The organism is Vogesella fluminis (assembly GCF_014652335.1).
Taxonomy (GTDB): Bacteria; Pseudomonadota; Gammaproteobacteria; order Burkholderiales; family Chromobacteriaceae; genus Vogesella; species Vogesella fluminis.
This window is the reverse complement of the sequence record NZ_BMYP01000012.1, coordinates 1-55,689: the sequence shown is the minus strand read 5'-3', so window position 1 is coordinate 55,689 and position 55,689 is coordinate 1. Positions and strand designations below refer to the sequence as shown.

The 55,689-nt window shown below is 65.9% G+C and carries 53 protein-coding genes and 5 tRNA genes (1 of these 58 only partly in view); 31 read left to right on the top strand and 27 right to left on the bottom strand.

Translation table 11 applies throughout. The annotated features are described in order from the left end of the window. Positions 1–557, bottom strand: partial view of a carbohydrate kinase family protein gene (locus IE083_RS06460; protein ID WP_189352797.1) — the 5' portion only. It extends 388 nt beyond the left edge of the window; 557 of the gene's 945 nt are visible here — the first part of the coding sequence; the start codon lies at positions 555–557; its stop codon lies beyond the left edge, outside the window. 134 nt (positions 558–691) lie between these two features. On the opposite strand from IE083_RS06460, the gene IE083_RS06455 reads away from it, so the two are divergent. Beyond that, positions 692–1,162 carry a TlpA disulfide reductase family protein gene (locus tag IE083_RS06455; protein ID WP_229799634.1) on the top strand — a complete coding sequence of 157 codons (471 nt, stop codon included), beginning with the start codon at positions 692–694 and terminating at the stop codon, positions 1,160–1,162. A 23-nt stretch (positions 1,163–1,185) separates the two neighbouring features. Here IE083_RS06455 and IE083_RS06450 read toward each other — a convergent pair whose 3' ends face one another. The 4 genes from IE083_RS06450 to IE083_RS06435 all read right to left on the bottom strand — a co-directional run bounded on the left by IE083_RS06450 (position 1,186) and on the right by IE083_RS06435 (position 7,739). After that, positions 1,186–4,338 carry a bifunctional diguanylate cyclase/phosphodiesterase gene (locus IE083_RS06450; RefSeq protein WP_189352795.1) on the bottom strand — a complete coding sequence of 1,051 codons (3,153 nt, stop codon included), beginning with the start codon at positions 4,336–4,338 and terminating at the stop codon, positions 1,186–1,188. Then, a complete protein-coding gene (locus IE083_RS06445; protein WP_189352794.1) occupies positions 4,338–5,162 on the bottom strand; it encodes a phosphate/phosphite/phosphonate ABC transporter substrate-binding protein in 825 nt (274 codons plus the stop codon). Before IE083_RS06445 ends, IE083_RS06450 begins: the two co-directional genes overlap by 1 nt. A 268-nt stretch (positions 5,163–5,430) precedes the next feature. Continuing rightward, positions 5,431–7,452, bottom strand: coding sequence for an NADPH-dependent 2,4-dienoyl-CoA reductase (locus IE083_RS06440; RefSeq protein WP_189352793.1), 2,022 nt, complete (start codon positions 7,450–7,452; stop codon positions 5,431–5,433). Between the two features lie 77 nt (positions 7,453–7,529). Further along, positions 7,530–7,739 (bottom strand): hypothetical protein, encoded by a 210-nt coding sequence (locus IE083_RS06435; protein ID WP_189352792.1) that lies wholly within the window; start codon positions 7,737–7,739, stop codon positions 7,530–7,532. 8 nt (positions 7,740–7,747) lie between these two features. Between IE083_RS06435 and IE083_RS06430 the strand changes: the two genes are divergently transcribed. Together IE083_RS06430 and IE083_RS06425 are read left to right on the top strand one after the other, a co-directional pair. Beyond that, positions 7,748–8,092: a zinc ribbon domain-containing protein YjdM gene (locus IE083_RS06430; RefSeq protein ID WP_189352791.1), complete on the top strand. Its 345-nt coding sequence runs from the start codon at positions 7,748–7,750 to the stop codon at positions 8,090–8,092. Positions 8,093–8,146: 54 nt separating this feature from the next. Beyond that, positions 8,147–8,716 carry a carbonic anhydrase gene (locus tag IE083_RS06425; protein ID WP_189352790.1) on the top strand — a complete coding sequence of 190 codons (570 nt, stop codon included), beginning with the start codon at positions 8,147–8,149 and terminating at the stop codon, positions 8,714–8,716. Between the two features lie 138 nt (positions 8,717–8,854). Here IE083_RS06425 and topA read toward each other — a convergent pair whose 3' ends face one another. The 4 genes from topA to IE083_RS06405 form a co-directional block, all read right to left on the bottom strand. Further along, positions 8,855–11,149, bottom strand: a complete 2,295-nt coding sequence (gene topA, locus IE083_RS06420) for a type I DNA topoisomerase (RefSeq protein WP_189352789.1) — start codon at positions 11,147–11,149, stop codon at positions 8,855–8,857. 279 nt (positions 11,150–11,428) lie between these two features. Beyond that, the gene (locus tag IE083_RS06415) at positions 11,429–11,887 is read right to left on the bottom strand and encodes a Smg family protein (RefSeq protein ID WP_189352788.1); all 459 of its coding nucleotides are present in this window, start codon (positions 11,885–11,887) and stop codon (positions 11,429–11,431) included. An 18-nt stretch (positions 11,888–11,905) separates the two neighbouring features. Continuing rightward, the gene (gene dprA / locus IE083_RS06410; RefSeq protein WP_189352787.1) at positions 11,906–13,015 is read right to left on the bottom strand and encodes a DNA-processing protein DprA; all 1,110 of its coding nucleotides are present in this window, start codon (positions 13,013–13,015) and stop codon (positions 11,906–11,908) included. Next, positions 13,012–14,028, bottom strand: coding sequence for a LysM peptidoglycan-binding domain-containing protein (locus tag IE083_RS06405; RefSeq protein ID WP_189352786.1), 1,017 nt, complete (start codon positions 14,026–14,028; stop codon positions 13,012–13,014). The genes dprA and IE083_RS06405 overlap by 4 nt, the downstream gene beginning before the upstream one ends. 115 nt (positions 14,029–14,143) lie before the next feature. Between IE083_RS06405 and def the strand changes: the two genes are divergently transcribed. The 8 genes from def (at position 14,144) to IE083_RS06365 (ending at position 22,660) form a co-directional block, all read left to right on the top strand. Further along, positions 14,144–14,647: a peptide deformylase gene (gene def / locus IE083_RS06400; protein WP_189352835.1), complete on the top strand. Its 504-nt coding sequence runs from the start codon at positions 14,144–14,146 to the stop codon at positions 14,645–14,647. 70 nt (positions 14,648–14,717) lie between these two features. Beyond that, the gene (fmt, locus tag IE083_RS06395) at positions 14,718–15,638 is read left to right on the top strand and encodes a methionyl-tRNA formyltransferase (protein WP_189352785.1); all 921 of its coding nucleotides are present in this window, start codon (positions 14,718–14,720) and stop codon (positions 15,636–15,638) included. 65 nt (positions 15,639–15,703) lie between these two features. Beyond that, positions 15,704–16,558, top strand: coding sequence for a zinc metalloprotease HtpX (gene htpX, locus IE083_RS06390; protein WP_189352784.1), 855 nt, complete (start codon positions 15,704–15,706; stop codon positions 16,556–16,558). Between the two features lie 84 nt (positions 16,559–16,642). Beyond that, the gene (rsmB, locus tag IE083_RS06385; protein ID WP_189352783.1) at positions 16,643–17,890 is read left to right on the top strand and encodes a 16S rRNA (cytosine(967)-C(5))-methyltransferase RsmB; all 1,248 of its coding nucleotides are present in this window, start codon (positions 16,643–16,645) and stop codon (positions 17,888–17,890) included. Continuing rightward, complete coding sequence (locus IE083_RS06380; protein WP_189352782.1) at positions 17,853–18,464, top strand: DUF4390 domain-containing protein; 612 nt, start codon at positions 17,853–17,855, stop codon at positions 18,462–18,464. Before rsmB ends, IE083_RS06380 begins: the two co-directional genes overlap by 38 nt. Further along, the gene (locus IE083_RS06375; RefSeq protein ID WP_189352781.1) at positions 18,464–20,575 is read left to right on the top strand and encodes a sensor histidine kinase; all 2,112 of its coding nucleotides are present in this window, start codon (positions 18,464–18,466) and stop codon (positions 20,573–20,575) included. The genes IE083_RS06380 and IE083_RS06375 overlap by 1 nt, the downstream gene beginning before the upstream one ends. Next, complete coding sequence (locus IE083_RS06370; RefSeq protein WP_047966614.1) at positions 20,575–21,843, top strand: sigma-54-dependent transcriptional regulator; 1,269 nt, start codon at positions 20,575–20,577, stop codon at positions 21,841–21,843. The genes IE083_RS06375 and IE083_RS06370 overlap by 1 nt, the downstream gene beginning before the upstream one ends. A 52-nt stretch (positions 21,844–21,895) precedes the next feature. Beyond that, positions 21,896–22,660, top strand: coding sequence for a HesA/MoeB/ThiF family protein (locus tag IE083_RS06365; protein ID WP_189352780.1), 765 nt, complete (start codon positions 21,896–21,898; stop codon positions 22,658–22,660). 64 nt (positions 22,661–22,724) lie between these two features. Here IE083_RS06365 and IE083_RS06360 read toward each other — a convergent pair whose 3' ends face one another. The 5 genes from IE083_RS06360 to IE083_RS06340 form a co-directional block, all read right to left on the bottom strand. Continuing rightward, the gene (locus tag IE083_RS06360) at positions 22,725–23,216 is read right to left on the bottom strand and encodes a peroxiredoxin family protein (protein WP_189352779.1); all 492 of its coding nucleotides are present in this window, start codon (positions 23,214–23,216) and stop codon (positions 22,725–22,727) included. 34 nt (positions 23,217–23,250) lie between these two features. Beyond that, positions 23,251–23,661 (bottom strand): acyl-CoA thioesterase, encoded by a 411-nt coding sequence (locus tag IE083_RS06355; RefSeq protein ID WP_189352778.1) that lies wholly within the window; start codon positions 23,659–23,661, stop codon positions 23,251–23,253. 89 nt (positions 23,662–23,750) lie between these two features. Continuing rightward, on the bottom strand, positions 23,751–24,113 hold the full coding sequence (locus IE083_RS06350; RefSeq protein WP_189352777.1) for a VacJ: 363 nt from the start codon (positions 24,111–24,113) through the stop codon (positions 23,751–23,753). Between the two features lie 13 nt (positions 24,114–24,126). Further along, the gene (locus IE083_RS06345) at positions 24,127–24,966 is read right to left on the bottom strand and encodes an energy transducer TonB (protein WP_189352776.1); all 840 of its coding nucleotides are present in this window, start codon (positions 24,964–24,966) and stop codon (positions 24,127–24,129) included. Between the two features lie 50 nt (positions 24,967–25,016). Then, positions 25,017–25,481: a Dps family protein gene (locus IE083_RS06340; protein WP_189352775.1), complete on the bottom strand. Its 465-nt coding sequence runs from the start codon at positions 25,479–25,481 to the stop codon at positions 25,017–25,019. Positions 25,482–25,557: 76 nt separating this feature from the next. Here IE083_RS06340 and IE083_RS06335 point away from each other — a divergent pair, with 76 nt between their 5' ends. Then, the gene (locus tag IE083_RS06335; RefSeq protein ID WP_047966607.1) at positions 25,558–25,860 is read left to right on the top strand and encodes a DUF167 domain-containing protein; all 303 of its coding nucleotides are present in this window, start codon (positions 25,558–25,560) and stop codon (positions 25,858–25,860) included. Here the strand turns inward: IE083_RS06335 and IE083_RS06330 are convergent. Next, positions 25,846–26,286, bottom strand: a complete 441-nt coding sequence (locus IE083_RS06330) for an FxsA family protein (protein ID WP_189352774.1) — start codon at positions 26,284–26,286, stop codon at positions 25,846–25,848. The two genes, IE083_RS06335 and IE083_RS06330, sit on opposite strands and share 15 nt — an antisense overlap. 15 nt (positions 26,287–26,301) lie before the next feature. Between IE083_RS06330 and cutA the strand changes: the two genes are divergently transcribed. The 5 genes from cutA (at position 26,302) to IE083_RS06305 (ending at position 27,092) form a co-directional block, all read left to right on the top strand. Next, entirely contained in the window at positions 26,302–26,625 is a 324-nt protein-coding gene (gene cutA, locus IE083_RS06325) for a divalent-cation tolerance protein CutA (RefSeq protein ID WP_189352773.1), read from the top strand. A gap of 122 nt (positions 26,626–26,747) precedes the next feature. Beyond that, positions 26,748–26,823: transfer RNA gene (locus IE083_RS06320), tRNA-Lys, on the top strand. A 13-nt stretch (positions 26,824–26,836) separates the two neighbouring features. Next, positions 26,837–26,912: transfer RNA gene (locus tag IE083_RS06315), tRNA-Lys, on the top strand. Positions 26,913–26,925: 13 nt separating this feature from the next. After that, positions 26,926–27,001, top strand: a tRNA-Lys gene (locus tag IE083_RS06310). A gap of 15 nt (positions 27,002–27,016) precedes the next feature. Further along, positions 27,017–27,092: transfer RNA gene (locus IE083_RS06305), tRNA-Lys, on the top strand. A gap of 126 nt (positions 27,093–27,218) precedes the next feature. Here IE083_RS06305 and IE083_RS06300 read toward each other — a convergent pair. The 4 genes from IE083_RS06300 to wrbA all read right to left on the bottom strand — a co-directional run bounded on the left by IE083_RS06300 (position 27,219) and on the right by wrbA (position 32,330). Then, positions 27,219–28,280: an HD-GYP domain-containing protein gene (locus tag IE083_RS06300; RefSeq protein WP_189352772.1), complete on the bottom strand. Its 1,062-nt coding sequence runs from the start codon at positions 28,278–28,280 to the stop codon at positions 27,219–27,221. Between the two features lie 142 nt (positions 28,281–28,422). Then, positions 28,423–30,312 carry a sensor domain-containing diguanylate cyclase gene (locus IE083_RS06295; RefSeq protein ID WP_189352771.1) on the bottom strand — a complete coding sequence of 630 codons (1,890 nt, stop codon included), beginning with the start codon at positions 30,310–30,312 and terminating at the stop codon, positions 28,423–28,425. Positions 30,313–30,499: 187 nt separating this feature from the next. After that, a complete protein-coding gene (locus tag IE083_RS06290; protein ID WP_189352770.1) occupies positions 30,500–31,471 on the bottom strand; it encodes a TerC family protein in 972 nt (323 codons plus the stop codon). Positions 31,472–31,736: 265 nt separating this feature from the next. Next, the gene (wrbA, locus tag IE083_RS06285; protein ID WP_047966602.1) at positions 31,737–32,330 is read right to left on the bottom strand and encodes an NAD(P)H:quinone oxidoreductase; all 594 of its coding nucleotides are present in this window, start codon (positions 32,328–32,330) and stop codon (positions 31,737–31,739) included. A gap of 44 nt (positions 32,331–32,374) precedes the next feature. Here wrbA and IE083_RS06280 point away from each other — a divergent pair, with 44 nt between their 5' ends. Continuing rightward, complete coding sequence (locus IE083_RS06280) at positions 32,375–33,601, top strand: YihY family inner membrane protein (protein ID WP_229799633.1); 1,227 nt, start codon at positions 32,375–32,377, stop codon at positions 33,599–33,601. Here the strand turns inward: IE083_RS06280 and IE083_RS06275 are convergent. The 4 genes from IE083_RS06275 to ispB form a co-directional block, all read right to left on the bottom strand. Beyond that, positions 33,532–34,392 carry a DUF3025 domain-containing protein gene (locus IE083_RS06275; protein ID WP_189352769.1) on the bottom strand — a complete coding sequence of 287 codons (861 nt, stop codon included), beginning with the start codon at positions 34,390–34,392 and terminating at the stop codon, positions 33,532–33,534. The genes IE083_RS06280 and IE083_RS06275 overlap by 70 nt on opposite strands. Before the next feature lie 7 nt (positions 34,393–34,399). Beyond that, complete coding sequence (locus IE083_RS15945; RefSeq protein ID WP_268245115.1) at positions 34,400–34,525, bottom strand: hypothetical protein; 126 nt, start codon at positions 34,523–34,525, stop codon at positions 34,400–34,402. A 50-nt stretch (positions 34,526–34,575) separates the two neighbouring features. Further along, positions 34,576–34,650, bottom strand: a tRNA-Arg gene (locus IE083_RS06270). Between the two features lie 11 nt (positions 34,651–34,661). Next, on the bottom strand, positions 34,662–35,633 hold the full coding sequence (gene ispB / locus IE083_RS06265; protein ID WP_189352768.1) for an octaprenyl diphosphate synthase: 972 nt from the start codon (positions 35,631–35,633) through the stop codon (positions 34,662–34,664). Between the two features lie 183 nt (positions 35,634–35,816). Between ispB and rplU the strand changes: the two genes are divergently transcribed. The 6 genes from rplU to IE083_RS06235 all read left to right on the top strand — a co-directional run bounded on the left by rplU (position 35,817) and on the right by IE083_RS06235 (position 43,244). Continuing rightward, entirely contained in the window at positions 35,817–36,128 is a 312-nt protein-coding gene (rplU, locus tag IE083_RS06260; protein WP_082133678.1) for a 50S ribosomal protein L21, read from the top strand. A 13-nt stretch (positions 36,129–36,141) separates the two neighbouring features. Next, positions 36,142–36,417, top strand: a complete 276-nt coding sequence (gene rpmA, locus IE083_RS06255) for a 50S ribosomal protein L27 (RefSeq protein ID WP_047966597.1) — start codon at positions 36,142–36,144, stop codon at positions 36,415–36,417. A gap of 162 nt (positions 36,418–36,579) precedes the next feature. Then, the gene (obgE, locus tag IE083_RS06250) at positions 36,580–37,785 is read left to right on the top strand and encodes a GTPase ObgE (RefSeq protein ID WP_189352767.1); all 1,206 of its coding nucleotides are present in this window, start codon (positions 36,580–36,582) and stop codon (positions 37,783–37,785) included. Positions 37,786–38,452: 667 nt separating this feature from the next. Further along, a complete protein-coding gene (locus tag IE083_RS06245) occupies positions 38,453–39,742 on the top strand; it encodes a hypothetical protein (protein ID WP_189352766.1) in 1,290 nt (429 codons plus the stop codon). After that, positions 39,739–40,440: a hypothetical protein gene (locus IE083_RS06240; protein ID WP_229799632.1), complete on the top strand. Its 702-nt coding sequence runs from the start codon at positions 39,739–39,741 to the stop codon at positions 40,438–40,440. The genes IE083_RS06245 and IE083_RS06240 overlap by 4 nt, the downstream gene beginning before the upstream one ends. Continuing rightward, a complete protein-coding gene (locus IE083_RS06235; protein ID WP_189352765.1) occupies positions 40,440–43,244 on the top strand; it encodes an AAA family ATPase in 2,805 nt (934 codons plus the stop codon). Before IE083_RS06240 ends, IE083_RS06235 begins: the two co-directional genes overlap by 1 nt. A 102-nt stretch (positions 43,245–43,346) precedes the next feature. Here the strand turns inward: IE083_RS06235 and IE083_RS06230 are convergent, their stop codons facing one another. After that, positions 43,347–43,736 (bottom strand): SEN1984 family lipoprotein, encoded by a 390-nt coding sequence (locus IE083_RS06230; protein ID WP_189352764.1) that lies wholly within the window; start codon positions 43,734–43,736, stop codon positions 43,347–43,349. Positions 43,737–44,020: 284 nt separating this feature from the next. On the opposite strand from IE083_RS06230, the gene IE083_RS06225 reads away from it, so the two are divergent. Then, positions 44,021–44,758, top strand: a complete 738-nt coding sequence (locus IE083_RS06225) for a M48 family metallopeptidase (protein ID WP_189352763.1) — start codon at positions 44,021–44,023, stop codon at positions 44,756–44,758. A 131-nt stretch (positions 44,759–44,889) separates the two neighbouring features. Here IE083_RS06225 and IE083_RS06220 read toward each other — a convergent pair whose 3' ends face one another. Beyond that, a complete protein-coding gene (locus IE083_RS06220) occupies positions 44,890–46,038 on the bottom strand; it encodes a glycerate kinase (protein WP_189352762.1) in 1,149 nt (382 codons plus the stop codon). A gap of 145 nt (positions 46,039–46,183) precedes the next feature. On the opposite strand from IE083_RS06220, the gene IE083_RS06215 reads away from it, so the two are divergent. From IE083_RS06215 to tpx, 5 genes are all read left to right on the top strand, one after another. After that, on the top strand, positions 46,184–47,050 hold the full coding sequence (locus IE083_RS06215; protein WP_189352761.1) for an MBL fold metallo-hydrolase: 867 nt from the start codon (positions 46,184–46,186) through the stop codon (positions 47,048–47,050). A 369-nt stretch (positions 47,051–47,419) separates the two neighbouring features. Beyond that, on the top strand, positions 47,420–48,853 hold the full coding sequence (locus tag IE083_RS06210) for a high affinity choline transporter 1 (RefSeq protein WP_189352760.1): 1,434 nt from the start codon (positions 47,420–47,422) through the stop codon (positions 48,851–48,853). Between the two features lie 126 nt (positions 48,854–48,979). Beyond that, positions 48,980–49,879: a DMT family transporter gene (locus IE083_RS06205; RefSeq protein ID WP_189352759.1), complete on the top strand. Its 900-nt coding sequence runs from the start codon at positions 48,980–48,982 to the stop codon at positions 49,877–49,879. 22 nt (positions 49,880–49,901) lie between these two features. After that, positions 49,902–50,306 (top strand): carboxymuconolactone decarboxylase family protein, encoded by a 405-nt coding sequence (locus IE083_RS06200; protein ID WP_189352758.1) that lies wholly within the window; start codon positions 49,902–49,904, stop codon positions 50,304–50,306. A 114-nt stretch (positions 50,307–50,420) separates the two neighbouring features. Further along, positions 50,421–50,918, top strand: a complete 498-nt coding sequence (gene tpx, locus IE083_RS06195) for a thiol peroxidase (RefSeq protein WP_189352757.1) — start codon at positions 50,421–50,423, stop codon at positions 50,916–50,918. A 92-nt stretch (positions 50,919–51,010) separates the two neighbouring features. Here tpx and IE083_RS06190 read toward each other — a convergent pair whose 3' ends face one another. Then, positions 51,011–52,663 (bottom strand): methyl-accepting chemotaxis protein, encoded by a 1,653-nt coding sequence (locus IE083_RS06190; protein ID WP_189352756.1) that lies wholly within the window; start codon positions 52,661–52,663, stop codon positions 51,011–51,013. 181 nt (positions 52,664–52,844) lie between these two features. Next, positions 52,845–53,384, bottom strand: a complete 540-nt coding sequence (locus IE083_RS06185; protein WP_189352755.1) for a gamma carbonic anhydrase family protein — start codon at positions 53,382–53,384, stop codon at positions 52,845–52,847. A gap of 70 nt (positions 53,385–53,454) precedes the next feature. Between IE083_RS06185 and IE083_RS06180 the strand changes: the two genes are divergently transcribed. Beyond that, positions 53,455–55,497: a M3 family metallopeptidase gene (locus IE083_RS06180; RefSeq protein ID WP_189352754.1), complete on the top strand. Its 2,043-nt coding sequence runs from the start codon at positions 53,455–53,457 to the stop codon at positions 55,495–55,497. Positions 55,498–55,689: the final 192 nt, after the last annotated feature.

Genomic DNA, 55,689 nt, shown 5'->3' with positions numbered 1-55,689 from the left:
GCCAGCTCCACGATCTCGTTCAGCTCGTCGCGCGACAACAGCGGCAGCTCCTGGCCGGGGTCGAAGATGAAGGGGATGCCGGCCGCGTGCAGCTCACGGGTGTGCTGCAGGAAGGCGGCGTGGCCGCCAGGCGATACAATCGCCACCTCGATGCGCTGTGGCACGTCGGCGATGTGGTTGACGGTGGCGTGGTCCATCGCACCGGGATGGAAGGCCATCAGCTGGTTGCCGTCCCTGTCGGCGATACCGAAGCACTGCGAGGTGTACTGGCCGCGGATGGTGCGGATGAAGCGGTCATCGACGCCGGCGCGTTTCAGGTGCTGGCGGTAGGGCTCGAAGTCCTCGCCCACCGCGCCCATCACCAGCGGCGTCTCGCCGAGCAGGCACAGGCTGTAGGCGATGTTGCCGGCCGGGCCGCCGAACTCGCGACGCATGGTCGGCACCTTGAAGGTGGTCGAGATCTTGTGCAGCTGATCGGGCAGAATATGGTTGTCGAAGCGGTCTTCGAAATGGAACAGCGTATCGTAGGCAAGCGCCCCGCAGACGAGAATGGACATGGCTCGCGCGTAAACTGATGAGGAATCGACCATTCTAGCACGAAGCGGTGGCCGTATCGCAGTGAACTGTGGCGTCTGGCGGCGATCTAACGCCATCTGACGCATTGCTCCGGAATAAACTGATGTTAAAAAACATGCTTTCATGTCGCCTGCTGGCCGGCCTGTTGCTGACGCCGCTGTCTGCCCTGGCCGGGAGCCTGCTGGACGGCGCGGTGCTGACCGGGCTGAACGGCAAGCCGGCCGTGTTTGCCCGCTACCAGGGCAAGACCACGGTGGTGAATTTCTGGGCCACCTGGTGTGCGCCGTGCCGCAAGGAAATGCCGCTCTTGTCGGCGCTGGCGCCAAGGTTGGCCGCACGCCAGGTGCGCTTCGTCGGCATCGCGCTGGACCAGCCGGGCGCGGTGACGGCGTACCTGAAGCAGCTGCCGGTCAGCTATCCGGTGCTGATGAGCGACGGCGAGGGCATCGCACTGATGCGCGCGCTGGGCAACCGCAGCGGCGGGCTGCCGTTTACCGTGGTACTGGACGAGCAGGGCCGGCCGCTGACGCGTGTTGCCGGGCTGCTGAGCGAGGCGGAGCTGATGAAGGCACTGCCGCTGCGCTGATGGCGTTGCGGCCAACCTTCCACTCAGGATAACGCCTCGGCGGCGCTCCTTGCCGCCGCGGCGGTGGCTGGCACATCCAGCAGCCGGCGTACCTGCTGCTGCAATTCGTCGCGCAGTTGCTGCAGCTGCGTTACGGTGTGTTCATCGGCGTCCGGCAATTCGAACTGGTGCCAGGTCAGTACCCGCTCGTTGAGGGTGTACAGCTGCTGGTGCAGCTGGCCGATGCGGTGATACAGCGGGTGCTGGCCGAAGTAGGCGCTGCCGGCACCGTGGTACCAGTTGTCGAAATCGCGGTAGCCGTTGCCGTGCTCCTGCTGCGGCAGCAGCTCGCGCGATTCGTGCCGTAGCCAGCCGATCAGGCGGTTGCTGGCCTGGCGGTGCGCCAGCTCCAGGTTGAACAGCCGGGTGTCGTCACCGGTCCAGCGCCGCTTGCTGGCCAGCTGCCAGGCGGCGGCGCCACGCCATTGCTGTGCCCAGCCCGGCAGCGCGTCTGCCGGCATCGGGCGCGCGATGCCGAAGCCCTGTGCATGATCGCAGCCGATGTGCAAGAGCAGGCTGCCATGCTCGATGCTTTCCACGCCTTCGGCCACTACCGAGCGGCAGAACGCCTCCGACAGGCCGATGATGCCCTGCACGATGGCGAGGTCGTCGCCATCCTCGTGCATGTCGCGGATGAAGGACTGGTCGATCTTCAGCTTGCCGGCTGGCAGTCGCTTCAGGTACAGCAGCGAGGAGTAGCCGGTGCCGAAGTCGTCGAGCGAGAACTCTACTCCCAGCTCGCGGCAGGTGGTCATCAGTGCGCCGACGCGGGTAATGTCCTTCAGCGCGGTGCTTTCCAGCACCTCGATTTCCAGCATCCCGGCCGGCAGTGCCGGGTATTCTGCCAGCAGCGCCGCCAGCCGTTCGGCAAAATCATCCTGCTGCAGGTGATGGGCCGAGATGTTGACGCTGACCGGCAGCGTCATGCCTTGTGCCTGCCAGGCCTGCATCTGCGCCAGCGCACTGCGGATCACCCATTCGCCGAGCGCGATGTCCAGCGCGCTGCCCTCGGCATCGGCGAGGAAGTGGGCCGGGGTCAGCAGCCCCCGTTCCGGGTGCTGCCAGCGCATCAGCGCCTCGGCGCCGACCACGCTGCCGTCGCGCATATTGACCTTGGGTTGGTAGAACAGGCACAGCTCGCCGTGCCGCAGTGCCTGCGCCAGCCGTTCCAGCCCTTCCTGGCGGGAGCGGCTCTGGCGGTCGTGCTCGGCATCGAAGATCTGGTAGCCGTTGCGGCCCTTTTCCTTGGCCTGGTACATCGCCTGGTCGGCATGGCGCAGCAGGGTGTCCGGGTCCTGCTCGTCCTGCGGATAGAGCGTGACACCGATGCTGGCCGAGATCTTGATGTGGATGTCGCCCAGCAGCACCGGCAGGGCGACGGTGTCCAGTATCCGTTGCAGATTGTGGTGGCAGGTCTGCAGGTCGGGCAGGCCGGACAGCAACAGCACGAATTCGTCGCCGCCCAGCCGCGCCAGGGTATCGCCACCCTGCAGCGTGTGCTGCAGCCGCTCGGAAACCTGCACCAGCAGGCGGTCGCCGATTTCGTGGCCATGGTGGTCGTTGACTGCCTTGAAACCGTCCAGATCCATGAAGCAGATCGCCAGCCAGTGGCCACTGTGCCGGGCCTGGGCGATGGCCATTTTCATGCGGTCGGCCAGCAGCACGCGATTGGGCAGCTGGGTGAGCGGGTCGTGGTGCGCCATCTGCGACAGACGGTTTTCCTGCGCCTTCATTACCGTGATGTCGGCGAACACCGCAATGTAGTGGCGCACATTGCCGGAGTGGTCGTGGATCACCGATACCGACAGCAGCAGCGGCGCCACCTCGCCGTCCTTGCGCCGGTTCCAGATCTCGCCCTGCCAGTGGCCGCTGCTTTGCAGCTTGTCGCGCATGGCGAGGTAGAACACCGAGTCGTGGCGTGCCGACTGCAGCTTGCGCGGGGTGTGGCCGATCAACTCGTCGCGTTCGTAGCCGGTGATGCTGCAGCAGGCGCGGTTGACATCCAGCAGCCGGCCGCGGGCATCGGCAATGATGATGCCGTCGTGGGAATGCTTGAATACGCCGGCCAGCAGCCGCAGCCGCTCTTCGGCACGGGTCTGCTCGGTGATGTCGTTCCAGGCGCCGATGATGCCGGCGATGTCGCCATAGTCGTCGTAGAACACGTCCTTGGTCAGGATCACCTCGCGGCGCTGCTGGCGCGGGGTGACGATGCTGGCCTGGTAGTCGAGGTGTGGCTGGCCGGCGAGCAGCTCGGCGTCATGCAGGCAGTGCACCGCGGCGATGTCGGCCGGCCACAGCTCGGCCGGGGTCTTGCCGCGGATGTCGATGCGGCTGTAGCCGGTGACGCGGGTGAAGGCGGCGTTGCAGCCGAGGAAGCGTCCCTGCACGTCCTTGTAGAACATCGGGATCGGAATTGCCATCAGCAGCATGTCGGCAAAACGCTGGCCCTTGGCCCAGTGCTCGTCGGCGGATTGCACCGCCGCCGCCATGCGGTTGAAGGCGGCGCCGAGGCGGCCGATTTCGTCGTGTTCGCTTTCCGGCGCCCGTGTCAGCAGCTGGCCCTGCCCCAGCGATTCGGCGGCGAGGGTGAGGCATTGCAGCCGCCGGCTCAGCCACAGCGTGACCCAGATCATCCAGCCGGTGGCGAGGATGATGCCGGCGACGATCAGCGGCCCGGTGCGTTGCGCCAGGCCGTACAGCATCTGGCTGGATTCGCTCTGGCGCAGGCCGGCCTGGACCTGGCCCTGGCTTATTTGCAGGCGGATGTCGAGTATGTCGTCGTCGCTGTCCGGCAGCGAGCGGTCCGGCTGCGGCTGCAAACCGTCGGCAAGGCCGGCGCGGGCCAGCTCCTTGCCGCTGGAATCGCGGATGATCAGGTAGGCGATGTCGCCGCCATGGCTCAGTTCACCGGCGATTTCCTGCAGCGTGCTGAAGTCGCGCTCCAGCAGCGGCGCGATCAATGCCGCCTGCAGCTCGCTGTGCAGGCTGCGGCTGCGCAGCTGAGCCTGCTCTACCGCCATGTCCTGCAGCACGCGTGCACTTTGCCAGGCGATGCCGGCAAAGACCAGCAGCTGGATCAGCAGCAGCACCGGGATGATGGCCCATTTCAGCGAACGGGGGCGCAGCGGCAGACGCATTATTGCAGCAGTCCTTTCAGGTCGCGGACGTAAGGATCCAGTACGCGCATGTCCTGCTCGCTGACCGGGCGCAGGCCGCCGTGATTGAGATCGCGGCTGAAGGCACGCCCCTGTGGCGTGTCGTTGGCAAAGGCCAGCAGCCGTTGCTGCAACTGCGCCAGCCGTGCGCTGCCAAGACGCTTGTGGCCAAGATACAGCAGCGGCGTGGTGTGTGGCAGCCGCGCCAGGATACGGATCTTGCTGCCGGTATCGCCGCCCAGCTGGTGCAGCGCGCTGACCGAGACGATGGCGGCGGCCGATTCTCCGCCCAGCAGCGCCGCCAGCGAATTGGCATGGCTGCCGGTCGGATGGATGACGAGGTGCTGGCCGGGGATAAAGCCGGCCTGGGTCAGGTAGCGCTGTGCCGCCAGGGTCAGGTTGGCGAGGCGGTCGCTGGTCGATACCGTCTGGCCGCGCAGCTGTGCCAGCTCGCGGATGCCGTTACGGCGGGTCACCAGCAGCGGTTCCAGGTCGGCCAGTGGCCGTGCCAGCGGCTGGTAATCCTGCTCCTGCTGCGCCAGGCGGCCGAAGTAGGGTGAGGTGGCGATGATGTCGTAGCGGCCCTGGCGTGTGCGTTCGAGGAAAAAACCGTAGTCGGCGGCGCTTTCCAGCGTCACCGGCTGCTGCAGGCTGCGTTCCAGTCCGGCGCGTAATGGCTCGTACAGTGTGGCCAGCTTGCGGGCCGACATATAGGGCACCACACCCAGCACCAGTGCGGGTGCGGCGTGCGCGCTTGCCAGCAGGCACAGCCACAACAGGGCGGCAGTCAGTAGTTTGTTGGCCATCCATCCACTCTCATCAGTATTGCCCCGCCATGATGCCGGGCAGTACGGCCATCATGACGGGGCAATTATTGTGCCTTGATCACCGCGATCATGATGAAGCAAATATGCAGCAGGCGCAAAAGACGGGAGCTGATCTGGCGCAAGCGAAGTACAAAATCCGCCCTGTCTGCGGGATGGCTCGGAGCGGTGGCGCCGGCCCGGGCCCTGCGGCCAACCTTGCGCAAGGTTGGCCGCAAGCGCCCGGTGGCGGGCCGTGGCGGGCGTGTCGTCAGATACGGGCGGCCAGTTGCGCGCCCTGGTCGATGGCGCGTTTGGCATCCAGTTCCGCCGCCACGTCGGCACCGCCGATCAGGTGCACCGGCTTGCCGGCGGTCTGCAAGGGCTGCTGCAGCTCGCGCAGCGGCTCCTGCCCGGCGCACAGGATGATGTTGTCCACCGCCAGCAGCTGCGTCTCGCCCTTGATGGTGACGTGCAGGCCGGCGTCGTCAATGCGCTCGTAGCTGACGCCGGCGATCATCTGCACCCGCTTCATCAGCAGGCTGCTGCGGTGAATCCAGCCGGTGGTCTTGCCCAGGCCCTCGCCCACCTTGCTGCTCTTGCGTTGCAGCAGATAGACCTGGCGCGGGCTGGGGTGCGGCTGCGGGCCGCTGGCCGCCAGACCGCCGGCGGTGGCGATATCCATGTCCACACCCCACTCGCGCATGAAGGCGGCCACGTCCAGCGACGGCGACTTGCCCTCGTGGGCCAGGAACTCGGCGGTATCGAAGCCGATGCCGCCGGCACCGATGATCGCCACCGTGCGGCCAACCTTGGCGCCGTGTTTCAGCACATCCAGATAAGTCAGCACCTTGGGGTGGTCGATGCCCGGAATGTCCGGTGTGCGCGGCGCGATGCCGGTGGCGAGGATCACCTCGTCAAAGCCGGTCAGATCGGCGGCCGCCACGCGGGTATTCAGCCGCAGCTGCACGCCGGTGCTGTCGATGCGGCGCGCGAAGTAGCGTAGCGTCTCGTGGAACTCCTCCTTGCCCGGAATGCGCTTGGCGACATTGAACTGGCCGCCGATCTCGCCGGCAGCATCGAACAGCGTTACCGTATGGCCGCGCCCGGCGGCGAGGGTGGCGAACGCCAGCCCGGCCGGGCCGGCGCCGACTACCGCCAGTTTCTTCGGCGTGGCTACCGGCTGGTAGTTGAGTTCCGTCTCGCGGCAGGCGCGCGGGTTGACCAGGCAGCTGGTGAGCTTGCCCTGGAAGATGTGGTCCAGGCAGGCCTGGTTGCAGCCGATACAGGTATTGATCTCGTCGGCGCGGCCTGCGGCGGCCTTGTTCACGAACTCGGCGTCGGCCAGGAACGGGCGCGCCATGGACACCATGTCGGCACAGCCATCGGCGAGGATGTCTTCCGCGACCTCGGGGGTGTTGATGCGGTTGGTGGTGATCAGCGGAATGCCCACCTTGCCCATCAGTTTCCTGGTCACCCAGGCGAAGCCGCCGCGCGGCACGCTGGTGGCGATGGTGGGCACCCGCGCCTCGTGCCAGCCGATGCCGGTGTTGATGATGCTGGCGCCGGCTTTTTCCACTTCCTGCGCCAGGGCCACCACTTCGTCGAAATTGCTGCCGTCCTGCACCAGGTCCAGCATCGACAGGCGATAGATGATGATGAACTCGCGGCCAACCGCGGCGCGCACCGCGCGCAGCACTTCCAGCGCGAAGCGGATGCGGTTTTCAAAACTGCCGCCCCAGCGGTCGCTGCGCTTGTTGGTGTGGCGGGCGATGAACTGGTTGATCAGGTAGCCTTCCGAGCCCATCACCTCCACGCCGTCGTAGCCGGCCTGCTGTGCCAGTTTCGCGCAGCGGGCGAAATCGGCGATGGTGCGCTGGATATCGTCTTCCGACATCTCGCGCGGGCGGTAGAAGTTGATCGGCGCGCAGATCGGCGATGCCGATACCAGTTGCTCCTGGAAGCTGTAACGGCCGGTGTGCAGGATCTGCATCGCGATCTTGCCGCCGGCGGCGTGCACCGCGTCGGTGACGATGCGGTGCTGCGGCACCTCGTGCTCGTCTGCCAGCATGGAGGCACCTTCGGCCACGCGGCCTTCCTCATTCGGCCCCACACCGCCGGTGACGATCAGGCCCACCCCGCCACGCGCGCGCTCGGCGTAGAACGCCGCCATCTTCTCGAAGCCTTGCGGTGCCTCTTCCAGCCCGGTATGCATCGAGCCCATCAGCACACGGTTTTTCAGGGTGGTGAAGCCCAGATCCAGTGGTGCCAGCAGATGCGGGTATGCGGTCATGATGTTCGTCCTCGTGTTGGTTGTGGCGTTGCGGCCAACGTTGGCTGCAAGGCAAGTTGTTGATTATTGGTAGTGTGTCAGCCTTGCTGGCGAAGATACTTACTGATCAGTAAGTTGTCAAACCTGCCATCTGCCGCCGGTGCGGAACGCTCCGGCCAGGGCCGGGGGCAGGGCCGTGTCTTCTGCTGGCGAAAACGGTGGTGGCTGGCGGATAATACGGCTTCGTCAAACTGCACCGCTTGCACCTCATGGTCGCCGGTGCACATGCCATATTTCAGAATATTCAAGGTAACGCATGACTAATTTGCCCAAATGCCCGCAGTGCAGCTCGGAATTCACCTACCAGGACGGCAGCCAGCTGGTCTGTCCCGAGTGCGCCCATGAATGGTCTGCCGATGCCGCGGCAACGGAAGAGGCCGAACCGCAGCGCGTGGTGCGCGATGCCAACGGCAACGTGCTGCAGGACGGCGACAGCGTCACCGTGATCAAGGACCTGAAGGTCAAGGGTTCATCGCTGGTGGTCAAGGTCGGCACCAAGGTGAAGAGCATCCGCCTGGTCGACGGCGATCACGATATCGACTGCAAGATCGACGGCATTGGCGCGATGCAGCTGAAGTCGGAATTCGTCAAGAAAGCCTGAGCCGCCGTTCAGCAACCGTGATGGCAGGGCAAAACACGCAAGGGAGGAAACCTGATGTGCCAATTGCAACAGTGGCCGGTGGCTGACTGCCACGGCAGTGCGGTGCGGCCGATCGGCCGGCGCCAGTTCGTGAAACTGGCCGCCATGGGCGGCGCCGCGGCGCTGCTGGGCAGCTTCTTGCCGCGCACCGCGCACGCTGCCGGCGGCACCGAGGCCTTGCTGCTGTCGTGCATGGACTACCGGCTGGTCGACGACACCGAGCGCTTCATGGCCGGCAAGGGCATGAGGGAGAAATACGACCACATCGTGCTGGCCGGCGCCTCGCTCGGCGCGCTCACCAGCAAGTTTCCGGCGTGGAATGCCGCGTTCTGGGAGCACCTCGACGTCGCCATCAGCCTGCATCACATCAAGAGGGTGATGGTGCTGGATCATCGCGATTGCGGCGCCTACAAGGTGGTGCTGGGCGAGGACTTCGGCAAGATGCCGGAGCAGGAAACCCGCGTCCACGCCGAGACGCTGATGGCGCTGCGCAAGGCGATCCTGCAAAAGCACCCGCAGTTGCAGGTGGAGAGCTACCTGATGGCGCTGGATGGCAGGGTGGAGCAGATCGTGCCCCGCGCCTGAGCCTGCCGCGCTTCCCGTCACCGCCGCCCGGCCCTGCCTTGCGGTGGTTTTTCGTTGCGGCCAACGTTGGCCGCAAGCGCGACGGACCATAAAAAACGCCGCTGGGTGTCAGCGGCGTTGTGGCAGGGCAGGAGGGGATCAGGCTTCTTCCTTGCCTTCCGGCGGCGCGATCTGTTCGGCGTAGCCGCATTCCTTCTGTGGGCACACCTTCTCGGTGCCGCGGCGCTTGGTGGTCTTGATGGTCAGGATCGGCCAGTGGCACTGCGGGCACGGCTCGGCCAGCGGCGGATTCCAGGTGGCGTACTTGCACTTCGGGTAGGTGTTGCAGCTGTAGAACAGCTTGCCGTAGCGGCTCTTGCGCTCGATCAGGCTGCCGGTCTTGCATTCCGGGCACTGCACGCCGGTGTCGCGCGGTTTTTCCAGCGGCTCGATGTGCTTGCACTTCGGGTAGTTGGCGCAGCCGATGAACTTGCCGTAGCGGCCCTTCTTGATGTGCAGCTCGCCGCCGCAGTCCGGGCAGGTGCGGTCTTCGATGATGGTCGGTGCCTCCGCCTCGGCGGCGGCCTGTTCCGCGGTTTCACCGACGTTGCGGGTGTAGTCGCAGTCCGGGTAGCCGGTACAGGCGATGAAACGGCCGCGCTTGCCGAACTTGATCGACAGCGGTTTGCTGCATTTCGGGCAGGCTTCGTCCAGGCTCTCGGTGGTGACTTCGGCGCGGCTGATGCCTTCCTTCTCGGTCAGCTGCTTGGAGAACCCCTTCCAGAAACTGTCCATCACCGGCACCCACTGCCGCGTGCCGCTGGCAATCTCATCGAGCTGGTTTTCCAGCTTGGCGGTGAAATTGTAGTCGACGTACTGGGCGAAGTGCTCGGTCAGGAACTTGTTGACGATGTCGCCGGTGTCGGTCGGGTAGAAGCGCTTCTTGTCCAGGATCACGTACTCGCGATCCTTCAGCGTCGAGATGATGCTGGCGTAGGTGGACGGGCGGCCGATGCCGAATTCTTCCAGCGATTTCACCAGCGAGGCTTCGGAGAAGCGCGGTGGCGGCTGGGTGAAGTGCTGCTCGCCGTAGAGCTTGTCCACCGGCAGCGCGTCGCCTTCGTTCAGCAGCGGCAGCTTGGCGTTTTCCTCGTCCTCGGCGTCGTCCACGTCTTCCTCGTACACCGACAGGAAGCCGGCGAACACCAGTACCTGGCCGCTGGCGCGGAAGATGCCGTCGCCGACGCTGATGTCGACGCTGGTGGTGTCGAACTTGGCCGGGGCCATCTGGCAGGCCAGCGTCCGTTTCCAGATCATGTCGTAGAGCTTGAACTGGTCGGAGGTCAGGAATGGCTTCATCGCCTCCGGCGTGCGCAGGATGGAGGTTGGCCGCACCGCCTCGTGCGCCTCTTGCGCGTTCTTGGACTTGTTCTTGTACGCCACCGGGTTCTTCGGCAGGTGCTCCGCATCGAAGCGCTCGCCGATGTAGCCGCGGATTTCCTCGACCGCCTCGCCCGCCAGCGCCACCGAGTCGGTACGCATATAGGTGATCAGGCCGACGGTGCCCTGGCCGATGTCCACGCCTTCGTACAGCTGCTGCGCGGTACGCATCGCGCGGTCGGTGGTCATGCCCAGCTTGCGCACCGCCTCCTGCTGCAGCGTCGAGGTGGTGAACGGCGCGGCCGGGCTGCGCGATTTCTTTTTCTTCTCGATGCTGGTGACCACCGCGTCGTGGCCCTGCAGCCGGGCCAGCACGCCGGCCTGTTCCGCTTCGTTCGGCAGCGCGAACTGGTCGAGCCGGGTACCGGCCAGCGTGGTCAGCTTGGCGCTGAACTTGGTGCGACCCTTGTGGCTGTCCAGGTGCACCGACCAGTATTCCTGTTCGACGAAGGCCTTGATCTCGTTCTCGCGTTCGCAGATCAGGCGCAGCGCCGGGCTTTGCACGCGGCCGGCGGACAGGCCGCGGCGGATTTTCTTCCACAGCAGCGGCGACAGGTTGAAGCCGACCAGGTAATCCAGCGCGCGGCGCGCCTGCTGCGCGTCGACCAGGTCCTGCGCGATGGCGCGCGGGTTGGCGATGGCGTCCAGCACCGCGTTCTTGGTGATCTCGTGGAACACCACGCGCTGCGCGGTCTTGTCCTTGAGCAGTTTTTTCTTGTTGAGGATTTCCACTAGGTGCCAGGAAATGGCCTCGCCTTCGCGGTCCGGGTCAGTTGCCAGATAGACATGGTCCACCTCGGCCACTGCCTTGACGATGGCATCAACGTGCTTGCTGTTGCGCGCCACGACCTGGTATTTCATCGCGAAGTCTTTTTCCGGATCGACGGCGCCGTTCTTCGGCACCAGGTCGCGGACGTGACCGTAGGAGGCGAGGACTTCGAAGTCCGGACCCAGGTATTTTTTCAGCGTTTTCGCCTTGGACGGCGATTCGACAATCAGCAGGTTTGAGGGCATAACGGTCTGTTTTCGGTAGTGCGCCGGGGGGCACGACAATATTGTGTATTCATCAAACAAAACAAGAGCGCAAGGTTTGCGCTCTTGATCGGGCGTTTTTCCGCTGCGGCCAACCTTTGAGGTCCGCAGCCGGGGCTTAGAACCTGTTCGCGATCTGCTGCGCTTCGGCAATACTGCGTTGAAAACGGCTTCGGAATGCTCATTTACTACTTGTAAACTCCGCTTCCTCAGCCGTTTTCGCCTTGTCTCGCTCTAGCTCGCTAGATCGTGAACACGTTCTTACTGCATCGTGGGTTCGCCGTGCAGCGCACACAGCAGGTCTTCGCCGAGCAGGATCGGCAGTTCCGCACCTTGTGCCCACAGCACCATCAGTGCCGCCAGCTTGGCGCTGGGCAGGGAGATCTCGTCGTCCGGCATCGCCAGCAGGCGGTCGATCAGCATTTCGCGCTGCGCCGGCGACAGCGCGCCGTTGGCTTCCAGGAACAGGATCAGGCCGCGGATCTCGCCGCTGAGGCGGGCGTTTTCTTCCGCGCTGAAGCAGCGGAAACCGCTGCCGGCGTCGGCACCGTCGTAGCTGCCGTCGTTGAGCTGGTTCAGGCCGTCCAGCCAGTCCAGTGCGTCGCTGATTTCCTCGTTTTCAAAGCCGGCCGCCGCCAGCTGGCGACCGAGGTCGTCACGTTCCGGGCAGGCTGCAGGGTCGTTGAATTCTTCGAGAAGATAGGCGAGAACATCAAACATCGTTATTTAATCATCGGGTTAGGTGGGACGGCTTGGCGCCGGTGATCGGCGCTGGTAGCGCCCGCCGTCCAGACTTTCGATGTGTCCGGCCAGCTCAAGCTCAAGAAGCATCGCGTAAAGCTCCCCTGCCGTCAACTTGAGTCGTGCCGCCAGGGTGTCGGCATCTGCCGGGTCGTAGCCGATGGCGGCCAGCAAGGGGTGCGCGTCGGCGCTGCCGGCGGCGGGCATGGCCGCGGCGTCGACGGCGGGGGCCGCAGGCAGGCGGCCGATCTCGTCCAGCACGTCGTCGGCGCTCTCTACCAGCCGCGCGCCGTCCCGGATCAGGCGGTGGCAGCCGCGCGCCTGCGGGTTGTGGATGGAGCCGGGGATGGCCATCACGTCGCGGCCGGCTTCCAGCGCCAGCCGCGCGGTGATCAGCGAGCCGCTCTGCGGCGCGGCCTCGACCACCAGGCAGCCGCGGGCGAGGCCGGCGATGATGCGGTTGCGCTGCGGGAAGTGGCCGGCCAGCGGCGGGGTGCCGAGCGCGAATTCGGACAGGATCAGGCCGTGGCCGGCGATGCGGTGCGCCAGTTCGCGGTTGCGCGCCGGATAGACGCGGTCGATGCCGGTGCCGATCACGGCGATGGTGCTGCCGGCCTCGGGCAGCGCACCCTCGTGCGCGGCGGCGTCGATGCCGCCGGCCAGGCCGCTGACGATGCTGTAGCCGTGCGCGGCCAACCTTTGGGAAAAGTCGCGGGCATTGTCCGCGCCCTGCGGCGTGGCGTGGCGACTGCCGACCACCGCCAGCATCGGCTGCGCCAGCAGGCTGCGCCGGCCGCGGGCGAACAGCAGCGGCGGGGCGCTGCCGGCCTCGGCCAGCTGGCACGGGTAGTCGTCGTCGTTGAGCGTCAGCAGGTGGCAGTCCGCACCCTCGGCCCACTGCAGCGCCGCCTCGGCGGCGCGGGCGCCGTCACCGGCGTCCAGTGCCGCCAGCGTCTTGCCGTCGAGGATGTCGCGCAGCTGGCCGTGGCCGGCATGGGCTGCGCTGCCGGCATCGCCGAAGCGTTGCAGCAGCTGCAGGAAGCGTTGCGGGCCGATGCCGGGGGTTAGCGCCAGCGTGGCCCAGTCGAGCAGGGATTGCGGGCTCACGGTTGCGCGATGCGGTCCTTGACCAGGATAGGCTGGGTGGCGTCCAGCACCAGCGCGTAGGACGCCTTGTTGAACACGCGGAACACGATCAGGCGGCCGACCTTCTCGCTGGGCAGGATCACCTGCTGCTTCTTGTCGACGCTGACCTGGCGCGGCGCGCGGTAGACGCCGAACACGTGGCCGACCTCGACGCCGTCGCGCGCGCCGCGGTTGATCAGCACGTTGAACTGCTGGCCGATCTCGTTGACGCCGGCGTAGCTGGTGACGATGCGGCCTTCCAGCTCCGGCGGCGGCTCGTGCGGGGTGTAGTTGAGCAAGGGTGCCGGCAGGCTCTTCAGCAGGTGGTCGCCGACCAGCACTTCTTCCGCGATCTTGCGCACGCTGAGGGTGGACACCTCGTCCAGCTTGTCGACCATCAGGTCGCCGCCGTAGGTGGCCTCGTGGCCGAGCACCTCGCCGCTGTCCGGGTCGGTGATGGTGCGCCCCAGGCGGTAGGCCTGCCACAGGCCGCCGGCATCCAGCCCCTGGCTGTAGGCGCGGTCGGTGGTGGACAGGATCACGCGGTTGTCGGGGCCGGCGATGATCTTCGGCGACTGCAGGTAGCTGGCCTCGTCCTCGATCAGCAGCGGGCGCTTGAGGAAGGGATCAATGATCCTGGCCGGGATGGTGGGAATGGCGCTGTCCAGCTGCTCGGTGCGCACCCGCGGCGACAGCTTGACCACGCGCAGCGCGCTGCTGTCCAGGCGCAGCCGCGGCTTGCCGTCGACCATCTCCAAGTACAGCACGTTGCCGGGGTAGATCCAGTGCGGGTTTTTCACCTCGTCGCGGTTCATGTCCCACAGCTGCGGCCATTTCCACGGTGCGGTCAGGTAGCGGCCGGAGATGTCCCACAGCGTGTCGCCGCGCTTGACCTCGTAGCGCGGCGGCGCGTCCGGCCGCAGCACCAGGGTGTCGGCAAATGCCGTGGCAGACAGGCCCAGCGCAAGGATGAGCGGTATAATGGCTTTGAACATTTTGGTGAATGACCCCATCTGGCCGGCACTGGCTCAGGAAATTATGGTGAAACCGGATGCTGGCAACATTATCGTTGCCCGTTACGGCATCCTACAACTGGAATACGGTTTGATTATGGCACTGCTCAACATTCTGCATTATCCCGACCCGCGCTTGCATAAGGTCGCCCGGCCGGTAACCAGCTTCGACAGCGCACTGCAGCTGCAGATCGACAATATGTTCGAGACCATGTACGAGGCCAAGGGCATCGGCCTGGCGGCGACGCAGGTGGACTTCCACCAGCGCCTGATCGTGATCGATATCTCCGAGGACCGCAACGAGCCGCGCGTGTTCATCAACCCGGAGTTCCTGCACAAGGACGGCGAGACGGTGTACGAGGAAGGCTGCCTGTCGGTACCCGGCATCTACGACAAGGTGACCCGCGCCGAGCACGTCAAGGTGCGTGCACAGGATGCCAGGGGTGAATTCTTCGAGCTGGAAAGCGGCGGCCTGCTGGCGATCTGCCTGCAGCACGAGGTGGATCACCTCGACGGCAAGGTATTCGTCGAATACCTGTCCGAACTGAAGCAGGCGCGCATCCGCACCAAGATGAAAAAGCGCGAGAAGCACACCCTGTAAGCGTGCGGCCAACGTTGGCCGCCTGATGCGGGGCACGCCAGTCGTGCCCCGTTGCATTTGAGGATTCCCGATGAAACTGATTTTTGCCGGTACGCCGGTATTCGCCGCCGCTGCCTTGCAGGCGCTGCTTGACGCCGGCCACGACATCGCGCTGGTGCTGACGCAGCCGGACCGTCCGGCCGGGCGCGGCATGAAGCTGAAGCCCAGCCCGGTGAAGGAGCTGGCGCTGCAGCACGGCCTGCGCGTGGAGCAGCCGCTGACGCTGAAGACGCCGGAAGCGCAGGCGCTGGTGGCCGAGGTCGGCGCCGAGGTGATGGTGGTGGCCGCCTACGGCCTGCTGCTGCCCAAGGCGGTGCTGGACATGCCGGCGCGCGGCTGCCTGAACATCCACGCCTCGCTGCTGCCGCGCTGGCGTGGCGCGGCACCGATCCAGCGCGCCATCCTCGCCGGCGACGCCAAAACCGGTATCACCATCATGCAGATGGACGTCGGCCTCGATACCGGTGACATGCTGAGCATCCACCCGCTGCCGATTACGGCCGACGATTCCGCCGCCAGCCTGCACGACAAGCTGGCCGTGCTCGGCGCCGACGCTATCGTCGCCACCCTGGCGCAGCTGGATGCCTGCACGCCGCAGCCGCAGCCGGAAGAGGGTGTCACCTACGCCGCCAAGCTGAGCAAGGACGAGGCGCGCATCGACTGGACGCAGCCGGCGGCCGACATCGCCCGCGCCATCCGCGCCTACAACCCTGCGCCGGGCGCGCACACGCTCTTGGGTGGCGAGGCGCTGAAGCTGTGGCAGGCGCACGCCGTCGCCGGTACGGCACCGGCCGGCGAAGTGCTGCGCGCCGATGCCGACGGCGTGGTGGTCGGCACAGGTAGCGGCCTGCTGGTGCTGACCCGGCTGCAGGCCGCCGGCGGCAAAAGGTTGGCCGCACGCGAGTTTGTCGCCGGTCGCAGTGCGCTGGCGGGAACCCGGCTCGGGGCTTGATATTCCAATGCCGATGACCCCATATCGGAGGCATGGCTTTGCACATTTGTACAAAGGAGGACGCAATGGGCTTTAACTGGCTGAAAACCACCATCCTGATGGCCGCGATCGTGGCGCTGTTCGGCATGATCGGCGGCATGATCGGCGGCCAGAGCGGCATGCTGCTGGCCTTGCTGTTCGGCGGCGTGATGAACGTGTTTGCCTACTGGAACTCCGACAAAATGGTGTTGCGCATGTACAACGCGCAGGAGGTGGATGCCCGCACCGCGCCGGAGCTGTACAACATGGTGGCCGAGCTGGCGCAGCGCGCGCAGATGCCGATGCCGCGCGTGTACGTGATCCACGAGGAGCAGCCGAACGCGTTCGCCACCGGCCGCAATCCGGAGCACGCGGCGGTGGCCGCCACCACCGGCATCATGCGCCTGCTCAGCTACCAGGAGCTGCGCGGGGTGATGGCGCACGAGCTGGCCCACGTCAAGCACCGCGACACGCTGATCTCCACCATCAGCGCCACCATGGCCGGTGCCATCTCGGCGCTGGCCAACTTCGCGATGTTCTTCGGCGGCCGTGACGAGGAAGGGCGCCCGGCCAACCCGATCGCCAGCATCGCGGTGGCGCTGCTGGCACCGCTGGCGGCCAGCCTGATCCAGATGGCGATCTCGCGCGCGCGCGAATTCGAGGCCGACCGAGGCGGCGCCGAAATCAGCGGCGATCCGCTGGCGCTGGCCAGCGCGCTGCAGAAGATCGAGTACTACGCGCAGGGCCGCATCATGCCGGCGGCCGAGGCACATCCGGAAACGGCGCAGATGATGATCATCAACCCGCTGTCCGGTGGTGGCCTCAGCAGCCTGTTCCGCACCCACCCGCACACCGAGGAGCGCATCGCCCGCCTCAATCAGATAGCGCGCAACGGTCGCTGACCGGTATCATTGCACCATTATTTAAAACGGCCACCGTTCCCTGTGCGAACGGTGGCCGGTTTCATTGGAAAGAACCAGACTGACATGCATCGAATCCAGGAGTTGGCCGCGGGCATCATTGCGCGTGTAGAAGAAGGGCGTACCCTGACCGGGGCGCTGGGCAATATCCAGCGCAGCGAGACCCTGACGCCTGGCGAGCGCGGCGCGCTACAGGACATCGCCTACGGCAGCCTGCGCAATCTCGGCCAGTTGCGCTTCATCCTGCGGGCCCTGGTGCCCAAGCCGCTGCCGGCGGTGGATGTCGAGCGCCTGCTGCTGGTGGCGCTGTACCAGCTGATCCACACCCGCGCCGCACCGTACGCGGTGGTCGACCAGGCGGTGACGCTGGCGCAGGACCTGGCCGCCGGCCGCCTCAAGGGGCTGGTCAACGGCGTGCTGCGCAACTTCCTGCGCAACAAGGACCAGCTGCTGGCCGATGCCCAGGCCGACAACGAGGCGCGCTACAACCACCCGCGCTGGTGGGTGCAGAAGGTGCGCGCCGCCTATCCGACGCGCTGGACCGACATCCTGGAAAAGAGCAACCGCCATCCGCCGATGACGCTGCGCATCAATCGCCGCCACGGCACCGCCGCCGGCTACGTCGAGGCGCTGCAGGCGTCCGGTCGCGGCGCCAAGGCGCTCGGCGACTACGCGGTGAAGCTGGATGCACCGTGCAATGTGCGCGACCTGCCGGGTTTTGCCGAGGGTCGCGTGTCGGTGCAGGACTTCGGCGCGCAACAGGCAGCGCTGCGGCTGGATATCGCCGACGGCATGCGGGTGCTGGATGCCTGCGCCGCCCCCGGCGGCAAGAGCGGTCATTTGCTGGAGTTGGCCGATATTCAGCTCACCGCGCTGGACATCGACGCGACGCGGCTGGAGCGCGTGGCCGAGAACCTGGCGCGCCTGCAGCTGACCGCAACGTTGGCCGCAGCCGATGCCGCCAAGCCGGACAGCTGGTGGGACGGCGTGCCGTTCGACCGCATCCTCGCCGACGTGCCGTGCTCGGCCAGCGGCGTGGTGCGCCGCAATCCGGACATCAAGTGGCTGCGCCGGCCGGACGATTTCGCCGCGCTGGGCCAGCAACAGGCGGCGATGGTGGACGCGTTGTGGCCGCTGCTGGCCAAGGGCGGCAAGCTGCTGTACGCCACCTGCTCGATCATGCCGGAGGAGAACCAGCAACAGCTGGACGCCTTCCTGCAGCGTCATCCGGATGCACGCCTGGCCGGCTCCGAACAACTCTTGCCCTCGGCAGACCATGACGGTTTCTACTACGCGCTGCTGGAAAAAGCTTAAGCGACAGCTGCTGTTGCTCGCCAGCCTGCTGCTGCTGGCGCAGGCCGGGCTGTGCCACGCCGCCGACGGCATCGTGGCGCAGCGGCTGCAGCTGGAGGCGCAGGACGGCGCGCTCAGCGTGGCCAGCCGTTACCGCATCATGTTGCCCGCACAACTGCAGCAGGCACTGCAACAGGGCGTGCCGTTGACCTTCCGTCTGACCTTCGAGCTGACGCGGCCGCGCAGCTCGGCCTACTGGCAGCAGCTGTCGCACTGGTTCGAGCCGACCGCCAGCCTCAGCTTCAAGCTGAGCCACTACGGCCTCACCGGCCGCTACCGCGTCACCATCGGCGGCCTGTCCAAGCACTACACCTCGCTCGACGAGGCGCTGGCCGCGGTCGGCAGCATTGCCGGCTGGAAGGTGATGGACATCGCCGACTGGTCGCCGCTTGAACAGCAGCAGTTGCGCGGCCGGCTGCGGCTGGAGCTTGACCTCGGCCAGCTGCCGCGCCCGTTCCAGCTTAACGCGCTGGGCGGCGATGACTGGGTGATGGATTCCGGCTGGAACGGCATCGCCCCGTCGGGAGCCAGCTGATGCGCTACCCCGTCATCGCCACCGCCTTCGGTTTCGTGCTGCTGTACCTGCTGGCGATTTCCACCGGCAACACCTCCAAGCTGGCCGAGTACTACTGGTGGGTGTTCAGCCTCAACGCCTTCGGCCTGGCCGGCCTGCTGGCGGTGGTGGCGCGGCAGATGCTGCGCCTGCGCCGGCGGGTGAAGAGCCGCGAGTTCGGCGCCAAGCTGACGCAGAAGCTGGTGGTGATGTTCACCCTGATCGCGCTGTTGCCGGGCATGCTGGTGTTCACCGTCTCCGCGCAGTTCCTGACGCGCAGCATCGAGAGCTGGTTCAACGTCGAGGTGGAAAACGCGCTCGACCGCGGCCTGGAACTGGGGCGCAACGCGCTCGGCTTCGTGCTGTCCGATCTTGGCCGCAAGTCGCGGCTGGTGGCGCGCGACATCGCCGACTACAGCGACCACGGCCTCAACAGCCAGTTGCTGCGCCTGCGCGAGCAGCTGGGGGTGCAGGAGATCGCGGTCTACAGCCAGCAGGGGCGCCTGCTGAGCTTTGCCGGGCCGGACGATGTGCGCTACCTGCCGCGGGCGCCGGACCCGGACGTGCTGCGCAGCCTGCGCCAGCGCAGGAGCCACGAGATCATCGACAGCGATCCCGACGGCAAGCTGGAGCTGAAGGTGCTGCTGTCGTACCGCAGCTACGTCAACGACCAGACCCAGATCATCCAGATCATCCAGCCGGCACCGGCAGACATTGCTCGCGATGCCGAGCTGATCGAGGACGCGCGCGCCGAGTACCGGCAGCTGGTACTGTCGCGCGACGGCCTGAAAACCTTCTACATGCTGACGCTGGCGCTGGTGTTCCTGCTGGCGCTGACTGCGGCGCTGGCGTTCGCGCTGTTCATTTCCGAGCGGCTGTCGGCGCCGCTGTCGGAACTGGCCGCCGGCACGCGCGCGGTGGCGCAGGGCGACTTTTCCAAGCGCCACCCGGTGTACCGCAAGGACGAGCTGGGCATCCTCACCACCATGTTCAACCGCATGACGCAGCAGCTGGATGAGGCGCGGCTGACCGCCGACGAGAGCCGGCGCCTGCTGGAATCGGGCAAGCTGTACCTGGAGAGCATCCTCGCCAACCTGTCGACCGGGGTGATCGCCTTCGACTACAACTGGCAGCTGCGTGCGGCCAACACCAGTGCCTCGCGCATTCTCGGCGTCGACTTCGGCGAGCTGTCCGGCCACGAGCTGCAGGTGTGGCCGGTGCTGCGCCCGGAACTGTCGCCGCTGGTGGAGACCATCCTGCGCGAGGCGGCGACCACCCATCCGCACGACTGGCAGCAGCAGATCGACTACCTCGGCGCCCAGGGGCCGCGGCAGCTGGTGGCGCGCGGCGCCATCCTGCCGGAGCAGCCGGCCACCGGCTACGTGGTGGTGTTCGACGACATCACCGAGCTGGGCCGCGCGCAGCGCGACGCGGCGTGGGGCGAGGTGGCGAAGCGGCTGGCGCACGAGATCCGCAACCCGCTGACGCCGATCCAGCTGTCGGCGGAACGGCTGGCAATGAAGCTGGCCGACAAGCTGCAGCCGTCGGACGCCGAGATGCTGAAGCGCGCCACCGATACCATCATCAAACAGGTGACCGCGCTCAAGGGCATGGTCGACGCCTTCCGCGATTATGCACGGGCGCCGAAGATCAAACTGGTCAAACTGGAGCTGAATACGCTGCTGCGCGAGGTGCTGGTCCTGTACGAAAGCAACCCCGCACTGAAGGTGGATTTGAGCCTGCAAGCCTTGCCAGTCATGGGGGACGCGGCTTTGCTGCGCCAGGTGCTGCACAATCTTTTGCAGAACGCACAAGATGCAATCCTTGACGCTGACATCCCGATGATTCAAATTAGCACCCGACTAGAAGGAAGGAACGTGCTCGTCTGCGTAGAGGACAACGGTGTTGGCTTCAGTCCGGACATCCTTCCCCGTGCGTTTGAGCCTTATGTAACCAACAAGGCCAAGGGGACAGGACTGGGACTGGCCGTGGTGAAAAAGATAGTGGAGGAACACCATGGACAAATCACCCTTGGCAATGCACAGAGCGGCGGTGCGCGCATCCTTCTCACCCTGCCCTTGCTGGAGGCTTAATGCGAAGCAGCGATATTCTGATTGTTGATGACGAGATCGGTATCCGGGAGCTTCTCTCGGAGATTTTGCAGGACGAAGGCTATACCGTCGCGCTGGCTGAAAATGCCGAAGTGGCTCGTCAATTGCGCAACCAGACCCGACCGGCGCTGGTGCTGCTGGATATCTGGATGCCGGATTGTGACGGCGTCACCCTGCTCAAGGAGTGGGCCAAATCCGGGCAACTGAACATGCCGGTGGTGATGATGTCCGGTCACGCCAGCATCGACACCGCCGTCGAGGCCACGCGCATCGGCGCCTTCGATTTCCTCGAAAAACCGATTGCCCTGCAGAAACTGCTGACCACGGTGCAGCGCGCGCTGAAATACGGCGACATGCAGGCCAACACCTCGCTCAACCTCGACAAGATGGGCAAGAGCGAAACCGTGCAGGAGCTGAAGAAACAGCTGGAACGGGTATCGAAACTGAAGTCGCCGGTGCTGCTGACCGGCGAATCCGGTGCCGGCTTCGAGCTGGTGGCGCGCTTTTTCCACCAGGGCAATACGCCGTGGGTGACCCCGGCCAAGGTGGAGCAGCTGGCCGACGCGCCGCTGGAGTTGCTGCAGAAGGCCAATAACGGCGTGCTGTTCCTGCCGGAAATCGGCCAGTACAGCCGCCGCACGCAGCAGGGCCTGCTGTTCCTGCTGTCCAAGCTCGACCGCTTCAACGTGCGGCTGATCTGTTCCTGCAGCCGTCCGCTGCAGGAGCTGCTGGTCGATCCGGAGTGCGACAACCGCATGCTGACCGCGCTGTCCAGCGTGATCGTGCCGATACCGGCGCTGCGCGAGCACCCGGAAGACATCACCTCCATCGCCGAGCAGATCCTGCACGAACTGGTGGAGTCGAAGCAGGTGCCCAGCCGCAAGCTGACCACCGCGGCGCTGAACGCACTGCGCCAGTACGACTGGCCGGGCAATCTGGAGCAGCTGCGCAGCATCATCAAGAGCCTGGCGCTGACCGCCGAATCCGGCGAGCTGGACGCGCCGGAGGTGAACAAGGTGCTGGCACAGTTCCGCCACGACAAGCCGGCGGAAGAAACCGGTTTCGACTTCAGCCTGCCGCTGCGCGAACTGCGCGAACAGCTGGAACGGCGCTATTTCGAGTACCACATCGTGCTGGAAAACGGCAATATGAGCCGGGTGGCGCAAAAGGTCGGCCTCGAGCGCACCCACCTCTACCGCAAGCTGAAGCAGCTGGGCGTCAAGTTCAGCCGCAAGGGCGCGGAAGAGTAAGAACTGGGTCAATATCAAGGGAGATGGCCGCGTTTGCGGCCATTTTTGCATCATGACGCAAGAACTGAACGACGCAGCCCTGCTGCGCTACAGCCGGCACATCCTGCTGCCGGAAATCGACATCGAGGGCCAGCAGCGCCTGCTGGCCGCAAGGGTGCTGGTGGTCGGTGCCGGCGGGCTCGGCGCGCCGGCGCTGCTGTACCTGGCCAGTGCCGGGGTGGGGCAGCTGACGCTGGTCGACGACGACACGGTGGAGCTGACCAACCTGCAGCGGCAGATCATCCACGACATGGGCACACTGGGGCAGCAAAAGGTGGTGTCTGCGGCGGCAAGGTTGGCCGCAATCAATCCGGATGTGCGGCTGCGCTTGCTGGCCGAGCGCCTGCAGGGCGACAGGCTGGCCGCCGAGGTGGCGGCGCACGACCTGGTGCTGGACTGCTCCGACAACTTCGCCACCCGCCACGCCATCAACCGCGCCTGCGTGGCGGCCGGGGTGCCGCTGGTGTCCGGCGCCGCGGTGCGCTTTGCCGGCCAGCTGGCGGTGTACGACACGCGCGACGACGCGTCGCCGTGCTATCACTGCCTGTTCCCGGACGAGGGCGAAGCCAGCGACGGGCCGTGTGCCACCTTCGGCGTGCTGGCACCGCTGGTCGGTGTCATCGGCAGCCTGCAGGCGGTGGAGGCGATCAAGCTGCTGGCCGGGCGCCGCCCGGTGCTGGGGCAGCTGACGCTGTACGATGCGCTGGACGGCAGTTTCCGCCAGCTGAAGGTGCCGCGCGATCCGGACTGTCCGGTGTGCGGCCAACGTTGCCATTAGCGGCGGCATGAAAAAAGCCGTTGCCATCGACAGGATGGCAACGGCTTTTTTGCATCGTGCTCGATCAGGCCTTCAGGTTCTGCTCGATCAGCTGGTGCAGTTCGCTGAAATCCGGCTCGCCGACATAGCGCTTGATGATATTGCCCTGCTTGTCGATCAGTACCGAGGTCGGGGTCAGCTGCACCTCGCCGAAGGCCTTGGCGATGCTGCCGCTGCTGTCCAGCGTCACGAAGAAGGGCAGGGCGGTGTCCTTGACGTAGGTCTGCACGTAGTTGGGCGGGTCGTAGCTCATCGCCACGGCCACGGTCTCGTAGCCTTGCGGCGCATACTTTTCGTGGGTGGCGCGCAGTTTCGGCATCTCGGCCATGCAGCCGCTGCAGCTGGTGGCCCAGAAGTTGACCAGCACCACCTTGCCTTTCAGGCTGTCGGTGCTGGCGGTCTGGCCCGACAGGTTGGTGTAGTGGACTTGCGGCGCCTGCGGCTTGTTGAACAGCGCGAGGTAGGCGACGATGGCGAGTACGGCGATGCCGGCCAGTGCCAGTATCCATTTTTTCATGACTGAGTCTGTCCTGTTGCGAAGGCGGTGAGGATCAGGCTTGGTGTTGCAGCCCGGTCAGAAGTTCCCGCAGTTTACCCTCGATCGCCACCGCCTTGTTCTGCTTGCCGTCAAACGCGACAAAGGTGACGTCGGCCTCGGCCACCACCGTGTCGCTGCCGGCCAGCTTCACGCACTGGTGGATCACCGCGCTGCGGTTGCCGACCGACTTGACCGCGGTCTCGATCACCAGCTGGTCGTTCATGGTCGCCGGGTAGCGGTAGTCGATGTTGATGTTGACCACGATCAGCGCGATGCCGGAGCTGAGGAAGGCCGGCAGGTCGGCGCGCTCCTCGAAGAAGGTCCAGCGTGCCTCTTCCAGGAATTCCAGGTAGCGCGCGTTATTGACGTGGCCGTACAGGTCGAGATGGTAGCCGCGAACCTTGATGCCGGTGCTGTGAGTCATGATTTCCCCTTCGTGTGGAAAAGCCGTTGCCGGCAAGATGGTGTCAGTTTGTTGTTGCCGTGCCGGCGGTGAGCAGCCGGCGCCGGGGCCTACTGACTATCCAGATCAAACGGCTGGAACGCCTCGCGTTCCAGCGGGCTGCTGACCAGATCGGTCAGCACCGGGTGGATGTCGATGTCGAACCAGTCCATGAACAGCGCCGCGCTGAGCGTCGGCGGCCACAGCGTGTCGTCCTCGCACCAGTCGGCCAGCTCGGCGCTGAACAGCGCGTGGTAGTGCTCGGCGAGGAAAGCGGCGGGGTCGACATCGTCGACATGCGGGATCAGCAGCGCATTGCCGTTGCGGCGCAGCTCGTCCAGCGCCACGGCCGGCGCGCCGGGCAGGCTGGCCAGCCAGTCGGCGAACGGCTGACGCGGTTTCAGAATGACGACGCTGCGATTGACTTCAAACATGATGGATCCTGTATCAATTGGCGGAGAGCTGGTTGGCGGTGGTGAAGCTCCATTTGCGCACCACCTCCAGACTGCGGAATTCTGCGGCCAACGTTGGCGGGAACGGGGCGTAGGGGGCGGCCATGCGCACGATGTCCTGTGCGGCCTGGTCCAGCACCGGGTGGCCGGAGCTGCGCAGCAGGCGCACCTCCTGCAGCGCGCCGTCGGCGCGGATCACCACCGTCAGCTCCAGGTTGCCGTACAGGTTCTGCGCCCGCGCTTCTGCCGGGTAGTTGCGTTTGCCGATGCGTTCGATTTTCAGGCGCCAGTCCTCGACGTAGCGCGCCCAGCTGACCCCGGTGGCGCTGACGCCGAACACCGCCCTGGCCTTATCCTGCGCTTCGCCGCCGGCGGCATTGGCGCTGCTGCCCAGCTGCCGCGCCTGGCTCAGCCAGTCCTGGGCGCTGCGCGGCGCCGTTTCCGGGGCGGGCGGTGGCGTGGTGTAGGCGGACTGTTCACGGCTGAGCACCGCGGTGGACTCGGCCCTGGGGGCGGCCGGCGCCGGCGTGGCCCTGACGCTGGCAGCGGCGGGGGGGGGGGCGACCGCCGCCGGCGCGGGTTTGGCGGCCGGGGCGGCGCTGCCGGCCAGACTGTCGTGCTGCGCCAGCTGCGTTGCCAGCGGCGGCGGGGCGCTGGCCGGTGGCGTCGCCAGCAGCGAGACTTGCAGTGCCGCAGGCTGCCATGGCGGAATGCGTGGCAGGCCGTGCCGGCCGAGGGCGAGCAGCAACAGTAAATGCAGCGCCAGCGACACCAGGATCGCGGCATGAAACAGCGATTTGTCCGGTGGCGCCGGCGTAGGGGTGAAACGTGTCATGGTGAGCGTGCGGTTACACTTTGCGGCAGTGTATCACGCGCGCTGTGGCCTCAGCTTTCCAGCAGGCTGCGCAGCATCCATGCCGTCTTTTCATGCACTTGCAGGCGTTGGGTCAGCAGGTCGGCGGTCGGCTCGTCGCTGGCCGGCTCGGTCACCGGGAACAGCGAACGCGCGGTGCGGCAGACCGTCTCGTGCGCCTGTACCAGTTCGCGGATCATGTCCTGCGCCTTGGGTACGCCCTGGCTTTCGGCGATCGAGGTCAGGCGCGCGTAGTCGCCGTAGCTGCCGGGGGCGACGTGGCCCAGCGCGCGGATGCGCTCGGCGATCTGGTCGACGGCCAGCGCCAGCTCGTTGTATTGCTGTTCGAACATCAGGTGCAGCGTCTGGAACATCGGCCCGGTCACGTTCCAGTGGAAGTAGTGGGTCTTCAGATACAGGGTGTAGGTGTCGGCCAGCAGTTTCGACAGGCCTTCGGCAATGCGGGTGCGATCCTGTTCGCTGATTCCAATATCCATGGTGATCTCCTGTCTTTATGGGTGTCGTTGCAGTATACGCCCGATTTACAATAGCCTTTTTTGAGGTGGGGCAGGCATGAACCCCTGGTTAACTTCGCAGCCGGATGGTATCCGGCTGACTTTGCACCTGCAGCCCGGCGCGCGCAAGACGGCGCTGGCCGGCGAATACGGCGACGCGCTGAAGATCAGGTTGGCCGCACCGCCGGTGGAGGGCAAGGCCAATGCCGCGCTATTGCTGTGGCTGGCGCAGGCGCTGGCGGTGTCCAAGTCGTCGGTGACGCTGCTCAGCGGCGAGCGCAACCGTCACAAGATCGTCGCCATCCGCGGCATCGACGCCGCTACCGCGCTGGCCCGCTTGCAGGCCTTAATGCAGCCGTGACTTGGGATCGACGGTCTTGTCCACGCGCTGGTATTCGCCTTCGATGATGTCGCCGCTGCCGGCATTATTTGTGCCTGCAGTTGGCGACGGCGGTACCATGTTTGCCAGCGTCGGCCCGCGCCACGGCAGCATCAGCAGCAGGGCCAGCACGTCGCTGATCAGGCCGGGAATGGCAAACAGCAGGCCGGCCAACATCACGCGCAGCGGCCACAGCAGGGCGAGCAGCGACACCTGGCCCTGTTTCAGTACCGAACCGATGGTCAGCAGGCTGGCCAGCTTGCTGTTGCGCATCATCGCCACGCCCAGCAGTACGGTGAACAGCAGCCAGGCGATGGTCCAGCCGCCGCCGATGGCGTCGGCCAGCGAGAGCAGCGAGAAGATCTCGGCAAACGGGTACAGCAACAATATGATCAGAAACGCACGCATAAAACAGGTATCCAGATGGAAGTGATCATGGTGCTGTGCAATGTGCCGGATGCGGCACTGGCACAACAAATAGCGGAGACGCTGGTCGGCGAGCAACTCGCCGCCTGCGTCAATATCATGGCGCCGTGCCGCTCAGTGTATCGCTGGCAGGGCAAGCTGGAAAACGCCAGCGAGGTGCCGTTGCAGATCAAGACCACCGCGGCGGCCTATCCGGCGCTGCAGGCGCGCTTGCTGCAGCTGCATCCCTACGAGGTGCCGGAGATCATCGTGCTGCCGCTGGCGGCCGGCTTGCCGGCTTATTTGACATGGGTGGCGGCGGAAGTTCTTTCAAGTCCTTGACGCGAAAATTGTTTTTGCGCGCATTTTGCTACGGAATATTGGCGGATAGTGCAAATTTCAAATTATTGCCCAACAAGACCTTGACGCCCAAAAGCGGCTTCGGTATAGTTTCGCTCTCTCGGGGGTCGTTAGCTCAGTTGGTAGAGCAGCGGACTTTTAATCCGTTTGTCGCAGGTTCGAATCCCGCACGACCCACCACCGAGACCCTGACGGGTCGTTAGCTCAGTTGGTAGAGCAGCGGACTTTTAATCCGTTTGTCGCAGGTTCGAATCCCGCACGACCCACCACCGAGACCCTGACGGGTCGTTAGCTCAGTTGGTAGAGCAGCGGACTTTTAATCCGTTTGTCGCAGGTTCGAATCCCGCACGACCCACCATCAGGACCCTTACGGGGGTCGTTAGCTCAGTTGGTAGAGCAGCGGACTTTTAATCCGTTTGTCGCAGGTTCGAATCCCGCACGACCCACCACAAATACAGACAAAAAGCCCGGTCGCCAGACTGGGCTTTTTGTTTTTCTGTCCTGAGCGGCGTTGCTGCGTTGGCCGCCCCGGCCGTCCGCCGTGCCACGTCCCTTCTCTTCCTGTCTGCCGCCGCCTAACCCGCCGGGCTGTCGACCCGGCATTGCCACAGCCTGGCCAGCGCCGGCAGGTGGCGCTGCTCGATTGTCATTTGCATCGTGCTGGCGATACGGCTTGCTTCCGGCGCCATGCCGACATTGCGGCCAAGGCGGACGGTCAGCGGTGTGGTGATGTCGTCGCCGTGCCGTACCACGATGGCGGTGTCGCCCTGCTCCAGCTTGACGAAGCTGCCCGGTGGATACAGGCCGATCTCCTTGATCAGGCAATCGGCCAGTTTGGCATCGGTCAGCGTGTCGCGTTGCTGGAACAGCTGCAGCATTGCGCCCTTGGCCGGTTGCGGGCGGCGGTAGTGGCGGGGATGCAGCCGTGCCATGGCGACATCGGCAACCTGCAGCAGATGGGCGCCGGGGCTGATCTTGTTGCGGGGCAGGCCGAACGGGTAGCCCTTGCCGTTCCACTGCTCGTGGTGTTCCAGCACGGCCAGGTGCCAGGTCTCGTCCACGATTCCGGCCTCGCGCAGCATGGCGGAGCCGGCCAGCGGGTGCAGGCGCAACTGCTTGGTCTGCAGTATGGACAGGGCTTCGGCCTGGTGGCTGAGCTGCTGCTGCAGGTCGATCATGGCGATATTCATGGTCAGTGCGGCGCAGACCAGCGATTCGCCCTCAGCCTCCGGCAGTGCCAGCCGCTGTGCCAGCCGCGCCACCAGCAGTGCGACATGTACGGCGTGGGCGTGCGTGTAGTGGCGATACGGCAATAGCAGACTGGCAGCCAGCGTGGCCTCCGGGGTGTGGCTGGCGAGCCGGCGCAGGCTGCCGGCCAGTGCACGCAGCTGTTGTTTGCTGTCGTCATTGTCGAGCAGGCGGTTGGTCAGCCACTCAAGCCGGGCATAGGCCCACGGCAGGGCCTGGAACGGGTCCTGCTCGTGCTGCGCCGGGCAGGCCGGTTGCGGGTCATGGAAATGACTGCGCGCGATTTGCTGGAGAGGCTGTTTTTCTGTTGGCGTCAGCCAGAATTCCAGATCGCCGCTCTGGGTCAGTCGATTGCGAACGTAGAGTGAATCCGGCAGGTAGTGCAGCATGACAACGGCTCCGACGGTGCGGGATCCGGCGTGGCCGGCGGATGCTGGCTGCATCGGTGATCGGGCCGGATCGTGTGGTGCCTGCGATTATGCGCAGAAGCGCAGGTGACGGCTAGGGGCGCGGCGGTTTTCGCCGTCGCGGCTATGATGTGTGGTCGCCATAGAAGGCAAGGCGGTTCTTGCCGGCGCGCTTGGCCTGGTACATGGCCTGATCGGCGGCATTGAGCAGGGCGTTGGCGCTGCTGTCGTGGCTGCCGTCGTAGAGGGCGATGCCGATGCTGCTGGACAGGGTGACCGCCACGCCGGCGATGTTGCGGATGGTGGCGATCTGCAGCAGCAGCTTGCCGGCCACCAGTGCGCTGTCTTCCTGCGGCTGACCCAGGTTTTCCAGGATGATGGTGAACTCGTCGCCGGCCAGGCGGGCGGCACTATCGGTTTCGCGTACCGTGTCGTGCAGCTCGCGGGCAAAGCGCTGCAGCACCATATCGCCGAAATCGTGGCCATGGTTGTCGTTCAGTGTCTTGAAGCCGTCCAGGTCAAAAAACAGCAGCGCCATGCTTTTGCCGCTGCGCCGGCTGCGTGCCATCGCCTCGCGCAGGTTTTGCATCAGCGCGCGGCGGTTGGGCAATCCGGTCAGCGAGTCGTGGTAGGCCTCGAATTGCAACTGATCCTGCAGCTGCTTGCGCTCGGTGATGTCCACGCCCAGCAGGTAAAAGCCCTGCAGTTGCCGCTGCGGGTTGTAGTGCGGGATCAGGGTGACGTGAACCCAGATCTTGCCGTGCAGGCTGGGCATCTGTACTTCGTATTCGCTTTGCTCGCCGCGTAGCACCTTGTCGAAATGCGGCTGTGCCACGGCGTATGACTGCTGGTCGAGCACGTCGCTGACCTTGCTGCCGGTGATGGTGTCCGCCTTCCAGCCGAACCATTTCTCGTAGCCGAGATTGACAAAGCGATAGTGCAGGCCGGTGTCGATATAGGCGATGACGGCCGGCACATTGTCGGCAATCATCTTGATGCGGGTGCGGCTGTCGAGGATCTCGGCCTCGTCGGCCTTGCGCTGCGAGATGTCATGCAGGAAGCCATTGATCAGCACCCGCCCCTGGCTGTGGATCGCGCTCAGCGTCATCTCGATCGGGAAGGTGTGGCCGTCCTTGTGACAGGCGCTGACCTCGACGCGCTGCCCCAGCATGCGCCGCGGCTGGCCGGTGCGCACGAAGCGGCTGAGGCCGGCGTGGTGGGCGGCACGCAGCGGCGGCGGGATGATCAGTCCGGCCAGGTTGTTACCGATGGCCTCCTCCTGCGTCCAGCCGAAGGTGTTTTCTGCGGCGCGGTTCCAGCTGACCACCAGTCCCTGTCCGTCGATCTCGATGAAGGCGTCGGTGGTGTTTTCCAGCGTGGCGTGGAAGTGTTCCTTCTCCGCCAGCAGTGCACTCTCGTCGCTACTGCGTTGCGCGATTTCCTGCTGCAGTTGTGCCAGTGCGGTTTCCAGCGCCAGCGTGCGCTGCTGCACGCACTGCTCCAGTTCTGCCGGCAGCTGCTGCGATGGCGCCAGTCCCTGCAGATACTGCTCCGCCATGTGTGCCAGATCCTGCAGCGTCTGCAGCTCGTCGGCATCGAGCTGCCGTGGCCGGTCGTCAAGCAGGCACAGCGTGCCCAGCGCGTGGCCATCGCGGGAGAAGAGCGGCTGTCCGGCATAGAACATGATGTGCGGTGCCGCCGTTACCAGCGGGTTGTCGGCGAAGCGCGGGTCCTGGCGTGCATCGGCGACCAGCAGCACCTGCGGCTGCAGGATGGCATGGCCGCAGAAGGAGATGTCGCGCGCCGTTTCGCTGACCTCCAGCCCGGCACGCGATTTGAACCACTGCCGCCTGGCGTCGATTAACGTCAGCAGCACGCTCCTGACCTTGAAGATGCGCTGCGCCAGCCGGGTGAGGCGGTCCAGCTCGGCAGCAGGCGGCGTGTCCAGCACGTTCAGGCGCTGCAGGGCGGCCAGGCGCTCGGACTCGTTGGCGGGCAATCGGGGCATGTGCATGTTTGGCTCGGGCCGAGGGCAAGTGTTGGCAGGTTCCGGTTACATCCTTTGTAGGATTTCGGCAGCATTGTTGCCTGAAATTATTCGGCTTGTCGTACCCGGACATGTGGTGGTCACGGCGATTGCGGGGTGAAAACGGCCTGCGGCCAACCTTGGCATGACAAGGTTGGCCGCAGGCGGCGCCGGGTCAGGCGGCTTTTTTCGGGAACAGCAGCGAGGCGATCACCGCGCCGGCGATCACGGTGAACACCACGCCCAGCGATACCGCCACCGGCAGGTGCACCACCTTGATCAGCAGCAGCTTGACGCCGATGAAGGCCAGCACGATGGCGAGGCCGTAGCGCAGCAGGTGGAAGCGGTCGGCGACGTCGGCCAGCAGGAAGAACATCGCGCGCAGGCCGAGGATGGCGAAGATGTTGGAGGTCAGCACGATGAACGGGTCCATGGTCACCGCGAAGATGGCCGGGATGCTGTCCACCGCGAACACCACGTCCGACAGCTCGACGAACACCAGCACCAGGAACATCGGCGTGGCGTGGCGCAGGCCGTTCTTCACCACGAAGAAACGGTCGCCGTGGTAGTCGTCGCTCATGCGGATGTGGGTGCGCAGCCAGCGCAGCAGGCGGTTGTCGGCGAGGTCCTGTGCTTCTTCCTTCTCCGGCAACATCATCTTCAGGCCGGTGAACAGCAGGAAGGCGCCGAACACGTACAGTATCCAGCTGAACTCGCGCACCAGCGCCGCGCCGAGGAACACCATCACCGTGCGCAGCACGATGGCGCCGAACACGCCGTAGGACAGCACGCGGCGCTGGTATTCGGCGGGCACCTTGAAGAAGCCGAAGATCATCAGGAACACGAAGATGTTGTCCACCGCCAGCGACTTCTCGATCACGTAGCCGGTGAAGAATTCCAGCGTCTTCTGGTTGGCGACGGCGCGGCCGTAGGCCGGGTCGCCGTCCAGCGTCCACCACAGCCAGCCGCCGAAGGCGCCGGCGACGGCGACCCAGACCGCCGACCAGGTGGCGGCTTCCTTGATCGACACCTTGTGCGCGCCGCTCTGCTTCAGCGCCAGCATGTCGACGGCGATCATGAGCAGTACGGCCACGAAAAAGACTGCGTAAAAGAAAGGCGATCCGATCGAGGGGAGGGCCTGTTCCATGGTGTTGATGACTCCTTGTGTGTAGAAAATATCAGGCACGCGTTGACCCCGAACGCCATGCGGCGGGCGGGGCGCGGCCATTTGTTGTGGGCGCGGACGGCTGGCTTGTCCAGCCCTTGCGCGTCGGTTTGACCGGAGGCGGGGGCGCGCGGTTCCGTTACGGGCGCGGCGTGCCGGGAAAGGCGATGCGGAGAGGTGCGATGCGGAGAACGGCGTGGGCAGCGCAAGGTTGGCCGCAAGCGTTGCGGCCAACCTTGCGCCGCGATCAGGCGGCCAGCTTGCGTGCGGCCTCGGCCAGGCGGCGGCCCTGGGCGATGGCGAGCTGCTTCTCGTCCTCGCTCAGCGTCACGTTGTTGTCGTGGCCGGCGACATGGCTGGCACCGTAGGGGGTGCCGCCGGTGCGGGTGTGGCTCAGCGCCGGCTCGGTGAACGGCAGGCCGAGCAGCAGCATGCCGTGGTGCAGCAGCGGGATCATCATCGATAGCAGTGTCGACTCCTGGCCGCCGTGCTGGGTGCTGCTGCTGGTGAACACACAGGCCGGCTTGCCGGCGAGCGTGCCCTGCATCCACTCCGGCGCGGTGCCGTCGAGGAAGTACTTCATCGCCGCGGCCATGTTGCCGAAGCGGGTCGGGCTGCCCAGCGCCAGGCCGGCGCAGTCCTGCAGGTCCTGTTTCTCGACATAGGGCGCGCCGCTGTCCGGCACCGCCGGCGCGGTGGCCTCGCACACGGTGGAGACCTTGGGCACGGTGCGCAGTCGCGCGCGGCAGCCGTCGACGCTGTCGATGCCGCGGGCGATCATGCGGGCCAGCTCGCGGGTGGCGCCGTGCTGGCTGTAGTACAAGACCAGAATGTCGTGCATGAAGATTCCTATGGGTTAACATTGGCGAATTGCTGGATTCTAGCGTGTTTGATCGGATGATCGTGTCGTTTACCTCCCTGCCCCTGACCGGCTTTGTCCGTTTTGTCGCCGCGCGGCTGGCGCAGCAGCGCGTGCTGCAAGTGGCCGGCAGCCTGACCTTTACCACCCTGCTGGCGCTGGTGCCGCTGCTGACCATCGCGCTGACGGTGATGTCGGCGTTTCCGGTATTCGGCGACTACAGCACCCGTTTCAAGGTGATGCTGCTGTCGACGCTGGTGCCGGAATTCGCCGGCAAGGTGATTACCGTCTACATGCGCCAGTTCGCCGACAACGCCGAAAAGCTCACCGCCGCCGGCATCGTGATGCTGGGCGCCACCTCGCTGATGCTGATGGCGACGGTGGAGCGCACCTTCAACAGTATCTGGGGCGTGCGCCGCGCACGGCCGTGGCTGCAGCAGAGCATGGTGTACTGGACGGTGCTGACGCTGGGGCCGCTGGCGCTGGGCGGCGGCCTGCTCGGCTGGCGCGTACTGTTCAAGTACACCCACATCGAGCGCTACTCCACGCTGCTGGACGAGGCGCTGCAGTTCGGCGGCGGCCTGCTGCTGGCGACGCTGATGCTGGCGCTGCTGTTCCGCATCGTGCCCTACCGCTACGTGCCGCGCCGCCACGCGCTGCTCGGCGCGCTGTGCACCGCGCTGATGCTGGAGGTGACCAAGCTGATCTTCGGCTTCTACATCGGCGAGATCGCCAGCTACCAGCTGGTGTACGGTGCCTTCGCCAGCCTGCCGGTGCTGCTCTTGTGGCTGTTCTGCCTGTGGCTGGTGGTGCTGACCGGCGCGGTGCTGACCGCGTCGCTGTCGTACTGGGAGGGGCGCGCCTGGCAGCGGCGCAACGAGTCGCGGCGCCGTTTCCTCGATGCGGTGGAGCTGCTGGTGCTGCTGGACCAGGCGCAGGGCGAAGGCCGCGCGTTGCGGCCGGAGGCGCTGCGGCAGCAGGTGCTGGTCGGCTACGACGAGCTGGGCCACGTGCTGGACCGTCTCGCCGCCGCCGGCTACGTGCAGTGCGGCCAGCGCGAGACCTGGGTACTGACCCGGCGCGCGGAGGCGATCGCGCTGGCCGACCTGTTCCGCCTGTTCGTGTACCGGCCGGAACTGCACGAGTGCGACGACGACATCGCCGCGGCGCTGGCCGAGGTGTTTCAGCCGATGATGGGCGAGCTGGAAGCGATCTCGGTGGCCGATTTCGCGCGCCGCGTCGGGCGGAAATAGGCGGTATTGTCGTAGAACGCCGCGTCGCGGTTGGCGTCCCACCAGCCGGGGATGCCCAGCAGCGGCAGCGGCAGCAGTTCGCGCGGGCTGGCGGCAAAGTCGTCGTCGCCCGCCAGTCGTGCCGCCAGCATCTGGTCCAGGATGTCCACCTGTTCCGCACCCTCCAGCCCGAAGAATGACTCGTCCACCGGCAGCAGCAACGCCTTGCCGCACCAGCCGATGTGCATCGCCAGCCCCTGTTCCAGCAGCGCGTGGCCGATGACGTGGGCGCCGATGCGGGTGCCCCACGCCGCGCGCTGTTCGACAAACAGCGTGCGCCACTGCATGTCGTGCAGCGCCTGCGCCAGCGCCGGGTCGCAATACGGCACGACGACGCCGCTCTCGTCCAGCAGCGTGCCGGCATCGCGGCGCGGGCCGCGGCGGAATTCGTCGCCGTTGATGGCCGCCACCTGCCGCGCATTCATCGCCAGCTTGCTGCGCGGCCAGCTCAGCCAGCACAGCGCGTTGAACCAGTCGTGCCAGTTGTCGCCGCGCGTCGGCACCTCGCCGGTGCTGCCGATGTGCATCTCGTAGTACAGCTCGGGGTCGGCGTCGCGCAGGAAGCGCTGTCGCGGCGGCAAAGGTTGGCCGCAGCCGCGCGCGTGTTCGATCAGGCGGTCGAAGTCGGCCTGTTGCGGCCAAGCCTGGCACGCGGCGGCGTCGCGCCAGCGCGCGATGCTGTCGTACAGCGGGTGGCCGGGCCAGGGGCCGAACGCGGTCGGCAGGTGGGCGAGGGTGGTGCGGGCCTGCATCGCCGGCTTACTGCGGCTGGCTGGCGCTGTGGCCGGCGTCGCTTGGTGCCTGCGGGCGGGTGAAGTGGTTGATGGCGGTGGCCAGGATGATGCCGATGACGATCAGCAGGCCAAGGCGTTGCAGCAGGTTCATGTGGCAGTATCCGTAACAGAAAAAACGCTACCGGCAGCGGCAGCGTTGGATGGTATCCCCGACAGGAATCGAACCTGTAACTGCCCCTTAGGAGGGGGCTGTTATATCCATTTAACTACGGAGACATAGAACGGGGTCAGGCGTCGCGGCGCACCGACAGCTGTGCCAGCTCGGCCAGCGCGGTCTTGTAGTCGCTGTCCGGCAGCGGGGCCAGCACCGCGATGGCGCGTTTGGCGGCTTTTTCTGCCTCGCCGCGCGCGTAATCCAGCGCGCCGCAGGATTGTACCGCAGCCATCACTTCTCCGAAACGTTCGCGGCTGGCGGCTTCCAGTGCCTCGCGCACGGTGGTGGCGGCCTGCTCGCTGCCCTGGCGCATGGTGTAGATCAGCGGCAGGGTGACCTTGCCTTCGGCCAGATCGTCGCCGACGCTCTTGCCGATGGTGGCGGCGTCGCCGCTGTAGTCCAGCACGTCGTCGATGATCTGGAACGCGGTGCCCAGATGCATGCCGTAGTCGGCCAGCGCCTGTTCCTGCCCGGCGCTGGCGCCGGCCATGATGGCGCCGACGCGGGTGGCGGCCTCGAACAGCTTGGCGGTCTTGTACTGGATCACCAGCAGGTACTGTTCTTCGGTCAGGCTGGTGTCGCCGATGTTCAGCAGCTGCAGCACCTCGCCCTCGGCGATGATGTTGGTGGCGCCGGCCATCACTTCCAGGATGCGCATATTGTTGCCGGCGACCATCATCTGGAAGGCGCGAGTGTACAGGAAGTCGCCGACCAGCACGCTGGCGGCATTGCCGAACATCGCGTTGGCGGTCTGGCGACCGCGGCGCATGTCGGATTCGTCGACCACGTCGTCGTGCAGCAGGGTGGCGGTGTGGATGAACTCCACCATCGCCGCCAGCTCGTGCAGGTACGGCGCGCCGTAACCCATCGCACGGCCGGCCATCAGCGTCAGCACCGGGCGCAGGCGCTTGCCGCCGGCAGAAATGATGTATTCCGCTACCTGGCGGATCAGGACGACGTCGGAATGCAGGCGCGTGCGGATGACCTGGTCGACGGCTTGCATATCGTCGGCGGTCAGCGTGCGAAACAGCGGAGTGGAGGACATTGCTACCGGTTCAAATGATCGGGAAAACCGCGCGATATTAGCAGACATGGCGCCGTTGCCGCCACGGCAAACGCGCAGGCAACAGCGGTCTTGTAAAAATATTGACAACTATCAGGCACTTGCGTATATTTCCGCGTTCTTCGCGCACACTGCGCGCAAGAAAGAATCTTAGGAGCTATACGAATGTATGCGGTCGTAAAAACTGGCGGTAAACAGTACAAAGTTTCCGTTGGCGAAAAACTTAAAGTAGAACAGATACCTGCAGACGTCGACAGCCAGATCGTACTTGAAGAAGTGCTGATGATTGCTGACGGTGAGCAAGTTTCCGTAGGCGCCCCTCTGGTAGCCGGCGCAACTGTCCAGGCAACCGTGGTTGCTCATGGTCGTGGCGACAAGATCCGCATCTTCAAGATGCGTCGTCGTAAGCACTACCAGAAGCATCAGGGTCATCGTCAGAACTACACCGAAATCCGCATCGACGCGATTTCCAAGTAAGGGATAAATAGACATGGCACACAAAAAAGCAGGCGGTAGTTCCCGCAACGGTCGTGATTCCGAAGCCAAACGTCTGGGCACCAAAGCCTACGGCGGCGAGCTGATCCCGGCTGGTTCCATCATCATCCGTCAGCGTGGCACCCGTTTCCACGCTGGTGAAAACGTTGGCATGGGCAAGGATCACACCCTGTTCGCCAAGGTTGACGGCTACGTGAACTTCGCGGTTAAAGGCGCTGCCCAGCGCAAGACCGTCAGCGTTGTTCCGTACACTGGTGTTGACGCAGAGTAATTCTGTAGCCACCGGAAAAAGCCCTATCGCACGATAGGGCTTTTTTGTTTGTCCGATTATCGTATTGGCCACACGAGGTGTGAGGCGCAAGGGGCTGCGGCCAACCTTGGGCAGCCGGCGGCCGTTTGCGCCTGACTCCTCGCAAGCATTTAGGAGAGTTTCATGAAATTTATCGACGAAGCCCGCATTGAAGTGCGCTCCGGCAAGGGCGGCAACGGTTGCTGCAGTTTCCGCCGTGAAAAATTCGTACCGCGCGGCGGCCCGGACGGCGGCGACGGCGGCCGTGGCGGCGACGTGATCGCGGTGGCGGACGAAAACATCAACACGCTGGTGGAATACCGCTTCGTGAAGAAGTACCTCGCCGTCAACGGCGAGAACGGCCGCGGCGCCGACTGCTACGGCAAGGGTGGCGACGACATCCGCCTGCGCCTGCCGGTCGGCACCCAGATCTTCGACGAGCACACCGGCCAGCAGATCGCCGACCTGACCTTCCACGGCCAGGAACTGGTGCTGGCCAAGGGCGGCAAGGGCGGCCTCGGCAACATTCACTTCAAGAGCTCGCTCAACCGCGCGCCGCGCCAGTTCACCCGCGGCGAAGAAGGCGAGATCCACAACCTGCGCCTGGAACTGAAGGTGCTGGCCGATGTCGGTCTGCTGGGCATGCCCAACGCCGGCAAATCCACCTTCATCCGCGCGGTGTCCGCCGCCAAGCCGAAAGTGGCCGACTACCCGTTCACCACCCTGCACCCGAACCTGGGCGTGGTGCGCATGGACGACACATCCAGCTTCGTCATCGCCGACATTCCCGGCCTGATCGAAGGCGCGGCCGAAGGCGCCGGCCTCGGCCACCGCTTCCTCAAGCACCTGTCGCGTACCGGCATCCTGCTGCATCTGGTCGACATCGCGCCGTTCGATCCGGACGTCGATCCGGTGCGCGAGGCGCGCGCCATCGTTGAAGAGCTGCGCAAGTACGACGAAGCGCTGTACAACAAGCCGCGCTGGCTGGTGCTGAACAAGGTCGACATGCTGCCGGAAGAAGAGCGCGAGCTGACCGTGTCCGCCTTCCTCGAAGCCTACGGCTGGCCGAAGGCGCAGGCCGACGACCGCTTCGGCTTCGACATGACCGCGCCGCGCCACTTCGTGATCTCCGGCCTCACCGGTGAAGGCACCCGCGAGCTGGTATTCGCGATCAAGGAGTACCTCGACGTACTGCGCGCCGCCGAGAAGAAGGCACGCCTGGAAGCGGAAGAAGCCGAACGCGCCGCCAAGCTGGCCCGCGCCGCCGCGGCCGGTGCCGCGCCGGTGGCGGTGATCCAGACGCTGGCGGCGGATGACGCGCCGGCTGCGGATGCGGATAGCGCCGAGTAAGGTGCTGCGGCCAACGTTGGCCGCAAGGTGAGATGGGAAAGGTTGGCCGCAAGCCTTGATGGGTTTGCGGCCAACCTTGTTTTTGGACTTGTATCCGCTGCGCGGATGCTTTTATCTGCCGCTTGCCGCGCGGCGGCGGGAAAAGGGGCTGCCGCCGCCCCTTTTCACATCGCTGAGCGAATCAGAGATTCGCACGCAGACCGCTCTCCCGACGGCGCAAGAATTCCCGTGCCAACTGCCGCCATCCCGGCACCGCCCATACGCTGCGCTCAAAAGAGGGCGGCTTGTTTCCGGGCTGGCGACAGTTTGCACGGCTTGCGCCAACGGGACGGGGCGCGTCGGTGCGGTTTGGGCTGTGGCGGGGATCGGGTTTTTGTCCGTGTTTTTCTGTGTACTTCTGTGGCTAAAAATCCAGACCGATTACCGTGACAAGGTTGGCCGCAAGTCGCGTCGGGTTACGCTGCGCTAACCCGACCTACAAACTGGCTGGAGATTGAAATGGGTTGTTGCCCGTCTTTTTTATTCCCATGTCTGTTGGCGGGTTTGTGGCCAAACATCAAAACCGATTGCCGCGACAAGGTTGGCCGCAAGCTGTACCGCCCCCCCCGCCGCCATTGACGGCACGCCCTGTCCGCTCCGACAATCCACGGCTGTTTAACGCCGCTGGATGCTTGCCTTGGATTCCCTTTCCGATTTTTTCCGCCCCGGGCTGAGCCCGGACGCGTTGCCGGCGCTGAACCGGCTGTCGGCGGCGTGGCCGTATCTGGCGGTGTTCGTCACCCTGTTTCGCGGTGGCGATGAAGAAGTGCTGATGCGCCTGCTGGTGCTGCGCGAGCTGGGCAGCCGCGCCGAGGCGCCGTACTGGACGCCGCAGGACATCGCGCAGCGCTTCGCCTACCTCAACGACACCAAGCTGAACACCATCCTCGGCCGCCTGCGCGAGGGCGAGTTGCTGGTTTACGACAGCGACGGCGGCCATTACGCGCTGTCCGATACCGCGCGCGTGGCGCTGTCGGCGCTGGCGACGCTGATCGACTTTGCCGGCGACGACGTCGAGCTGGGCTATCTCGCCAGCCAGGTGGCGGCGGGGCAGGCGGTGGGGCAGGTGTCGGACGAGGCGCTGCAGCACCTGCTGGCGCGGCTCAACGAGCTGCACGCCGAGTTCGCCGATGCGCTGGAGTCGCAGTCCGAATTCCGCATCCGCGCCGCGCAGCACCGGCTGGAGTCGGTGTGGCGCTGGGTGGCGAAATCCACCGACGTGGTGCGTGGCCTGACCTGCGACGAGCGGCTGAGCCTGACCACGCTCGCTCAGGCGCAGGCGATCGCGCTGGCGCAGAGCCGCATGCTGGCGCTGGCCGGCACCTTCGAGCGCCGGCTGGCGCAGCTGGCGGCGCAGCGTGTGCATCTGGGCAGCTCCGGCCTGACCTCCACCGACATCGCCGACTGGCTGCGCCATCAGGGCTTGGCCCGGCTGGCGGGGCTGGCCGACGGCGTGATCGCGGCCAACGTCGAACCGGCCTTCCTGACCACGCCGGAGCTGGCCGACGTCGCCGAGTACGAGCTGCTCGGCCGCGAGCGCGTGCGCGAGCACGATAACGCGCTGCCGGCGGCGGCCAGTGCTGAAACCGCCGACGCGGTCGAGGCCGAACGCCTGCTGGAGGCCGAGGCGCTGTACGACACGCTGGCGGCGCTGCAGCTGGTGCCGGCGGGCGGCGTGCCGATCAGCGACGCGGTACTGGCCGCCAGCTACAACGAAACCGCCTACCGCCTGTCGCTGCTGTCGCTGCTGGGTGACCCGGAAAGCCGTAGCGACCGCGGCGTGATTGCCGCGCTGGCCAAGCTGCCGCTGGCGCTATCCGGCGGCGATGCCGTGCTGCTGCTGGACCACCCCGAGGTGGCCAGCCTGTCCGACGCGCAGCTGACCGTGACCCCGACATCCCGAGACTCAACATCATGATGGAACAATCCCTCACCGTACTGGTGTCGCGCCTGCTGGCGCACCGCGTGATCCCGCGCAGCGACGCGCTGGCGCGCCGCGCGCTGCTGGACGACGCCTTCCGCGCCGAGCTGGACCAAAGGTTGGCCGCCGTCGGCCTGCGGCTGGTGGAAAACCCCTACGCCGAACACATCGCGGTGGCGCTGCTGCCGGCGATGACCGAGCCGGTGTTCGGCTCGGGCGAAGCGTGGCTGAACAACAACCTGGGCCTGCCGCGCGACGGCGTGGCGCTGCTGGTGATCGTGTGGGCGCTGATCATCCTGCCCAAGCGCGAACGCCAGATCAGCCGCGTCGAGGCCGGCCGCGAAGGCCAGCACGACATGTTTGGCGCGCAAAAGCCGCTGGAAACCGGCGGCACGGTGTCGGTCGGCATCTCCGAGGACGCGCTGTACGCCGACTTCGGCAAGCAGCTGGGCGGCCGCACCCGCTTTGCGGCCAACCTTGGTCGCCTGGTCAACCTCGGCTTCCTCAATCGTCGCAACAAGTGGCTGGAAGAAGGGCCGATGCTGGACCTGATGATCGACTACGCGCAGCTGGCGCCGCGCATCATCGAAGGCGCGCTGGCCGACGTGCTCGGCCGCCGCCAGGCCCTGCTGCAGGAGGCCGCCGCCATCGCGCCGGCCGTAGAAACCGATAACAGCCAAGTGGAGAACGCCTGATGTTCCAGATGAAATCGGTAGAAATGGTGCACTGGGACTTCTGGCAGCGGCTGACCGTGCCGCTGGACGCGCAGATCGTCACCATCATCGGCCCCAACGGCTCCGGCAAGACCACGCTCCTGGACGCACTGCGCACGCTGCTGGCGATCAAGTGCTCCGGCAAGCGCGACTACAAGCGCTACGTGCGCAACAACCGCGAGCCGTTCGCCTTTCTCAAGGGCGTGGTCGCCAACCCGCGCCGCCTGAACGGCGGGCTGTACCCGACGCCATTCTTCCCGCTGTTGAGCGAGGAGGTCACCCTGCTGTGCCGCATCAAGAAGCAGGGCGGCGACTGGGTGCGCCACTACGCCATCGCCGAGGGCGACGTGGCGCTGGACGGCGCGGTGGCCGATCCGGCGCTGGCGTGGCTGGGGGTGCAGGAATACCGCCGCCGCCTGGAAGCGGCCGGCCTCACCGCCGCCGTCGGCGAGGTGCTGGCGCTGGAGCAGGGCGACACCGACAAGCTCACCGAGTACACGCCCAAGCAGCTGCTGGACCTGGTGTTCCAGGTGTTCGGCGACAAGGACGTGCTCGACAACTACCAGCACGCGCGTGACGAACAGCGCGCCGCCGAGGCCGAGCTGAACGCGCTGTCGCAGCAGCAGGAGGCGCTGGAAGTGCGCGTCGAGGCGATGAAGACGCGCGCCAACCGCTATCTGGAATGGACCGGCCTGCACAAGCGCGTCACCCGCCTGCGCGACGAGGCCTTGCCGGTGCTGGGCCTGATCGACGGCCGCAGCGCCATCGCGCGGCAGTGGGGCGATTACCGCCGCGTGCAGCACGACTATCTGAATGTCAGCGCCGACCACCGCGCCACCCTGCAGCTGATGGCCACGCTGCGCCGCGCCGAGAGCGAGGCGCAGGCCGCCCGCGCCCAGGCCGACGGCGAGCGCCACCACGCGCAGCAGGCCTTCATGCACGCCCGCGACGCGCTGCGCGACGTGCAAAGCCGGCTCAAGGAACGCGACCGGCTGCAGGCGCTGGCCGGCCAGCAGTACGGTGACGACGCCGCCACGCTGACGCAAAGGTTGGCCGCACTGCGCCACGACGCCGACAGCCTGCGCGACAGCCTGCGCAGCGCCAAGCGCGAGCGCGACGAGCACAGTGCCGAACTGGCGGCGCTGGAAAGCGGCAAGCCGCGCGCGCCGGACGACGTGCGCCACTTCCGCGCCGCGCTGGACGAGGCCGGCATCGCGCACAGCATGCTGTGCGACATCGTGGAGGTGACCGATGCCGCGTGGCAGGGCGCGGTCGAGGCGCTGCTCAAGCCCTACCGCCACGTGGTGCTGCTGGCCGACCCCGCCGACCGCCGCGTCGCCTGGCAGCTGGGCGAGAAGCTGCGCTACCGCCACTTCGTGGTGCCGGACACCGCGGCCGCGCCGCGCGCGCGCGGCGGCAGCCTGCTGGAGGTGGTGCGCTTTGCCGAACCGGCGCCGGAATGGCTGTACCAGCAGATGAACCGCGTCAGCCGCGTCGCCGACGTGGCCGCCGGTGCGAAGGAAGACGGCGACTGGATCACCCCGGAAGGCTATTTCCGCGAACGCCGCGGCGCGCGCCACATCGGCGTGCCGCAGCGCGATTTCGCCTTCGGCGAGGCGGCGCGCCAGTCGCGGCTGCTGGACCTGCGCGCCACGCTGACGGGGCTGAACCAGCGCATCATCGCCGGCGAGGAGCAGCTGGTGGCGGCCAGTCGCGACATCGCCGCGCTGGCCGACTACCTGTCGGGCATGGATTCCATCGCCCAGCTGGCCAGCCGCGCTGACGAATTCGCCGCGCTGGAAGCGCAGCTGGCCACGCTTGAGGCCAGCGTCGCCGAGCACGGCGCGGCACTGGCCGACGCCGACAGCGCCTGCCGCGATGCCGAAAGCCGGCACAGCGACGCGCGGCTGGCGCACGACCGCGTCTGCCAGCGCGAGCAGGACAGCCTCAACCGCCAGGCGGCACGGCGGCTGGAAGCAGAACAGGCGCGCCGCTCCCTGCGCCGCCTGCTGGCCGAGTTGCGCGACAGCCGTAGCCGCCTGCCGGCCGCGGCGCAGGATGCCGCCTATGTCGCGCAGCTGACCGAGGAATTCGAAACCGCCGCCGACGTGCGCCACGAGATCCACTATCTGGAAGAAAAACTCGCCGCCGGCGACTGGGAGTGCGACGAGGCGGTGCTGCAGCTGAAGGACAAGCTGCAGGAAGACCTGAGCGCGCTGGCGCGCGAATGCCAGCGCCGCCAGGCCGAGGTGGAACGCGCCGCCGGCCTGACCAGCGACGCGCGCGAGGCGTATCTCGGCAAGCTGCGCGCCACGGTGCGCGCCTACGGTAGCAACATCAAGCGCTTGGGCGAGCTGGCCGGCATCGGCGTCGAGGTCGAGCTGCCACTGTTGTCCAACGACGACACCGCGCTGGCGCAGGCCGGGCTGACGCTGAAGTTCAACTTCGACCAGAAGGGCATGATGGGCATGAACGACGGCGAGGCGTCCGGCGGCCAGCAGGTGATGAAGTCGCTGATCCTGTTGATCGGGCTGATGATGGACGAGGCCAACCCGTCCGGCTTTGTGTTCATCGACGAACCGTTCGCGCACCTGGACATCTTCAACATCGACCGCGTCGCCGGCTTCCTGAAAGCCACCGAGGCGCAGTACCTGATCACCACGCCCAACACTCACAACATCAACATCTTCGCGCCGTCCGGCCTGACCCTGGCCACGCGCAAGAAACGCCCCGGCGAGCAGTGGGCGCCGGCGATCCTGCAGACGCGGCGAAGGCTGGAGGCGTGATCACGCCGTCAGCACAATGCAAAACCGGATGTCTTGCATCGGCAGCAAGGCATCCGGTTTGTTGTCCGATCGCGGCTTGAGATCGGGCACGCCGCAAGTATATTACAGCGCGTTGAACAGGCCTGTTTTCTGTTTCACGTCGGAATTGATCATGCTGTGGCGGACGACGATGTCGTTCTTGTCAAAGAGTACCGACAGCTCTTTCTTGGTGCCGCTGGCGCTGGAGCCGAACCAGTTCACGATGGGAACGTAGTTGATGGCATCTGCCGTGACGTTGGAAAACTCGTACTTCCAGATTTCGGAACCGCTGTCGGTAAAGGAGGTGGTCTGGGGATCGCCAAACATCTTGCGTACTTCTTCTTTGCTGGTGCTGCCGTTGGTAATCTTGGCGGCAACCGTCTGATGGGTCTCGTTTTTCAGGACCCGGTTGCCGGAGCTGGCGCAACCGGCAAGTGCCAATGCGATGAAGGCACTGAGCAGGATTTTCTTCATGTTGGTCTCGTCAGTTTTGTTATCAAAGGGTGGCGGCCATTTTAGTGAGGCTGAATCGTGCATGTCTAATGAATTTTCACTGATATTAGCTGGTGCATATGTCGTAACTTATTGGGCGACATCATGCCGGCAAGCCGGTCCTTCACCTGTGAAAGGCTCTCCGTACGCTGGCGGGAGAACTGCCTGCTGTGCCCTTTAATATTGCGCCTGGCTTTTGATGCCATGGACATGATTCGACCATTCCAATAGAATGCCGCGCTTTGCTACCCACGGTGATTCCGCACATGAAACAGCTCGCTCTCGTTGCCGCCCTCGCGGCGTGCCTGGCCGCTCCGGCACAGGCATTCAACCTTGGCTCCGTGCTCAGCGCCGGTTCCGACCTGGTGAAGTCCGCCACCCTCAGCGATGGTGAGGTGAAGGCGATGGCTGCCGAGGCCAGCAAGTCGATGGACAGGCAGAACAAGGTCGCCGCCGCCGGCAGCGCCTACGGCAAGCGCCTGAACAAGATCGTGCAGGGTCTGGGCAATGAAGACGGGCTGCAGCTGAACTTCAAGGTGTACCAGAGCAAGGAAGTGAACGCCTTCGCGATGGCCGACGGCACCGTGCGCGTGTACAGCGGCCTGCTGGACAAGATGACCGACGACGAAGTGCGCTACGTGATCGGCCATGAAATCGGCCACGTGAAGCTGGGCCACAGCAAGAAGGCGATCCAGGTGGCCTACGCCGCGTCCGCGGCGCGCAAGGCGGCGGCCGGTAGCGGCAACAACATCGCCGCCTCGCTGTCGGAATCGGAGCTGGGCGATTTTGCCGAGCAAATCGTGCACGCGCAGTTCTCACAATCGCAGGAAAGCGACGCCGACGCCTACGCGGTGGAATTCCTGAAGCGCCACAACTACAACCTGCAGGGCGCGCCGGCGGCACTGCGCAAGCTGGCCGCGCTATTCGGCAACGAAGGCAGCGTGCTGGCCAGCCACCCGGCTCCGGGCGACCGTGCCGACAAGGTGGAAAAGCTGATCAAGTAAGCTTGAACGATCTGCAACACGCAAAACAGCCCGCCATTGGCGGGCTGTTTTGTTGTGTGCCGGGCGGGTGTGCCCGCTGACGGCGGGGCAGGCGGGTCGTCGCCGTAGCCTTTGCCGCTGGGTTGGTATGGCTAGCGGCGCGGTGCGGCCTGTAGCGCCAGCAGTGCACCGACGTTGCGCGCGCAGCGTTTAAGGTTGGCCGCGGCGTGTTCCAGCGCGTCGTCGAGGGTGGTGATCTGCTGCACGCAGGCGAACACCGCGTCGATGCCGTGCTGGTGGACCGCCTCGACACCGTCGCCGAGGCTGCCGCCGATGGCGATCACCGGCAGGCCGTGCTGCTTGGCGCGGCGCGCGACGCCGATCGGGGTCTTGCCGAACACGGTCTGGCCGTCGAGGCGGCCTTCGCCGGTGATGACCAGATCGGCGCCGGCCAGCGCCGCGTCCAGCCCGACACAATCGAGCACGATGTCGATGCCGCGGCGCAGCTGGCAGGGGAAGAACGCCAGCGCCGCCGCGCCCATGCCGCCGGCGGCACCGGCGCCGGGCTGCTCTGCCACTGCCTTGCCGCAATGGGCTGCCAGCATGGCACCATAGTGCGCCAGCGCCTGCTCCAGCTGTGCCACCATCGCGGCATCGGCGCCTTTTTGCGGGCCGAAGACGGCGGAGGCGCCGTGCGGCCCGCACAACGGATTGTCGACGTCGCAGGCGATGTCGAAGCGGCACTCGGCCAGCCGCGGGTCCAGCGCGCTGCTGTCGATGTGGGCCAGCTGCGCCAGCGCGGCGCCGCCGGGCGGCAAAGGTTGGCCGCAAGCATCCAGCCAGCGTACGCCGAGCGCGGCGAGCATGCCGGCGCCGCCGTCGTTGGTGGCGGAGCCGCCCAGCGCCAGGATGATGTGGCGCGCGCCGTGATCCAGCGCGCTGCGGATCAGCTCGCCGGTGCCGTAGCTGGTGCTGGTGAGCGGGTTGCGCTCACGGCGCGGCACATGCTCCAGCCCGCTGGCGCTGGCCATCTCGATGATGGCGCCACGGCCGTCGCCGAGCAGGCCCCAGTTGGCGAACAAGGGCGTATGCTGCGGGCCGGTGACGCGCTGGCGGATGCGCTGGCCTGCCGTGGCGTCGAGCAGTGCGTCCAGCGTGCCCTCGCCGCCGTCGGCGACCGGCAGCCGCAGCAGCTCGGTGTGTGGCAGCTGCGACGCCAGACCGCGGGCGATGAGGGTGGCGACTTCGCGCGCCGACAGGCTTTCCTTGAATGAATCCGGGGCGATCACGATTTTGCGCATGGTGGCGGTGGGGCGGCGTATGGTGGACAGCCGATTCTATGCCATCGCCAGCGCCGCCGGGTAATGGCCGCCGGCATGACAAAATCAAGCACTTGCTCGATAATGGATTTTTGCCACCGATCCTACACTTCAGGAGCCTGCCGCGATGCGCACACTGACTTCCCTGCTCGGCAATTCACAACAACTCGATGGCGGTGCGATGTTCGGCAACGCGCCGCGTGCGGTGTGGGCCGGCTGGCTGGCGCCGGATGCGGCCAACCGTGTGCCGCTGGCCTGCCGCTGCCTGCTGGTGGAGGAGGGCGACGGCCGCCGCATCCTGCTGGAAACCGGCATCGGCGCCTTTTTCGAGCCCAGGCTGCGCGAACGCTACGGCGTGGTGGAGGCGGAGCACGTGCTGCTGGATGCGCTGGCGGCGCAGGGGCTGGGCGATGCCGACATCGACGTGGTGGTGCTGTCGCACCTGCACTTCGACCACGCCGGCGGCCTGCTGGCGGCGTGGGACGGCGGCCCGGCGCGGCTGCTGTTTCCCAACGCGCAGTTCGTGGTCGGGCGCGAGGCGTGGCAGCGGGCACTGAATCCGCATCCACGCGACAAGGCCTCGTTCGTGCCGGAGCTGATTGCGCTCCTGGAGGCCAGTGGCCGGCTGGTGCTGGTCGATGAGGCGACGCCGGCCTGTCTGCCGCCGGACTGGTGCTTCCATGTCTCCAACGGCCACACCCCGGGCATGCTGCTGGCAGAAATCCCGCTGCCGGGCGGGCCGCTGTTGTTTGCCGCCGACCTGATTCCCGGTGCCGCGTGGGTGCACGTGCCGATCACCATGGGTTACGACCGCTTCCCGGAGCTGCTGATCGACGAGAAGCGCGCGCTGCTGCAAAGGTTGGCCGCAGCCGGCGGCCGCCTGTTCTTCACCCACGATCCGCAGCTGGCCTGCGGCGAGGTGCTGCTCGATGGCCGGACGCAGCGTTTCAGCGTGACGGCGACGCAGGCGACATTAAGCAGGCTCGTGATTTGACCTTGTCATTGTTTAACATAATTGACGACAGTGAAACGCTTGATTGAGGCACAATAGGCCACAGCCGCTGCCGCGCGCGATGATGGTTGCTGGATGGCTTTTGCGTGCCGTTTCATGGTGATAACTCAATGAAATGGCTGGATTTTTCAGGCGTTGCCTGATGGCGGGATGTAAAACCCCGATGCCGTAACGGTGTCGGGGTTTTGTTTTTTGTCGTGCAGGAGTGTTTAAAAAATTGCTCATTCAAGAGGTGTGCTGGCTATAATGGCCGCACAACAAAAGTGAGGTTCCGGCCGGTGCCGTACATGCTGCCAGCCGGGCGGAATCATCATTCTGACAACACTACCAAGGATTAAGGAGACGGAAGCAATGCTCGTCTGGTTCGTCATTCTGTATCTGGCCGTTACTGTCGGTATCGGCCTGTACGCTTCAACACGCGTCCACAATGCCAAGGACTTTGCCGCCGGTGGCCGCCGCATGCCGTTCCACATCGTGGCGGCGATGGTGTTTGCCACCTGGTTCGGTTCCGAGGCGGTGCTGGGCATTCCGTCCACCTTCATCGAGGAAGGTTTCCATGGCATCGTGGAAGACCCGTTCGGTTCCTTTACCTGCCTGATGCTGGTGGGTCTCTTCTTCGCCCGCCCGCTGTACCGCATGAACCTGCTGACCATGGGCGACTTCTTCCGCCAGCGTTACGGCAGTACCGTGGAGGTGATCACCAGTATCGCCATCATGCTGTCCTACCTGGGCTGGATCGCGGCGCAGCTGACCGCGCTGGGGGTGGTGTTCAACGTGCTGTCCGACGGCGGCATCACCACCACCCAGGGCATGCTGATCGGTGCCGGCATCGTGCTGGTGTACACCCTGTTCGGCGGCATGTGGTCGGTGGCGCTGACGGATTTCTTCCAGATGGTGATCATCGTCGGCGGCCTGCTGTACCTGGTGTGGCTGTTCAGCGGCATGGCCGGTGGCGCCGACAAGGTGATCGCCAAGGCCGCCGGCGACGGCAAGTTCACCTTCATCACCAGCACCGAGCCGCGTGACCTGATGGCCTTCATCGGTGCGGCGGTCACCATGATGTTCGGCTCCATCCCGCAGCAGGACGTGTTCCAGCGCGTGATGTCGGCCAGGAGCGAGAAGATTGCCGTACGCGCCACCATCGTCGGCGCCGTGTTCTACCTGACCTTCTGCCTGTTGCCGGTGTTCCTGATCTACGCCGCGTCGATGATCAACCCCGAGCTGGTGCAGAAATGGCTGGCCGAGGATGCGCAGATGATCCTGCCGCGCATGATCCTGGAAGAAACCCCGCTGTTTGCCCAGGTGATGTTCTTCGGCGCGCTGCTGTCGGCGATCATGTCCACCGCGTCCGGCACGCTGCTGGCACCGTCGGTGATCTTCGTGGAAAACATCTTCAAGCACTTCAAGCCCAGGATGAGCGACCGCGAGTTCCTGCTGGCCACCCGCGCCGCCATCCTGATCTGCGCCATTGGCACCACGCTGTTTGCCTTGTACTCCGATGCTTCCATCTACGAGATGGTGGGCAATGCCTACAAGGTGACGCTGGTGGCCGCCTTCGTGCCGCTGACGGCCGGCCTGTTCTGGAAACGGGCGACCACGCAGGGTGCGCTGCTGGCGATCGCGCTGGGGGTGGGGACCTGGATTCCGCTGGAGCTGACCGCAGCCGATACCGATTTCTGGCCGCCGCAGCTGGCCGGCCTGCTGATGAGCGTGCTGGGCATGCTGCTGGGGTCGCTGACGCCGCAGCGCCTGGCTGTGCACCAGCTGCAGGCACAGCGCGCCTGACGATTGCAGAAGTACTCCTGGGGAAGGGGACTGGCCGGGGCAACCGCTCCGGCTTTTTTTCATGAACAGACTGTTGCCGCGGCGCGGCTTGCCAGGCTTGCGGCCAACGTGGCAAGGTAGCGGGCCATGACAAAACCATTCCCCTCGCCGCGGCTGGCCTATCTGCTGCTGACACTGACCGCGCTGTTCTGGTCCGGCAACTTCGTGCTGGCGCGCGCGATGCACGCCAGCGTGGCGCCGATGACCCTGTCCTTTGCCCGCTGGAGCATCGCGCTGTTGTTGTTGCTGCCGTTCGGCGCCGTGCCGGCGTGGCGCCAGCGCGTGCTGTGGCTGCCGCACTGGCGCCGGCTGCTGCTGCTGGCGCTGCTCGGCGTCACCGGCTTCAATTCGCTGGCCTACTGGGGCCTGCAGTACACCGCCGCCACCAACGCGGTGCTGCTCAATTCCTTCATCCCCATCCTGATCGTGGCCTTCGGCGCGCTGTTCTTCGGCGTGGCCATCGCCCGCCGCCAGGCGCTGGCGGTGGCGATCTCCTTTGCCGGCGTGCTGCTGGTGGTGGCGCACGGCGACTGGCAAAGGTTGGCCGCACTGGACATCAACCGTGGCGATGCGGTGGTGTTCCTGGCGATGGTGGCGTGGGCGCTGTACACGCTGCTGCTGCGCGGCCTGCCGCCGGCGCTGGACCGCATCGGCCTGTTGACGCTGCAGGTGGCCATCGGCCTGGCCGGTATCGCGCCGCTGTTTGCCTGGGAGCTGGCCAGCGGTCGCCACACGCCGCTGAACGCCGCCACGCTGGCCACCTTCGCCTACGTCGGCACCCTGCCGTCGGTGGCGGCCTACTATTTCTACAATCTGGGCGTGGCCAGGGTAGGGGCCGCGCGTGCCGGCATGTTCATCCACCTGATGCCCGGCTTTGGCGCCTTGCTGTCGATGCTGTTCCTCGGCGAAGCGCTGCAGCTGTACCACCTGGCCGGCATCATGCTGATCCTGGCCGGCGTCACGCTGGCGACGCGCAGCCACACCTGAAACCCCACGCAAGGAGAGCAGCATGAGCGAACAGGACAAACAGGCCGGGCTGGCCCGGCGCACGCAGGTGATGGGCGAGGCCTTCGCCAACCGTGCAATGAGCCAGCTCGACGGCTTCAACCGCCCGCTGCAGGACTGGCTGAACGAACACGCCTGGGGCAGCACCTGGCAGCGCGACGGCATCGATCTGAAGACGCGCAGCCTCTTGACCTGCGCCATGCTGGCGGCACTGGGGCGCAGCAACGAGCTGAAGGGGCACATCCGCGGCGCCATCAACAACGGCGCCAGCCTGGTGGAAATCCGCGAAACCCTGCTGCACTGCGCGGTGTACGCCGGCGCGCCGGCGGCGGTGGAAGCCTTCCGCGCCGCGCGCGAGGTACTGGACGAGCTGGGACTGTCGCTGCCGGAACACGAGCAGGACGGTTGACGCATAAAACCGGCGCGGCTTGCGGCCAACCTTGTTGCCGGCAGGGTTGAATTCTGCGGCCCATGCCCCACACTCAGCTGATCACCCACCCTTCTTTTGAAAAGGAAGCACCCGATGGCAACCGTTACCCTGCGTGGCAATGCTGTAGACGTGGCCGGCGCCCTGCCGGTCAAAGGCGACAAGGCTCCGGCGTTCAGCCTGACCAATGGCGATCTGGCCGATGTCGGCCTGGCCGCCTTCGCCGGCAAGAAGAAAATCCTCAACATCTTCCCGTCCATCGACACCCCGACCTGCGCCAGCTCGGTGCGCAAGTTCAACGAGAAGGCCGCCAGCCGCGACGGCGTGGCGGTACTGTGCATCTCCGCCGACCTGCCGTTCGCGCAGAAGCGCTTCTGCGGTGCCGAGGGCATAGCCGGCGTTGCCAACCTGTCCACCTTCCGCAATCCGGCGTTTGCCGAAGCCTGGGGCGTGAAGCTGGCCTCCGGCCCGCTGGCCGGCCTCACCGCGCGCGCGGTGGTGGTGCTGGACGAGAACGACACCGTGCTGCACAGCGAGCTGGTGGCCGAGATCGGCAGCGAGCCGGACTACGACGCGGCACTGGCGGTACTCTAAGTCACCCGGCAAGGTTGGCCGCAAGGCCGGCCTGTAATGCAAAACGGCGCTCATTGAGATGAGCGCCGTTTTGGTTTGCTGGCGATGCCGTTTCAGGCCGCATTGCTGTTGCGGGACGTGAAGCGCGGCTTGTTGGCCGAGAACGGCACCGCGGCGCCGGTCTGGCTGTCGATGCGGAACCAGGCCAGGTCGCGGTTCATCTGTGCCGACACCTCGCGCCAGCGTCCCATCGCCGGCGCCAGCGATTCCATCTTGCCGAAGATGTCGCTGGCCAGTGCCGACACCTCGCTGCCGCGGCTGCGGATATGGCCGCCGGCCTGGCTCTGCTGCTGGCTGGCCTCCGCCACCTCGCGCAGCGCCTGGTTGATGGTGGCCAGCGCGCCATCCATGCTCAGCAGTGCCTCGTCCAGCGTGGTCTGCGCCTGCACGCTGCCGTGGCTGGCCTGATGCGCGGCGCTCATGGTGGCGGCCAGCGCCTTGGTGGCGCCCTCGACGCGCAGCAGGGTGTCGAAGATACCGGTGGTGGCGCCGGATGTGCGCTCCGACAGCTTGCGCACCTCGTCGGCGACCACGGCAAAGCCGCGGCCGTGCTCGCCGGCACGCGCGGCCTCGATCGCCGCATTCAGCGCCAGCAGATTGGTCTGCTCCGCCACGTCGCGGATCATGTTGCTGATCTGCGCGATGTCGGCGATGGCGTGCGTCAGCTGCTCGGTCTCGCCCACCGCGCCCTGGATGCTGCCGGCCAGCGCCTGCAGCGTGCCGGCGGTGTCGCCGGCCAGCTCGCGGGCGCGGGCGGTGCGCCCGGTGGCGGTGTCGGCATCCTGCAGCGCGCGGTTGATGTGGCTGACGATCTCTTCGGCCGAGCTGGCCACCGCATTGGCGGCATGGTTGCTGTGCTCGGCGGTTTCCGCCTGCTGGCGGGTGCTGCCGATCACGTGGCGGGTGAGTTCCAGGATGTCCTGCGCCTCGCGCTCGCTGCCGGCGGCATTGCTGCGCACGGTGCCGAGCAGCTCGCTGAGCTTGTCGAGGAAGCGGTTGATGTGGCTGGCGGCCTGCGACAGCTCGTCGCGGCCGCTGACCGGCAGCCGGGTGCCGAGCTGGCCCTCGCCGAGCAGGTCGGCGGCATGCTGCATCGCGGCGATCTGCTTTTTCAGCCGCTGTGCCAGCAGCACCTGCGACAGCACCACCGCCACGCTGGCGACGCCCAGCGGCCCCAGCACCAGCAACACCAGTTGCAGCATCGCCTGCGCCATCGCGCTTTCGGCGGCGGCCAGCTGGCGCTGCTCGTTATCCAGCGTGCTGTCGATCAGGTTGACCAGCGGCACGATGCTGAGGCTGTAGGCGCGCTCCGGGATCGACAGCGCGTCTTCCGGCGCCGTTTCGGCGATGGTCAGCGCCGAGCGCAGGTTCTTGGCGAACTCCTGCCAGTAGCCTTGTGCCTTGCCGGCGAAGGCCTGGCGGCTGGCCGGCGGCAGCGCCTGGCTGATCGCCGGGATCAGGCGGCTCACGTTCTGCTGTACCCGCGCCAGCCGCGGCGCGGTGTCTTCCAGCAGCGGATCGGCGCGCGCGAGCGACAGCACTTCGGCCTTCAGCGTCTGCAGGTGGGTGGACAGCTGCTGCCGTTCGCGATAATCGGAAAACTGGTGCCGCAGCGAGAACAGCTGCTGGCTGCTGAGCAGCATCACCACGATCAGGCAGGCAAGAGTAAAGGCTACGGTGAGCCACAGGCGTTTTACCAGCGTCATTTTCAATGATCCCTTCAAGATGCACGCAGTGTAGGGCGGCGACATTACCGGGATATGACGTGTTAACTTGGTGGCCGTGGCGCCTGCTGCGTTGCTGCCGTCGCAGTCTGGCACTTGCGGGTGACACTTTGGTGACGGTGACGGTGACGCGGGGCGGGCGCCGGGCGCGCCGCCGCGCGGCTTACAGGCTGGCCTTGTGTTTTGCCATCACCGTCACGTAGTGCTCGGCGGAATACCGGAAGTAGGCCAGCTCGTCCGCGCTCAGCGGCCGCACCTGCTTCACCGGGTTGCCCAGGTACAGGTAGCCGGACGCCAGGCGCTTGTTCGGCGGCACCAGGCTGCCGGCGCCGATCAGCACCCGGTCCTCGATCACCGCGCGGTCGAGGATGATGCTGCCGATGCCGACCAGCACTTCATTACCGATGCTGCAGCCGTGCAGCGTCACGTGGTGGCCGATGGTGACGTGCTTGCCGATCGTGAGCGGCGCGCCCTGCGGATCGGATTCCTTGCGATGGCTGACGTGCAGCATGGCAAAATCCTGCACATTGCTGCCTTCGCCGATGCTGATGCGGTTCACGTCGCCGCGCACCACCGCGAAGGGCCACACCGATACGTTGGCCGCAAGTTCTACCTCGCCGATCACCACCGCGGCGGGGTCGATGTAACAGGAGTCGTCGATCTGCGGCCGATGGCCGTCGTAAGGGCGGATATTGCGATTCACTGATTTGTCCCTATCTCTAGAAAGATTCGCGCCGGCAACAGCACGGCGCACTGCCTACAGGATGCCAAACATGACCACCAATCCGCTACTGGACTTTAGCGATCTGCCGCGTTTTGCCGCGATCAAGCCCGAACACATCACCCCGGCGCTGGACGTGCTGCTGGCCAACGCCCGCGCCGCCATCGACAAGGTCATCGCGGCCGGCGGCGACGACTGGGACAGCGTGGCCGAACCGCTGTCCGACGCCACCGAGCAGATCTCGCGCGCCTGGGGCGTGGTGGGCCATCTCAACGGCGTGGTGGGTAATACCGAAGGCCTGCGCGACGCGTACAACGCCGAAATCCCGCGCATCTCCGCCTTCTTTACCGAACTGGGGCAGAACCTCGACCTGTTCGCCCGCTTCAAGGCGGTGGCGGCCAACCCTGCATTCGCCAATGCCTCCGCCGCGCGCAAGAAGATCATCGACAACGACCTGCGCGACTTCCGCCTGTCCGGCGCTGAGCTGCCGGAGGCCGACAAGCAGCGCTTCGCCGAGCTGTCCAGCCGCCTCGCCGAGCTGTCCAACCAGTTCTCGCAGCACGTGATGGACGCCACCGACAGCTTCGCGCTGTATATCGACGACGTGGCCGAACTGGCCGGCATTCCGGAAGACACCCTCGCCATGTATGCGGCGCTGGCCGAGGCCGACGGCCAGCCGGGTAAGTACAAGCTGGGGCTGCAGTTCCCGCTCCTGTTCCCGGTGCTGCAGTACGCCGACAATCGCGCGCTGCGTGAAAAGCTGTACGAAGCCAACGCCAAGCGCGCGTCCGAATTCGGCCCCGCCGAGCAGGACAACGGCCCGCTGATCCGCGAAAAGCTCAAGCTGGCCGCAGAAGAAGCGCAGCTCTTGGGCTTTGCCAACTACGCCGAGCTGTCGCTGTACACCAAGATGGCGGAAAGCCCGCAGCAGGTGATCGACTTCCTGCGCGATCTCGCCCGCCGCGCCAAACCCTACGCCGAGCAGGACCGCGCCGAGTTGGAAGCCTTCGCCCGCGACGAGCTGGGCCTGGATACGCTACAGGCGTGGGACATCACCTACGCCGCCGAGAAGCTGCGCGTTGCGCGCTACGCCTTCTCCGAACACGAAGTGAAACAGTACTTCCCGGAGCCCAAGGTGCTGGCCGGCCTGTTCAGCGTGGTGCACAAGCTGTACGGCATCACCGTCGAGCAGAAGGACGCCGAAACCTGGCACGAGGACGCGCGCTACTACCAGATCTTCAAGGACGGCGCGCTCTTGGGCGGCTTCTACCTCGACCTCTACGCCCGTGACGGCAAGCGCCCCGGCGCGTGGATGGACGACGTGCGCGGCCGCCGCCTGAAAAACGGCCAGGTGCAGACCCCGGTCGCCTACCTGGTGTGCAACTTCACCCGTCCGCTGGGTGACAAGCCGGCCTACTTCAGCCACGACGAAGTCACCACCCTGTTCCACGAATTCGGCCACGGCCTGCACCATCTGCTCACCCGCGTCGACGAGCTGGGTGTGTCTGGCATCAGCGGCGTGGAGTGGGACGCGGTCGAGCTGCCCAGCCAGTTCATGGAAAACTTCTGCTGGGAGTGGGACGTGCTGCAGGGCATGACCGCACACAGCGAGAGCGGCGAACCGCTGCCGCGCGCGCTGTACGACAAGATGCTGGCGGCGAAGAACTTCCAGTCCGGGATGCAGACCGTGCGCCAGCTGGAGTTCTCGCTGTTCGACATGCTGCTGTACACCGACGCCAAGCCCGAATCCGTCGACTGGCTGGCGCTGCTGGAAACGGTGCGCGACGAAGTCGCCGTCAACCGTCCGCCGGCCTACAACCGCTTCCCTAACAGCTTCAGCCACATCTTCGGTGGCGGTTACGCGGCCGGCTACTACAGCTACAAGTGGGCGGAAGTGCTGTCCGCCGACGCCTACGCCGCGTTCGAGGAAGCCGGCGGCGCCAATCCGGAAGTCGGTCGCCAGTTCTGGGACGAGATCCTGGCGGTGGGCGGTAGCCGTCCGGCGCTGGAGTCCTTCCGCGCCTTCCGCGGCCGCGATCCGCAGATTGATGCCTTGTTGCGGCATAGCGGGATGAGTGAGGTGGCGGGGTCTTGATCGCCGATTAGCGGGAGAATGCGGGCAAGGTTGGCCGCAGGGTGATTGAGAAAGGGCAAGCCGTGGTGGCTTGCCCTGTATGCTATTGTGGCAACGTTATGATGTTTGAGTTTAAATTGATGTGATGAGAGGCCAGGGCAATTGCACCTTTACGTCATAACGGTGATAGACCCAGCAACTCCGCCAGCGCCT

Coding starts and splice junctions, on each gene's coding strand:
- IE083_RS06245 (WP_189352766.1), top strand. CDS start 38,453: ATGCTTGCCTTGGATTCCCTTTCCGATTTTTTCCGCCCCGGGCTGAGC.
- def (WP_189352835.1), top strand. CDS start 14,144: ATGGCACTGCTCAACATTCTGCATTATCCCGACCCGCGCTTGCATAAG.
- IE083_RS06370 (WP_047966614.1), top strand. CDS start 20,575: ATGCGAAGCAGCGATATTCTGATTGTTGATGACGAGATCGGTATCCGG.
- IE083_RS06440 (WP_189352793.1), bottom strand. CDS start 7,452: ATGACCGCATACCCGCATCTGCTGGCACCACTGGATCTGGGCTTCACC.
- IE083_RS06300 (WP_189352772.1), bottom strand. CDS start 28,280: ATGCTGCACTACCTGCCGGATTCACTCTACGTTCGCAATCGACTGACC.
- rpmA (WP_047966597.1), top strand. CDS start 36,142: ATGGCACACAAAAAAGCAGGCGGTAGTTCCCGCAACGGTCGTGATTCC.
- IE083_RS06455 (WP_229799634.1), top strand. CDS start 692: ATGCTTTCATGTCGCCTGCTGGCCGGCCTGTTGCTGACGCCGCTGTCT.
- IE083_RS06295 (WP_189352771.1), bottom strand. CDS start 30,312: ATGCACATGCCCCGATTGCCCGCCAACGAGTCCGAGCGCCTGGCCGCC.
- IE083_RS06350 (WP_189352777.1), bottom strand. CDS start 24,113: ATGTTTGAAGTCAATCGCAGCGTCGTCATTCTGAAACCGCGTCAGCCG.
- IE083_RS06375 (WP_189352781.1), top strand. CDS start 18,464: ATGCGCTACCCCGTCATCGCCACCGCCTTCGGTTTCGTGCTGCTGTAC.
- IE083_RS06230 (WP_189352764.1), bottom strand. CDS start 43,736: ATGAAGAAAATCCTGCTCAGTGCCTTCATCGCATTGGCACTTGCCGGT.
- IE083_RS06205 (WP_189352759.1), top strand. CDS start 48,980: ATGACAAAACCATTCCCCTCGCCGCGGCTGGCCTATCTGCTGCTGACA.
- ispB (WP_189352768.1), bottom strand. CDS start 35,633: ATGTCCTCCACTCCGCTGTTTCGCACGCTGACCGCCGACGATATGCAA.
- IE083_RS06275 (WP_189352769.1), bottom strand. CDS start 34,392: ATGCAGGCCCGCACCACCCTCGCCCACCTGCCGACCGCGTTCGGCCCC.
- IE083_RS06330 (WP_189352774.1), bottom strand. CDS start 26,286: ATGCGTGCGTTTCTGATCATATTGTTGCTGTACCCGTTTGCCGAGATC.
- IE083_RS06225 (WP_189352763.1), top strand. CDS start 44,021: ATGAAACAGCTCGCTCTCGTTGCCGCCCTCGCGGCGTGCCTGGCCGCT.
- IE083_RS15945 (WP_268245115.1), bottom strand. CDS start 34,525: ATGAACCTGCTGCAACGCCTTGGCCTGCTGATCGTCATCGGCATCATC.
- IE083_RS06415 (WP_189352788.1), bottom strand. CDS start 11,887: ATGTTTGATGTTCTCGCCTATCTTCTCGAAGAATTCAACGACCCTGCA.
- cutA (WP_189352773.1), top strand. CDS start 26,302: ATGGAAGTGATCATGGTGCTGTGCAATGTGCCGGATGCGGCACTGGCA.
- IE083_RS06365 (WP_189352780.1), top strand. CDS start 21,896: ATGACGCAAGAACTGAACGACGCAGCCCTGCTGCGCTACAGCCGGCAC.
- IE083_RS06345 (WP_189352776.1), bottom strand. CDS start 24,966: ATGACACGTTTCACCCCTACGCCGGCGCCACCGGACAAATCGCTGTTT.
- obgE (WP_189352767.1), top strand. CDS start 36,580: ATGAAATTTATCGACGAAGCCCGCATTGAAGTGCGCTCCGGCAAGGGC.
- IE083_RS06430 (WP_189352791.1), top strand. CDS start 7,748: ATGACTAATTTGCCCAAATGCCCGCAGTGCAGCTCGGAATTCACCTAC.
- IE083_RS06210 (WP_189352760.1), top strand. CDS start 47,420: ATGCTCGTCTGGTTCGTCATTCTGTATCTGGCCGTTACTGTCGGTATC.
- wrbA (WP_047966602.1), bottom strand. CDS start 32,330: ATGCACGACATTCTGGTCTTGTACTACAGCCAGCACGGCGCCACCCGC.
- rsmB (WP_189352783.1), top strand. CDS start 16,643: ATGCATCGAATCCAGGAGTTGGCCGCGGGCATCATTGCGCGTGTAGAA.
- tpx (WP_189352757.1), top strand. CDS start 50,421: ATGGCAACCGTTACCCTGCGTGGCAATGCTGTAGACGTGGCCGGCGCC.
- IE083_RS06445 (WP_189352794.1), bottom strand. CDS start 5,162: ATGGCCAACAAACTACTGACTGCCGCCCTGTTGTGGCTGTGCCTGCTG.
- fmt (WP_189352785.1), top strand. CDS start 14,718: ATGAAACTGATTTTTGCCGGTACGCCGGTATTCGCCGCCGCTGCCTTG.
- topA (WP_189352789.1), bottom strand. CDS start 11,149: ATGCCCTCAAACCTGCTGATTGTCGAATCGCCGTCCAAGGCGAAAACG.
- IE083_RS06405 (WP_189352786.1), bottom strand. CDS start 14,028: ATGTTCAAAGCCATTATACCGCTCATCCTTGCGCTGGGCCTGTCTGCC.
- IE083_RS06240 (WP_229799632.1), top strand. CDS start 39,739: ATGATGGAACAATCCCTCACCGTACTGGTGTCGCGCCTGCTGGCGCAC.
- IE083_RS06335 (WP_047966607.1), top strand. CDS start 25,558: ATGAACCCCTGGTTAACTTCGCAGCCGGATGGTATCCGGCTGACTTTG.
- IE083_RS06360 (WP_189352779.1), bottom strand. CDS start 23,216: ATGAAAAAATGGATACTGGCACTGGCCGGCATCGCCGTACTCGCCATC.
- IE083_RS06380 (WP_189352782.1), top strand. CDS start 17,853: ATGACGGTTTCTACTACGCGCTGCTGGAAAAAGCTTAAGCGACAGCTG.
- IE083_RS06355 (WP_189352778.1), bottom strand. CDS start 23,661: ATGACTCACAGCACCGGCATCAAGGTTCGCGGCTACCATCTCGACCTG.
- IE083_RS06425 (WP_189352790.1), top strand. CDS start 8,147: ATGTGCCAATTGCAACAGTGGCCGGTGGCTGACTGCCACGGCAGTGCG.
- IE083_RS06180 (WP_189352754.1), top strand. CDS start 53,455: ATGACCACCAATCCGCTACTGGACTTTAGCGATCTGCCGCGTTTTGCC.
- rplU (WP_082133678.1), top strand. CDS start 35,817: ATGTATGCGGTCGTAAAAACTGGCGGTAAACAGTACAAAGTTTCCGTT.
- IE083_RS06190 (WP_189352756.1), bottom strand. CDS start 52,663: ATGACGCTGGTAAAACGCCTGTGGCTCACCGTAGCCTTTACTCTTGCC.
- IE083_RS06235 (WP_189352765.1), top strand. CDS start 40,440: ATGTTCCAGATGAAATCGGTAGAAATGGTGCACTGGGACTTCTGGCAG.
- IE083_RS06200 (WP_189352758.1), top strand. CDS start 49,902: ATGAGCGAACAGGACAAACAGGCCGGGCTGGCCCGGCGCACGCAGGTG.
- IE083_RS06220 (WP_189352762.1), bottom strand. CDS start 46,038: ATGCGCAAAATCGTGATCGCCCCGGATTCATTCAAGGAAAGCCTGTCG.
- htpX (WP_189352784.1), top strand. CDS start 15,704: ATGGGCTTTAACTGGCTGAAAACCACCATCCTGATGGCCGCGATCGTG.
- IE083_RS06215 (WP_189352761.1), top strand. CDS start 46,184: ATGCGCACACTGACTTCCCTGCTCGGCAATTCACAACAACTCGATGGC.
- IE083_RS06450 (WP_189352795.1), bottom strand. CDS start 4,338: ATGCGTCTGCCGCTGCGCCCCCGTTCGCTGAAATGGGCCATCATCCCG.
- IE083_RS06290 (WP_189352770.1), bottom strand. CDS start 31,471: ATGGAACAGGCCCTCCCCTCGATCGGATCGCCTTTCTTTTACGCAGTC.
- IE083_RS06340 (WP_189352775.1), bottom strand. CDS start 25,481: ATGGATATTGGAATCAGCGAACAGGATCGCACCCGCATTGCCGAAGGC.